This is a genomic window from Halobacillus sp. A1, from assembly GCF_024189295.1.
Classification (GTDB): domain Bacteria; phylum Bacillota; class Bacilli; order Bacillales; family Halobacillaceae; genus Halobacillus_A.
In genome coordinates this window covers 173,014-230,684 of sequence record NZ_JAIZEN010000005.1, presented here as the reverse complement: position 1 = coordinate 230,684, position 57,671 = coordinate 173,014, and the positions used below count along the sequence as shown (strand labels likewise).

The following is a 57,671-nucleotide window of genomic DNA, read 5'->3' as shown; positions in this document are numbered from 1 at the left end:
CGATGTTGAATGCTGAGAATCCGAGTTCTTCCATTTTCTTAAGATTCCGCTTTAAGTTGTAACGAGGGCATCCTTCGAATGGTGTTTTGTCCGGGTTATAAATGTCACAAATGAATCGTGCAACTTTCCCTTTTTCTGAAGTCCAGGGAAAGACTACGAACGTATCGAGGTCTGGTACTAAGTACATATCAGATTCTTCTATACGGACAAATCCTTCAATTGAAGAACCATCGAACATCATCATCCCATCAAGTGCTTTATCCAGCTGGCTCAACGGAATTTCTACATTTTTGATAGTGCCTAACATGTCAGTAAACTGCAGGCGGATGAATTTCACATTTTCCTCATCAATCTTTTTAAAAATCTCTTCTCTAGTTAATCCCATATTTACTCCTCCTATGACAACTTTTAATGGAAGAACCTTGACATTTCTCCCTGTCTTAAACTCATCTTCCCTTGTCTCCCTGCGGTGAACAACTCTTGCTGCAACATACGACGAAGCTCTCGATCAGTAAGCTCACTGCGAACCTCTTCCACTTGCTTCTCATCGTATTTGTCATTCTCCGGCTGTTGGGAAATCGCTAACACTTGCTTAATTCCAGCCATGTTAACGCCTTTTTCAATCAAAGCTTTGATCTCAAGCAGACGATCTACATCATTGAAAGAAAAAAGCCGGCGGTTACCCTCAGAGCGAGCTGGTGTAACTAGCTGATGCTGCTCGTAATATCTGATTTGCCGGGCTGAAAGATCAGTCAAAGATTGGACAATCCCCATCGGGAATAACGGCATAGAACGACGAATTTCATCACTCATCGATTAGCCACCCCCAATAACAAAATTCTAACTTAATTATACGGCAAGGAGGTCATATGTCAACACATGTGACGAAAGTTTACATCCGAATTTTCCAAACATTCCAACTTGAATAATGGGAGTTTATGTAACCGAATTCATGACAGCCTTTGTTACAGCCAATTTTACATGAGCATAAGTTAATCCCCCCTGTACAAATGCCATATATGGAGGTCTGATCGGCCCGTCCGCTGTTAGCTCCAGGCTTGCACCTTGAATAAAGGTTCCAGCTGCCATAATTACTTCACTCTCATAGCCCGGCATAGGGCCGGGATGAGGCGTTACATGTGAATTAATCGGAGAAGCTGCCTGGATCGACTGACAAAAGCTGATCATCTGCTCGGCCGTATTGAAGTTGACTGACTGAATAAGGTCCGTTCGATAAGCATCATAAGCAGGTGATGTGTTGAATCCTAATTCGTGCAGCAATTTAGCCGTAAACACCGCTCCTTTCAAAGCTTCACCTACTACATGAGGAGCAAGGAAAATCCCCTGGTACATTTCCTGTAATGTATTTAAGCTTGGGCCTGTTTCTTTTCCTAACCCTGGAGCAGTCAAACGATAACCGCATAATTCAATCAGGTCTGCACGGCCGGCAATGTAGCCGCCCACTCTAGCCAACCCACCACCCGGATTTTTTATTAACGAACCGGCAATCAGGTCTGCTCCCGCTTCTAAAGGTTCTTTCGTTTCAACGAATTCTCCGTAGCAATTATCTACAAAAATAATCACTTTTTCGTTAATGGAACGAATGAATTCGATAATTTCTTCAATTTCCTTAATCGTGAAGGACGGGCGATCCGCATAGCCCTTAGAGCGCTGGATGGCCACCACCTTGGTACGATCATTTACAGCCTCTTCCACTTCGTCCCTGTTTATCTGCCCACCCTCTCTTAAAGGTACAGATCTATACGTGACTCCAAAATCCTTTAACGATCCTTTATCTCGATCGCTAGAGGCACCGATGACTTCTTCGAGCGTATCATATGGTTTACCAGTGATGTAGAGCAGTTCGTCTGAAGGACGGAGGACTCCGAATAGTGCAGTTGTAATCGCATGCGTACCAGAGATCAACTGAGACCTTACAATGGCATCTTCCGCTTTAAAAATTTCAGCGTACAGAGCTTCTAAACCATCTCGACCGAAGTCATCATATCCATACCCTGTGGTCGGGTTGAAATGAGAGTCAGATATTTTCAGTTTTTGAAAAGCATCCAGCACTTTTTCCTGGTTCGTTTCTACAATAGCTTGTACTTGTTTATGCTGGGGTTGTATTGTTTCTTCCACTTTATGAATGAGCTGTTCCATAACGACGCCTCTTCCTAACTTTGTAAACTTGATCTAATCGGATGCTGCGGGTGGATATAACCTTTAACGATATACCCTTCTTTTTCTTCCAAAAATTCTAATAGGGTTACGATGGTCTGCGCTTTTAGACTTTGAAGCTTTTTGCCTTCTGATGCATGTACAAAAACATCATAGGATTGCCATTCGTCTTTTAAGACGGCTTCAATCTTAGTTTTGATTTTTTGATTATCAGCTGGCCGCTTCACGCTTACTGTTATCGAAGGAAAGGCATGTGGTATGAAATCCCCCTCCACCAAATCACTCTTATTATACACAGTCAGGGAGGGCAGATGGCTCGCCCCCAAATCTTCTAACAGCTTAGTCACCGTTTTTTCTTGCTCAATATGATCCGGGTGAGAAGCATCCACCATATGAAGAATAAAATCAGCCTCGGTTACTTCTTCGAGTGTTGAACGGAAAGAAGCGATAAGTGTTGTCGGTAAATCTTGGATAAAGCCTACTGTATCTGAAACTAACGCTTCAAACCCAGAAGGGAGGCTGATCTGCCTTGTCAATGGATCAAGGGTAGCAAACAGTAAATCTTCTTCAAAGGTATCGCTTTGAGTCACACGGTTGAAGAAAGTAGATTTCCCAGCATTCGTGTACCCTACAATCGCTATTTGGAAAGCAAAGTTCTCGTCCCTGCGTTTTCTATATTGGTCTCGCTGCCGCACGACAATTTTTAGACGTCGTTTAATATCATCAATCTTTCGCTGGATATGACGTCGGTCTGTTTCAAGCTTAGTTTCCCCTGGTCCTCTCGTCCCAATGCCGCCACCCAGACGAGAAAGTTCAGTACCTTGACCTGCGAGTCTTGGAAGCAGATATTGAAGCTGAGCTAGCTCTACTTGCAGCTTCCCTTCTTTCGTTCGTGCCCGGCCCGCGAAAATATCTAATATCAACTGACTCCGGTCAATGACTCTTCGTTCAAGTTTGTCAGTTATGTTTCTCAACTGACCAGGTGATAGCTCATCATTGAATATGACAAGCTGAACATCCTCTTGATCAGCCATTTCTTTAATTTCCGCAAGTTTTCCTTCACCAATGTAAGTGGCTGGATGGATACGGTCCCGATTCTGAACAGCTACTCTGCACACTTCTCCTCCAGCCGTTTCTGCAAGTGACCGAAGCTCGTTTAAAGAAGAATCAAAACGAGTTTCGTCCTGCCTCGGGTCTTTTCTTGCCACTAAGATAACTTGTTCTTTTTCCAAAATTTCTACCACCTTCTACTTGAGACGACTTTTCTTATCTTACCAAAAAAATTACGATCTATATATATCCGTGTTGTCAGATTATTTATCAAACGTTAAATGAAAGTCGCCAGGCTCAAGTAACATTAAGTCCTTTTTATCCCAGTCTGCCCGATTAGCCAGTCGATAAGCATGCTTTCTTATGGCTTCTTCTATAACATTCCTCACATATCGGGCATTGGAGAAATTTCTGGGAGGGTCATGATGGAGAAGCGAAAGATGGTGGCAAAGTTTCCTCTCGGCTTCTGGTGTCAGTCTGTAATCTTTTTCAAGGAGCATCACTTTGGCAATGTCCCTAAGTTCATCAGCCGAATAATCTTGAAATTCAAGCTGAATTGGAAATCTAGAAGCTAAACCTGGATTGGTACCTAAGAATTCTTCCATTTCATATGGGTATCCAGCTAATATGATAATCAATTGATCATGATGATCCTCCATACACTTAACAATCGTATCAATTGCCTCTTTACCAAAATCTTTTTCCCCGCCCCGTGCAAGAGAATAAGCTTCATCGATGAATAACACTCCACCCATCGCCTTTTTAATCAATTCTTTCGTCTTTTGGGCGGTATGACCAATATATTCCCCAACAAGCTCGCTGCGGTCGACTTCGATGAAATGACCGCTCTCGAGGACATTCATTTCTTTGAATAGTTCAGCTACTCTTCTGGCCACTGTCGTCTTCCCTGTACCGGGGTTTCCTTTAAAAATCATGTGCAGCACTTGGCGATTATTTTTCAGACCCACCTCTTGCCTTTTCTGCTCAATAAAGAGCTGGGCATAGATTTCTTTCATTTGAAGCTTCAAACCTTCCATTCCAATTATAGAAGAAAAGTAGCCATCTATTGTACGGAAATAAGGAGCTTGAACCTTCTCCTGATTTTTCTCCAGCGCGGCCGCATCAGAGTGACGGTAACTATCCTTAAGAATTATATTGATCGTCCCCTGGCGGGCTATCCTTGCTTGCTGACTCACAGAAATCCCTCCTTGCTTCCATGTATCATACGCTGAAATGATAAATGCGTGACATAAGCCCAAGTTGGATATAAGGAGGGATCTCTCTCAATAAAAAAGCGAGCACCATGTTAGGAGCTCGCTTTCTTGACTATTGTTCTTTATCAAGCGCAATATTTTTAGCGGGTGCAAACGTCGAAATCGCATGTTTGAAGATTAACTGTTGTTTTCCATCGGTTTCTAGTAGAACCGTAAAATTATCGAAAGCTTTAACAACTCCTCTTAATTGGAAGCCATTAAGCAAAAAGACGGTCACTTGCATCCGTTCTTTTCTTAGTTGATTTAAATAATTGTCTTGGATATTAACTGACTGAGCCATACATCTTCCTCCTCTATATCTATCTATAGTATTACCATTCTAGGTTTCTTCGAGCATTCCTGCTAAATCTCGCAAGATTTTTTCAATTTTATCATTTTTTTCGTTCGGCTGCACCGCATACCAATTGACATTCAGCTTATTTCTAAAATAGGTGAACTGACGCTTTGCATATCTCCTGGAGTTTCTCTTCAACAGCTCTATGGCACGCTCATAAGTGTACTCACCCTTAAAATAAGGGATGAACTCTTTATAGCCTATCGCTTTCATCGATTGACTGTTTTCCAAACCTTCCTCGAAAAGGGAGCGTACTTCCGCTTCTAACCCCTGTTCAATCATGAGGTCGACACGGTAGTTAATCCTTTCATATAGCTCCGTTCGCCCCATTTCCAATCCTATCAGTATAGGGGTAAAAGGAGAATCTCCTTTTTGATCCGCCTGATAATCGCTCATCGTTTGGCCTGTCTTCTCATAAACTTCGAGCGCACGCAATACTCTTCGCTCATTGTTTGGATGAATCTTATCCGCTTGTTTTGGATCCACTTCCTTAAGCCGTTGATAAATTGCATCTATTCCACGTTCAGCTGCCTCTTTTTCCAGTACTCGATATATAGTCCGATCCCTTTCATGATCAGAAAAATTAAAATCGTACAATGCTGCCTGTATGTAAAGACCAGTGCCGCCCACTATGATAGGCAGACGATTGCGATTTGTTATTTCCTCTATCAATGACCGAACGTTCAGTTGAAATTCTGCCACTGAAAAAGATTCTTCTGGATCTTTAATATCAATCATATGATGAGGGATTCCACGCATTTCTTCTTTGGTGATTTTAGCCGTACCTATATCCATCCTTCGATAAATCTGCATAGAATCTCCACTAATGATTTCTCCATTGAATGTTTCAGCTATTTTCACAGCTAACTCTGACTTACCGACGGCTGTTGGACCGACTACGCTGACTACTGAAGGTTTCAAATAAATCCCCCCTTTATTTTATTCACTTCCCATTATACATGAACCGCTTTGGAATCATACCTCAAGGCTTAAAATAACGGATTCCGTTACCTTAACTAACGAATTCCGTTAGTACAACTAAAAGATTTCGTTAGTTTGTGTATCGACATTCGTTAGTTTTGTGGTAATATAGAGAAAAGGAGGAGTATGAAGTGGTTAATCAAAGAATTCGTTCATTGCGAAAAAAACGCCGCCTGACTCAAACGATGTTAGCTGAAAAAGTTGGGGTCTCTCCGCAAGTCGTATCGAACTGGGAAAGACAATATACCTCACCCGATCTTGAAGATTTGTCTAAAATTGCCCACGCCCTTCATACAACGGCCGATTATTTACTTGGACTCAGTGATGAAAAAGAAGATGAAATGAGAGAAATCAAACAATTCCTTAAAGATAAAGGGTTTGACCGTTCAGTCATTTTTGACAAACAGTCTTGGCTTAAAGTGCAAGCTGATGAAATCAACCAGATAGAAAACTACTTTCGCTTTCTACTTCAGCAAAAACACCCTTCATAAATTAATTATGTAAACATAAAAAAGCATGCCCCCTATCGAAGGGAGCATGCTTATATTTTTTTGAACGATTACATGACTCGTTTAAACATTTTTTCCATTTCATATTCTGAGAAAAAAACGATGATCGGCCTTCCGTGAGGACAGGTAAATGGATCCGTCGAGCTCCTCAAGTCCTCTAACAATTTGAACATATCGTTATGATTCAAATGGTGGTTGGCTTTGATCGATCGTTTACAAGACATGAGAATGGCTGCTTCTTCACGAAGTTTTGAAATATTAATATTTTCTTCTGCCATCAGTTGATCGACGATTTCCTGAATGACTTCTTCCTCATAACCTTTAGGAAACCACTGAGGGTGCGATCGGATAATATAACTATGACCACCGAAAGGCTCAAAAAACAACCCAACTTTCTCCAGATCACTTTTCATTTCTTCAATTCTCAAAGCTTCACGCCTTTGAAAGTCAAAGGTCATAGGCACTAACAACTCCTGCACCTCATGTTCCACTTCTCCTATTTGATCCCTGAAAAACTCATACTTGATACGTTCCTGCGCTGCATGCTGATCGACAATGTACATGCCGTCTTCATTTTGAGCGAGGATATATGTTCCGTGCAGCTGACCGATTGGATGCATCGTCGGAACACGCTTTTCTTCTACAACAGGATTTTCAATCGGAGGCTCAATCGGTTCATCCAAAGGTTGCTCCATTTGCTGAACGACTTCTTTTTGCTCGCTTTTATATTCACCGACCGACTCCCCTATTCCTGCGGACTTTCCCCCGTCAGAAATTTCAGGTTCAGGGCGCGGTTCAGCCCTCTCACGTTCATACAAGTCCAATGTTTCTTGTTTATTGTACTCTTTTTTGGGCTTAGGCTGTTTATGCTCAACCTCCGGAATAAGTGTTTGTTTTCTGAACGCATCTTTGATCGTTGCCTCCAACAGATCAAACAGTTCCTTCTCTTTGCTGAATCGTACTTCCAACTTAGCCGGATGAACGTTAACGTCGACTAAGATAGGGTCCATTTCAATGTTAAGGACGACGATCGGATATTTACCGATCGGTAAAAGCGTATGGTAGCCCTGGAGTATGGCTTTGTTCAAAGCTATATTACGAATATACCTTCCATTGATGATTGTGGAAATATAACTTCTTTGCGCCCGGTAGACTTCTGGTTTACAAATGTAACCACTCACTTTAAAGTCTTTCGTTTCCGCTTTTATCGGCACCATTTTTCGGGCGACATTCATACCATAAATCTTGGCAGCTACCTGGAGAACATCACCACGGCCGTTCGTGCGAAATAATTCTTTATCGTTATGCTTACAAACGAATTTCACCTCTGGATGAGCTAAAGCCATACGATTCAGCAAGTCTGTAATGTGGCCAAGCTCAGTATGAATGGTTTTCATATATTTCAAGCGGGCAGGTGTGTTAAAAAACAACTCATCCACAATAATGTCCGTACCCTGACGTGCATCACTTTTATCCTCATGGATGACCTTCCCGCCTTCAAGCTCTATCTTCGTACCTGCAGCTTGCCCCTGTGAAGTCTGCATAGTGAGCCGGCTGACTGCTGCAATACTTGCTAACGCCTCTCCCCTGAAACCTAATGTTCGTACGTGGAACAAATCGTTTTCATCTTTGATTTTACTTGTAGCATGACGGAAGAATGCTTTCTTAGCATCTTCCTCTTCCATCCCTTTACCGTTATCTGTAATTCTTATCCTTTGCAGCCCTGCTTCATGGAGCTCGATCTCCACCCAGCCGCTGCCAGCATCAATACTATTTTCAACGAGCTCTTTCACGACAGACGCAGGACGTTCCACTACTTCTCCCGCAGCAATTTTGTTCGCGAGGTGATCAGGCATTAATTGAATCAGCGCCATCGATAGACCTCCTTTTTTACGATTTAATCTGCTTCTGCAGCTGGTACAGCTCGTTCATGGCATCCATTGGGGTCATTTCCATTAAGTTTAAGCTGCCTACTCGTTTTTCCACCGGTGAGGTGTTTTTTTGTTGAACAGGTTTTTCCTCTTCAAATAAACTAAGCTGCTGTTGTTCTTTCGCTGCGCTCACTTCCTGACGCCCACTTTCAAGTGTGTTCAGAAGATAAGTTGCGCGTTCAATAAGTTCATTTGGTAATTCAGCAAGTTTGGCTACGTGAATACCATAACTTTCGTCCGCTGCCCCGTCTTGAATTTGGTGAAGGAATATAACGTGACCCTCGTACTCTTCCGCTCGCACATGAATATTTTTAAGACGCACAAGCTCTTCTTCCAGTGTCGTCAGCTCATGGTAGTGAGTAGAGAATAATGTTTTTGCCCGTACATTTTCATGAATGTGCTCTACTATGGCTTGAGCAAGCGCCATGCCATCATATGTGCTTGTGCCACGCCCGATTTCATCTAATAAAATCAGACTGTTTTCTGTTGCATGACTTAATGCATGATTGGCCTCGAGCATTTCTACCATGAATGTGCTCTGACCAGATACTAAGTCGTCAGCAGCTCCGATCCTCGTGAAAATTTGATCGAAAATCGCCAGTGAGGCGGATTCACAAGGGACGAAACTCCCGATTTGAGCCATAATGGATGTAAGAGCCAACTGCCTCATGTACGTACTCTTACCTGACATATTCGGTCCTGTAATCAATAAGATGTCTTTTGACTGATCCATAAATACGTCGTTAGGAACGAAGGACTCGTTTTTCATCACTTGCTCGACGACCGGATGTCGCCCCTGCTTAATATCGATCGTCCGGTTCTCATTGAACTGTGGCCGAACATAGCTTTCTTCATCAGCTAATTGAGCGAATCCCTGCAATACATCAATTCTGCTGATTTGTTCTGCAAGTAATTGCAAGGGGTGCACATACTCCTTCACACGCTCTCTTACCTCAAGAAATAGCTGGTACTCAAGCTCCATGCTTTTGTCCTGAGCTTCTAATATGAGCGATTCTTTTTCTTTAAGCTCCGGAGTAATATAGCGCTCCGCATTTGTAAGCGTCTGCTTTCTTTCGTACCTTCCTTCAGGTAAATGAGCAATGTTCGCTTTCGTCACTTCAATATAATAGCCGAACACACGGTTGTAACCAATTTTCAGCGATTTGATCCCCGTCTGCTTACGTTCCTCAGCTTCCAACTCAGCAATCCATTTCTTTCCGTTTCTTGACGCATCACGATACTCATCCAGTCGGGCGTGATAACCATCACGGATCATACCGCCTTCTTTAATTGTGATCGGCGCATCTTCGTTTAAGCTTTCTTCAAGAAGCAACCTTAAATTCGGCAGGGGATCTATAGACCGGAACAGGTCATCTACAGCAGGGTGTTTAAATTGTTTCAGTGTTTCCATAATCTCTGGTATCGAAGAAAGCGAATGTTTAAGCTGAATTAAATCTCTTGCATTCACGTTCCCATACGCTACTCTTCCGGCAAGCCTTTCTAAGTCATAAACTGAGGATAATTGCTCCCTGATTGTTTCTCTTTCAAAAAAGTGTTCGAGCAGTCCTTCAAGCTGATCGTGTCTCCCTTTAATATCCTCTTTGAGGAGCAGCGGGCGTTCGAGCCATTTTTTTAACGTTCGCGAACCCATGGCTGTGATCGTATGGTCCATTACGGATAACAGACTCCCCTTTTTACCTTGCTTTCTAAGAGTTTCAACCAGCTCTAAATTTCGTTTAGAATACATATCCAATGACATGTATTTCTTAAGTTCGATCGTTTGAACGGGACGGAGATGATCCAGTGATCTCTTTTGCGTATGTTTGATATATTGAAGCAGCCGTCCAAAGCCTTCGATAAACTTATCGGAATGAATCGATTCGACCAACGGATAAAATTGTTCATCAATCTCGGTGTTATTACTATAAGATATCGTAAAACCTAAACGATCCTTAAACATCTGCTGTTTGGCTTCGTCAAACGATTCATCAACCACAACTTCTTTAACAGGCCTGTTGAACAATTCGCTTAAAACAGCGTCAAATCCATCTGTAACGAGAGCGATGCTATTCTCTCCTGTTGTCAAATCGTTATAGCTGACTGTATAGGTCCCGTCTGAAAATTTAGAGACGGAGGCCAAATAATTATTTTCTTTTTCATCTAACATACTGCCTTCCATTACTGTCCCAGGGGTAATCAACTGGACTACCTCGCGCTTCACTACGCCCTTGGCCGTCCTGGGATCCTCTACTTGTTCACAAATCGCTACTTTGAATCCTTTTTCAATCAATTGCTTTATGTAGTTTTCAGCCGAGTGGTAAGGTACTCCGCACATCGGTATGCGGTCTTCTCCACCACCATCGCGGCTCGTCAGAGTGATTTCAAGTTCACGAGAAGCAGAAAGAGCGTCATCAAAGAACATTTCATAAAAATCTCCAAGTCTGAAAAATAGAAAAGCATCTTTCTGTTCCGCTTTTATTTTTAAATATTGCTGCATCATAGGTGTATATTGTGCCATTCTAAAATCCTCCAAAACGAACAAAATTGATGAAACACATACGTTTTCATCAGATAGAGATATTATATCACATTACCCAAGCCTCCTTGAACGAAAGTCAACTATACAAAAGACTCTGTCAAATCTCAGAATTTATATACGTTCCCTTTTCTAAAAGCGAATCGTTCCCTTTCCCTACTCACTCTCATTAATAACTTAGCATCGAATCTTGCAACGACCAGCTATATTTTCAATCATTCATTAGGAAAGATTAACAACACCTAAAAACATAGGGGCACAAAAAAAATGCCCCGCTGAGTCAGCAAGGACATGAGTATTAATCTTTATGATGGCTGCTGCTGCTACTGCTGCTGCTTGGAAGAAAATCTGTTTCGATACCTGAAAAGTCATCGGATGATAATTCATAATCGAAATCTTCGTGACTATTACAACCGTCTGGATCCACTCGGACACACAACTTTGTTTCACCAATCACATCGACAACAAATTCTCGTTCCACTTCCACGATAATTTTTTGACCTTGAGCTGCAATTTTACACTCCAGACAGTTCGGCTGTTGGACTGCTTTGGCAATGACTTCGAAATCATCGCTGATACAATTTTCATCTTTTACAATTAACGGGACATGGTCACAGTAATTCACACGTTCTGTAACAACCTCTGTCTTCGTATTATCATTATACGAATACCATACGTTGATGTCGTAGCTGCCAGAAACCTCTACATGTTCGCCCTTTTTCTTTGCATTGTAGATATGATTAATGACCCAGCAACCCAGTATACTCGTCGGCCGATGTGAAGGACTGATTGTGTTCGTGGCTTCAACGAATTTTTTTCCTTTTCCACAAACCGCCTTCGTAATAATTTCTCTGTATTCTCGTTCGAAAAATGACATAGGAAACACTCCTCCTTATTCTACCACTCATCCTATGCGGAATTGGGCAAATGGTGAACAATATTCTCGATGGCTTCAGGACGTTTGTATTCCATTCTATGCATCAGCCTATGAAATTGTACAAAAAAAATCCGGCAGATAATTTCTTGTCTGCCGGATTCCTCTATTTAACGGCTGCAAGAGCCATTACTTTTTTTAGTTCCCGTCTCTCCGCTGAGGACATCTCCGCCTGTTGAGCGGATAACTTCATTGGTGACTTCACGAGAAATCGTGCTGGAAACCATTTGTAAAATATCATTAATTACCATCTGGGTATCTTTGAATTCAGCCACAATCGGAATTTCATCTAATTCATCCTGAAGACGATCGATTTCCTTTTCAATTTTCTGCAGCGCTTCGGTTTTTCCGTAGGCCTGAAAATTGACGGCTTGTTTTTGTAAAGCTTTAATTTTTTTAATGTGAGACTGTACTTTCTGGTTCTCGTTGAGTTTCGATTCGATTTGTTTAAAGCGATCGATCTCTTCAATGTCCGCCATCATTTTTGCCAGCTTATGAGCTTCATCAACGACTTGCTTTCTTGTGTATTGAGCCATCTTATTTCACCTCTGCCGTTTCTTCGACCATGACTCCGTTAAGAGACCAGGTTTTCGCTTCGTTTATTTTTACTTTTACAATGCTGCCGATAGAAGAACGCGGTCCAGTAAAATTGACCATTTTGTTCCGTTTCGTATAACCGGCGAGAACTTCTTTATTTTTTTTACTTTCACCTTCGACTAACACTTCAACGATTTCACCTTCATACTCTTTCATGGAATCGGCCGCCTGTTGATTAACGAGCTTATTCAAACGCTGCAGACGTTCTTTTTTCACATCCATGTCGACGTTATCCGTCATCCGGGCTGCAGGAGTTCCTTCACGAGGAGAGTAGATGAACGTATAAGCCGCTTCAAACCCTACTTCTTCTACTAACGACAGCGTATCCTCGAATTGTTCTTCCGTTTCATTCGGGAAACCTACAATGATATCTGTAGTGAGGGTCGCTCCCGGCATAGCCGTGCGAATTTTTTCTACGAGCTTCAAATATTCTTCACGGGAATATTTACGCCCCATGATTTTCAGGATATCCGAGTTGCCGGATTGAACAGGAAGGTGAATATGATCAAGCATATTTCCACCTTTCGCCAACACTTCAATCAAACGATCATCGAAATCACGTGGGTGAGAAGTTGTAAAGCGGACACGAGGAATGTCGATATCTCTTAGTTCATCCATCAAGTCGCCCAATCCATAACCAATATCCAAATCTTTACCATAAGCATTTACATTCTGACCGAGTAAAGTAATTTCTTTGTAGCCTTGAGCAGCTAAGTGGCGAACCTCTTGAATAATATCTTCCGGCAGGCGGCTTCTTTCTTTCCCTCGAGTATAAGGGACGATACAGTACGTGCAGAACTTATCACAGCCGTACATGATGTTTACCCAGCCTTTGATTTTTCCTTTTCGAGATCTCGGAAGGTTTTCTATGATGTCGCCTTCTTTGGACCATACATCGATGACCATTTCTTTATTGAACATCGATTCCTTCACAAGCTGTGGAAGACGATGGATATTATGCGTACCGAAAATCAAATCGATGAATGGGTGTTTTTTAAGGATCCGGTTGACTACGGATTCTTCCTGTGACATACATCCGCACACACCAATAATGAGGTCTGGATTCTCAAGCTTCAAAGGCTTTAAGTGTCCGATTTCGCCAAACACTTTATTTTCCGCATTTTCTCGGATCGCACACGTGTTTAATAATATGATATCTGCTTCTTTCGTATCGTTGGTTGATTCATAGCCCATGTCTTCAAATATGCCTGCCATGACTTCTGTATCATGTTCATTCATTTGGCAACCATACGTACGAATCATGTATTTACGGCCTACTCCGACCCCATCCATATCTTCAGGGATTCTAAAGTCGTAATGGACCTTCACTTCTTCTTTTCTCCGCCTCTGAGCCTTCCTGAGAGATGGAGGCTGATATGTCGTTTCAAAATATTTCATGAAATCTTCGCTGCTTTTTTCCTTTATTCTGTTCAGGTTATCCTGGTCGGATTTTACGTCCGATGGCTCTCCCTGTCGAATTTGGGACATTTCTTTACGCTGTTGTTCGTTCATTGTAATCTCCTTTCAAGCAGAGCTTTCTAACTGTCTTATTATATCAATATTCTGGTCATTTTTTAAGGGAAATGCAGAAATTGTCATGATTCCCTCTTCATTCTAACTAAAAAAAGAGAGCCGCATTCACTGCAGCTTTCTTTTTTAAATAATTCCTAAGTTTTTACCGACTTTTTCAAAAGCTTTCAAAGCTTCCTGAAGCTCTTCTTTAGAGTGCTCAGCGGTCACTATTGTACGGATTCTGCCCTTCCCTTTTTGTACGGTCGGGAAAACGATTCCTTGAGCGAATACGCCTTCCTCGAATAATTCATCTGAGAATTTATGAGTGAGGGCATCGTCGCCGATCATGACAGGAGTAATAGGGGTTTCACTAATACCAATATCAAAGCCTAGCGATTCTAGTTCTTTCTTGAAAAATTTCGTATTATCCCATAATTTATCAATGAGCTCTGGTTCATTTAACAGAACGTCAATTGCCGCATCATTTGCAGCTGTCACTGCCGGGGGATGAGAGGTGCTGAATAAGAACGGTCGCCCTTTATGGATTAAATATTCCCTTAATGTCTTCGTACTCGCTGCGTAGCCGCCAAGGACGCCTATAGCTTTACTTAGCGTACCTACTTGAATATGAACTCTGCCATCCAAACCGAAATGGTTAACGGTCCCTCGTCCATTATCACCTAACACTCCACTGGCATGGGCATCATCCACCATGACTAATGCATCGTATTTCTCACAAAGCTCTACAATTTCTGGCAGTGGTGCAATATTACCGTCCATAGAGAATACACCATCGGTCACAACAAGCCGCGTACGGTAATCGGAACTTTCTTTTAGAGCCTGTTCTAAAGATTCCATATCCACATGCTTGTAAATTTTTCTTCCAGCTTTCGTTAATCGGATCCCGTCGATGATGGAAGCATGGTTCAATTCATCGGAAATCACTACGTCTTTATCCGTTAAAATAGAAGACAAGATTCCCTGATTAGTCGTAAAGCCCGATTGGAAAACAAGTGCCGCCTCGGTATGTTTGAATTTGGCTAACTTTTCTTCAAAATCCTCATGCATTTTCAACGTACCCGCGATCGTGCGTACGGAGCCAGTACCGACACCATATTCTTTATTTGCGATGTCAGCCGCTTCCTTCATCTTTGGGTGGGACGTTAAACCTAAGTAATTGTTAGAAGATAGCTGGATCACTTCCTTACCTTTTATCGTCACTTTGGAGCCTTGTGCCGATTGAAGTGGAATTAGATTTCTGAACGTACCTTCTTCTTTCATTTCATCTAATTGATCTTGTAAATATTCAAATCCTCTCATGGAAATCCTCCTTTAAATTCTTACGGATGTAATACTACTTTACCGCATTTTCCTTCATTCATTAATTGAAAGCCTTTTTCAAATTCTTCGAGCTTAAAATGGTGGGTAATGATCGGTGACACATCAACCTGCCCTGAGTCAAGCAAACGAGATACCTGCTGCCAGGTTTCATACATTTTTCGTCCCGTTATACCCTGAACTGTAATTCCTTTAAATACTATATCGTTTGTAACATCCAAGGTGACCGGATGAACAGGCAGGCTTAGAATTGAAACTCTGCCTCCATTTGTAATCATCTTGAAGCCCTGGTCCATTGCTATAGGATGACCGCTCATTTCGCACACGACATCTACCCCATGGCCGCCGGTGAGTTTTCTCGCTTCTTCTACAGGGTTAAGCTCCCCAGCGTTAATCGTTGAGGTAGCCCCCATTTCTGCAGCGAGGTTCAAACGATATGAATTCAAATCCAAGGCTATGACCTGCGAAGCTCCGGCAGCTTTTGCCACTCCAACCGCCATGAGCCCGATCGGGCCGCAACCTATGACAGCCACGGATTTGCCAGCCACATCGCCGTTTAAAACTGTATGGACAGCATTACCCATCGGCTCCTGAACGGAAGCGATATCCTCAGGCATATTTTCAGGATTCCTCCATAGATTAGCTGCTGGAAGCGCCACATATTCAGCAAAACAACCCTGTGTGTCTACACCTATAATTTTTGTGTTTTCACAAATATGGTATTGTCCTGTTAAACATTGTGGGCAGCTCCCGCAAATAAGGTGAGTCTCCGCACTCACGTAGTCACCCTGTTTGAAATGGGTGACTTTTTTTCCTGTTTCCACGATTTCACCAGAAAATTCATGCCCGAACACATAAGGCGGATGCACTCGGCTCGCGGACCATTCGTCCCAATTATATATATGTACATCCGTCCCGCATATGGATGTGGCTTTTACTTTGATCAACACTTCATCGTCTTTCACATCAGGAATAGGAACTACCTGCAGCTGGGCACCCTCTCCTCGATGATGTTTAACGATAGCTTTCATTTTTCCGTTCACAGTGAACACCTCAACTTTAATAACATACTGAAAATCCATGTTTAATAATATCTTATCATGATATATTTTATGCGCAAGTTTAGTTGTCCACTGTATATAAACAATTGAACATAAATAATGCCGCATCCTTATCATATAAGAATACGGCAGACTTCATTCTTTATTAAAAATTTTTCAACGAGGTTCAATAATCAGCTTAATCGCTGTACGCTCCTCCTCATCGATCATAATATCTGTGAAGGCGGGTATACAGATCAGGTCAATTCCACTGGGCGCTACAAACCCTCTAGCAATCGCTACAGCTTTAACAGCCTGGTTAAGTGCACCTGCTCCAATGGCCTGCATTTCGGCCGATCCTCTTTCTCTTACAACGTTTGCCAAGGCTCCTGCTACTGAATTAGGTACGGATTTAGCTGATACTTTTAATACTTCCATTACTAGCTCCTCCTTCATTCACTATAGTTGTTCCATAACCACTATATTCTTGGAGTTGTAGAATATTCCCTTTTCATTATGAAGGAACTTTTCGCAAAATTCAAATAATCACTCGAAGAACGGTCGATCATCATTGATTTGAATTCGCTTTACGCTAGTTGCTTGTCCAGATTGATCATCAATATCTACTAAAAATCCGCTTAGTTGAGTCCGCCCTTCTTTCGGGACCTCAAACCTTACCGGAAGATTGGTTAAAAAGCGTTTCATAACGGCTTCACGCTCCATACCTAAAATCCCGTCATATGGACCTGTCATTCCAACATCCGAGATGTAGGCTGTCCCTTTTGGTAATATCCGCTCATCTGCAGTTTGAATGTGAGTATGAGTGCCTACATTCACACTCACTCGTCCATCCACATACCAGCCCATCGCCTGCTTCTCGCTCGTCGCTTCCGCATGGAAATCCAAGAAAATAACCGGAGTTCTTCTTTTAGCTTCCTCAATTAATTCATCAATTTTTCGGAAGGGATCATCATTTGGGGAGAGAAAAGTGCGGCCTTGTAAATTGATGACAGCAATTTCAGCTTTCGGGGTTTTAACAAATGTCAAACCTTTTCCTGGAGTACCTTCTGGAAAATTAGCCGGGCGTACGAGGTAATCAGCATGATCGATAAAATCGAAAATTTCTTTTTTGTCCCAAGCATGGTTGCCTAAAGTAACTGCTTGAGCACCCTGCTCTAAAAATTTGCGGTAGATTTTTTCTGTTATTCCTTTACCTGCAGCCGCATTTTCTCCATTAATGATCGTTACGGAAGGCTGAAATTTGCTCTTTAGCTTTGGTAAATATTCAGTTACCATATCTCTGCCTGGTGAACCTACGACATCTCCTATAAATAATACTCTCATTTGTGTGTCTCCTTTAATATGGGATGAAACGAAAATGAAGCGGCCATTTAAGACCGCTTCAATTTATTTCGCGTATTCCACTGAACGTGTTTCTCGTATAACTGTCACTTTTATATGACCCGGGTAGTCAAGTTCATCTTCTATTCGATTACGAATATCCCGAGCTAAACTGGTAGCTGACAGATCGTCAATTTCATCAGGGCGTACCATGATTCTCACTTCACGTCCTGCTTGAATAGCGAAAGATTTTTCTACGCCTTCATAAGACTCAGATATCTCCTCTAGCTTCTCTAAACGTTTGATATAATTCTCTAACGTTTCACTTCGGGCGCCAGGGCGGGCTGCTGATAACGCGTCCGCTGCAGCGACAAGGACAGCAATAACAGAAGTCGGCTCTTCATCACCGTGGTGGGAAGCGATCGAGTTGATCACAACCTCATGTTCTTTGTATTTGGTAGCAAGTTCTTTACCAATTTCTACGTGACTTCCTTCAACTTCATGATCGATGGCTTTTCCAATATCATGAAGCAACCCTGCTCGTCGTGCCAGATTTTCATCTTCACCGAGCTCAGCCGCAAGCAAGCCAGATAGATAAGCTACTTCGGTTGAATGTTTCAAGACGTTCTGCCCATAGCTCGTACGATATTTCAATCGACCTAGAATCTTAACAAGGTCAGGATGTAAGCTGTGGACTCCTACTTCAAATGTCGTCTCTTCACCGACTTCCCGAATATAATCATCGACTTCTCTTCTAGACTTATCGACCATTTCTTCGATTCTAGCCGGGTGGATGCGGCCATCCTGAACGAGTTTTTCTAAAGCCATACGAGCTGTTTCTCTACGAATGGGATCGAATCCTGACAGGATAACAGCCTCTGGGGTATCATCAATAATTAGATCAATACCAGTTAATGTTTCTAACGTACGGATATTTCTTCCTTCACGACCGATAATGCGGCCTTTCATTTCATCGTTCGGCAAGTTCACTACTGAAACTGTTGTTTCAGCTACGTGGTCTGCCGCACAACGCTGAAGGGCAAGTGAAAGAATACTTTTTGCTTTTTTATCCGCTTCTTCCTTGGCGCGATTCTCAGCTTCTTTGATCCTTAAGGCTGATTCGTGAGAAACCTCTTGTTCCACCCGTTCAAGTATAACTTGTTTAGCCTGGTCAGCAGTTAAGCCCGAGATGCGTTCAAGTTCAGCTTGTTGCTCTTGAAGCATAGCTTTCACTTTGCTTTCCATTTCTTCAATTTGTTGTTGTCTTTCGGCAAGAGTCTCCTCTTTCTTTTCGAGTGATAAATCACGTTGGTCGAGTGTTCCACTCTTACGATCAAGATTCTCTTCTTTCTGTGTTAAGCGATTTTCGGTCTTCTGCAGCTCCATGCGGCGCTCTCGAATATCATTCTCTGCTTCCTGCCGGAATTTCTGATTTTCATCTTTCGCTTCTAACAGAGCTTCCTTTTTAGCAGACTCTGCATTTCGACGACCTTCCTCGACTATTTGTTTCGCAAGGTCTTCAGCACTTGATATCTTTGCTTCCGCAATAGATTTCCGAATAAGGTAACCAACAACAGAACCGATGATAAGGGCAAGCAAAATGAAGATGATGGATAACATATCCATAGTTTCACCTCCTCTTGCTATAAACTTGGTCCGCTTGTCGGCATGTACAAACGATTCATTTTCAGTTTCATTACATTGAAATAAAAAAGGTATAAATATGAAAATGATACACATTCATTTTATGCTTGAAGTGTGCTAATGTCAAGGAACCATCAGAGTCTTCAGAGCCTGAGAAAGAAAATTCTGAAAAATACGTCCATTGCGCAATGCAAAAAAACAGCAGCCTGTTCATAAATTCTTTTAAGAATTATAGAAAAGGCCCCTGTTCTTTAAAAAATGAGTACGATTAAACGTCTAAGGATTCCTGGCTTTCTTCCTTAGATTGTTTATCAGCCGGAGCTTCATCCATACCATGGTGCGTACGAACCAATCCTTTGATTTCATCGTATACTTCTTTGTTCTCTTTCAGGTATTGCTTAGCGTTTTCACGCCCTTGTCCCATACGGTCATTATTGTAAGAGTACCATGAGCCGCTTTTTTGGACGTAATCAAGATCGGAAGCAATATCAAGAAGCTCTCCTTCTTTAGAAATTCCTTCGCCATACATAATATCCACTTCCGCTTGTTTAAATGGAGGGGCCACTTTGTTTTTCACAACTTTCAGCCTTGTTTTGTTCCCTACCATTTCGTTCCCTTGTTTCAATGTTTCAGCACGGCGTACTTCTAAACGGACAGATGAATAGAATTTCAGCGCACGACCGCCAGGAGTAGTTTCCGGGCTTCCGAACATTACGCCGACTTTTTCACGGATCTGGTTAATGAAGATTGCTGTTGTTTTTGATTTACTTATGGCTCCAGAAAGTTTTCTCAAGGCCTGGGACATCAAACGAGCTTGCAAACCAACGTGAGCGTCACCCATTTCCCCTTCGATCTCTGCTTTAGGTACAAGAGCAGCTACAGAATCGATGACTACCATATCTACGGCACCTGAACGCACAAGTGCTTCAGCGATTTCAAGAGCCTGCTCTCCCGTATCAGGTTGTGATAACAGAAGCTCTTCAATATTTACTCCAAGTGCACGGGCATATGTTGGATCAAGTGCATGCTCTGCGTCGATGAATGCTGCAGTGCCACCCTTGCTCTGCGCTTCAGCGATAGCATGTAACGCTACTGTTGTTTTACCTGATGATTCTGGTCCATATATTTCAACGATCCTTCCGCGCGGATATCCACCCACTCCTAGTGCTACGTCAAGGGCGAGCGATCCACTTGAGACCGTACTTATCCTTTGTCCTTCGTTTTCTCCAAGTTTCATTATAGAACCTTTACCGAATTGTTTTTCAATTTGTCTTAATGCCATATCTAACGCTTGCTTACGATCACTCATAATATTCCCCTTTCAAAAATTACTAATCTAATCATAACTTGTTTTTGATGATTTGCCAACTAAAAAGCGAATAAATGTTCCCGTTTTCTTATGAGACCTATTATAATAAGAAATGAAGAATCGCCTCTTAAAAAAATCAAAAATCTCCTATAAAAGGAGATCATTTTTGTAATTTTAGTTTATGGAAAAGAAGTTCATACGCTTTGATCACCGCGCGGCTCCGTATCTTATCCCGGCTCCCATCGAAATGGCAACGGTGGACATCAGGTGCTTTCCCGCCTATTTTCACCCCGATAAATACGAGACCTGGTTCATGGTCTTCACTTTGACTAGGTCCTGCTACACCTGTAAAGCTGACCGCTATATCTACATTTAACAGGGATTGTGCCTGCGCTGCCATAGAAGCTGCACATTCTTCACTCACTGTTCCATATTGTTCGATTACATGTGCAGGAACTTTGATGATCGATTGTTTAGCAGCAGGCGTATAGGCTACCAATCCACCTTCACATACGGCAGAGGCTCCCTCTAGTTGAATCATACGCTCGATGAATTTTCCGCCGGTGAGACTTTCTGCCGAACCCAGCTTCGCACCGCCTTGAACGAGCAGATCTTGCACGGCTTCCTCTATCGTAATCGTATCACTGCCAAAGTAATATTCCCCTACACGTTCGAGAATAGTATGTTTCATAGAAGCGATTTTCACCTCGGCATCAGTTCCTGACGCTGTGACTCTTATCGCCACGTCTCCTTCTCCTGCTAATGGTGCGATCGTCGGGTTTGATTGATTGGAAATCAAATCTGACAGCTCGCTTTCCAAAGTAGATTCACCGATACCGATAAACCGGAGCATTTCGGATTTGATTTCAGTTTCTAAATGGTACTTCTTTATTAAATAAGGAAAAACATGAGCGGCCATCAAATATTTCATTTCAGACGGCACACCAGGAAGAAATACAAATGTCGTGGCGTTATACTGAACGATTTGCCCTGGCGCCATTCCTTCATTATTTTCTAAAACTTCAGCATTTTCAAGCACAAGTGCTTGTTTGCGGTTATTACTTGTCATCGTTTTATTGTTTTTAATGTAGTATCCTTCAACCTTTTCCATTGTAGCTCTGTCTTCTACCAACTTTTGACCAAAAAGATGACTGGCTGCATCTCTAGTCATATCATCTTCTGTCGGTCCTAGTCCCCCTGTGACCAGAACTACGTCTGATCTACTGCTCGCTTGATCGAACGCAGCAACCACTCGATCGAAATTATCCCCGACTACACTGTGAAAGTAAACGGAGGCGCCATAATGTGCTAACTCCTTAGAAATCCACTGGGCATTCGAATTTGCAATTTGTCCTAATAAAAGCTCTGTTCCTACAGCGATAATTTCTGTTCTCATTTTGAATCTCTCATCACGTGCCAGTTTTTCGCGAAATAATCATAACCAGAGTAAACAGTTATAATTAAAGCTGCATATAAGCTGATGAGCCCTAATGGAAAATCAAGATAGGCGAAAGGCCAGTTATGAAGCAGCAATAAAGAAACAGCGATAATTTGAATCCACGTTTTCAATTTACCCATTTGACTTGCCGCTAACACGCTTCCGTCACCTGCTGCTACTAAACGAAGACCAGTTACTGCAAATTCTCTGCTGATTATCAGAATGACAATCCATGCGGGGGCAAGACCAATCTCAACTAGTAGAATCAGCGCTGCGCTGACGAGCAGCTTATCGGCTAAAGGATCGAGAAACTTACCGAGGTTTGTTACCAGGTTGTACTTTCTGGCTACATATCCGTCAATCCAATCTGTCGTAGAAGCAATGATAAATAATAGCGCGCCAGCTAAGTGAGCGACAGGGAGTTCCCTATCCCCCATTTGAATTTCTCCCCAGTTAAAAGGGACGCTCATCAATATAATAAATACGGGTATCAACAATATTCTGGAAATCGTTATCTTATTAGGTAAATTCATCTTTTCATTACACTCCTTAGGCTCCATGTAGAAAGCTGCCCTTACGGAATAAGGAAGTATCCCTTCCTTGCCCCATGAAAGGACAGCTTCACTTTTTCCATTTATTCAAATTGGATAAGCAGCTTCTGGGTCAGATTATCGGTTGGGAACTCGATTTCTTCTCCATTCACCATCACCGTCATGCCAGGGGCAGAACCTGTACGAACATACACTTCAGTATAATCACTTATATCCATGTTGATTTCTTCATCATCCTGGGAATAGTTTCTTGCATCCGCAAGGCTCTCCCCGTCTTTAGGTGCATTTAATTCTAAATAAGTTTCTGCATTAAATTCAATTGTTAACTCTCTTTCTTCAGCTCCCGACACATTATACACATGCTCAGGAAATTGTCCTGCACCTGTTTCTTCTAAAGAAAATTCCAACTCTTGATCTTGATTATCTTCTGTTTCAATTTCTTCTGCAACTTCTTCAGAACTGTTTTCTTCATCCGCTTCCTCTTCTGATGAATCCTCTTCTCCGCCTGACGAACTATTTTCTTCGTCCTGACTCTGATCGTCTTCCACGGAAGGGTCCGTTACGTTTACTTGATCTTGACTCATTTCGTCATCATTTGCGCTATTGTTGGAATTGGACAACTGCAAGATGAAAAACCATACGGCAAATAATAATCCTACAACTAAGAAAACGGTCAAAATGGTAGGGAAAGATTTGGCGAATCCCCCGCCGCTTGAAGGGTTTTTTTCACTTTTTGACTGTTGCACCCGGCTGTAGGTGATCACTTGTTCTTCTTCATTAGACGGAAGTTCACTTTTATGTTCCTCCATTACTTGCTCAGGATCTAATCCTACAGCAGAAGCATACTCTCTAATGAAAGCTCGGGTGTAAAACTTTCCAGGTAGTGTACCAAATTCGTTGTTTTCAATGGCTTGTAAATACCTTTTTTGGATTTTTGTAGTATTTTGCACCTCTTCAAGGGTCAACTTCTTCGATTCCCTGGCTTCCCTTAATTTTGAGCCTATCTCCATTTGTAACACCATCCAATTATTTAAAAATCAAACATTGAAAACCCGTCCGTTGTCTTCGCCTCTTTCTCTACAGGTTCATAAGTGATTTCCTCGTCCTCATTGTTCCTTAATTCAATGATATAATCGAAATCGCTCATTTTATATTCCGTTTCCTGCACGAAAATATCCGGGTGCTCAATCACCTTTGTTGCTGGAAGACGCATAATTTCACGCACTAATTGCCAATGCTGCTCACTGGCTCTTTTTGCTGAAACGACGCCGTCAATGATGTACAAGTTATCTTCGTTGTATTCTTCATCAATCAGTTGATTGCGGACGGTTTGTTTAAGTAAAGTACTGGAAACGAACAGCCACCTTTTGTTAGCACAAACACTTGAAGCTACTACAGATTCCGTCTTACCTACACGGGGCATCCCGCGTATCCCAATTAACTTATGCCCCTTTTTCATAAACAATTCTGCCATGAAATCAACGAGCAATCCTAAATCTTCACGATTGAACCGGAACGTTTTCTTATCGTCTATATCCCTATGTATGTAACGACCATGCCTCACAGCTAATCGATCTCGTAGTTTAGGCTTACGTAATTTCGTTATTTTAATCGTATCCATCGTGTTTAAGATGGAGCGAAGCCTGACAATTTGATCTTCATCCTGGCAAAGAAGCAGCATCCCACGGTGTGAGTCTTCCACACCGTTGATCGTGACGATATTAATCGCCATCATCCCAAGCAAAGATGAAATATCACCAAGAAGACCCGGACGGTTATACTGTATTTCATACTCTAAATACCATTCTTTTTTTTCCATGGTACAACTCCTTAGGAAAATGTCGAAATTTGTAATAAAATTAACCTTGCATAGTCTCTTCATATATCATAAATGATTTTTTATGAATAAGAAAGGCTGGATACGGATTTAGTAAAAAAACCGCACAGGGAATGTACCTGTACGGTTTTTTCACAAATTATGATTGTGTTCCTTCGTTCTGAACGAGTTTCACCATCATATTAGCAATCGCGTGCTGTTCCTGTTGGTCAGCCACATTCCAAAGTTCACGCAATACAGCTTCTTGATCGTTCTGAGCTTCAACTTCTGTAGCCAGATACCCACCAATTTCGTAAGCCAATTCTGAAACCGCTTGCTGATCCATTCCCTGGCCTTCCGCCTGGTGCAAACGGTCACCAAGAAAATCTTTCCAAGACTCAAAGTTATTAAGTACAGACATGACGTCTACCTCCTCAAGATGATGTTTCACCATTAGTATGAGATGAGGTGACAAAAATTATGCACATAATCTTTTTAATACCAACCCCCATTAATTTTAAGCACATGGCCTGTAATATAACTCGACTGTTCCTGAAGTAGATACTTGATGCCTTCCGCTACTTCTCCACATTCCCCGGCTCTGCCTAAAGGGATGTCTTGGAAAATGGCCATTGTCTCATCCTTCGTGAACGATTGGTTCATCTTAGTTGCTATGAATCCAGGGGTCACGGCATTCACTCTTATTTTGCTTGGAGCCAGTTCTTTAGCTAAAGCTTTCACAAAACTGATCTGCGCCCCTTTGACTGAGCTGTAAACCACTTCGGTACTTGCACCTTCTTCCCCCCAAACGGAAGATACGACGACAATATTCCCTTGTTTTCTTTGAACCATATGCGGAATCAGTTTTTTTGTTATCATCCATAATGATTTCAAGTGAATATGATAGTACTCATCCATTTCCAGAGGTGTGACATCCTGCATTAATTTGACTGAATGATTACCTGGAGTAAAAACAAGCATATCCCATTCATCAGGAATTTCTTCTAGAAAGAATTCTATACCTTCATTTGTAGAAAGATCTCCGAAATAGGAACTAATCCATCTGTCTTTTGGGATAAGCCCCTCCAATTCCTTCGCTTTTTCATAATTCGAATGATAATGAACAGCTACATTAATTCCTGCTTCTGCGATTTTTAAAGCTGTGGCTGCTCCAATATCACTGCTTCCGCCAATGATCAAACATCGTTTTGTCATTGCTCTTGTGGTTTCACTTGGAAAACGGAAATTCTATCGTCCTTGATCCAATGCTCTACATATTGGTCCGCGTCTTCTGCCGACAGCGATTCAATTACTGGTAGGACATCGAATAAATCTACACCTAACGTATGGTAATGAGTAAATTGGTTAGCTATGAACTCAAGAGAATTCAAAGCTCTCATGAATTGACCAATTTTCTTCCTCTTCATTCTCGTGAAATCTTCTTCTGAAATTTTCTTTTCTTTAATGGAATGAAGCATTTCCTTCAATCTGGCAGCCAGTTCATCAGGCTTTCTTGAATCGCCGCCGAGAATTGTAAATCCAAACTGTCTGTCAAGCTCCGTTTCAAACTGAAAGCTGTCGTCGATCAAATCAGCTTGATATAACTCATCATAAAACTCCCCGCTTCTCGAGAAATAAAAATCAAGGATCATACCTGAAATCAACTCTGCGCGCAGAAGTTCCTCACCATTTAAAGAAGAAACATCTTCTTTAACACCCACCATGGCTTTGGCTGTCGTTACAGGCATTGTAATAGAACCTTCCGCCTTCGCCACAGATTTGGGCTCGTCTGGATAAGAGCGTTCTATTTCGGGTATTTCTTTAAAGTCTTTATTGTCCTGGTTCGTCCTTATTTGCTCCATCATTTCCTCAGGGTTGAAATTTCCTGCCACAAATAAAACCATGTTAGACGGATGATAAAACGTTTCATAACAAGTATAAAGGTCATCTTTAGTAATCTCTTGAATGGAGTCTACAGTTCCAGCGATATCGACTTTAACTGGATGTTTTTCATACAGACTTTGTATCGTTCCGAAAAACGCTCTCCAATCAGGCTGATCATCATACATTTTAATCTCTTGAGCTATAATACCTTTTTCCTTGTCCACCGATTCTTTTGAGAAATAAGGATCCTGCACAAAATCGAGAAGTGTTTCTACATTTTTTTCAATCTGACTCGTTGCGGAAAATAAGTAGGCAGTCTTCGTAAAAGAAGTGAAAGCGTTCGCTGAAGCCCCAAGCTTCGTAAAATCCTGAAAGACGTCACGATCTTCTTTTTCGAACAATTTATGCTCAAGAAAATGAGCAATCCCTTCCGGAACGGTAACTTTTTCATTTTTTCCTATCGGAGTAAACGTTTGATCGATGGAACCGTAATTGGTCGTAAAAATACCATATGTTTTTGCAAGCTCTGGCTTCGATAGAAGAAATACTTGTAACCCATTATCCATTTTTTCTCGGAAAACCGATTCATTCAATTGTTCATATACTAATTCTTCCATTATTATTCCCCTCCCTCTTGACTTGTTAAGAAGTAAATCGTATCTAATTGTATTTTTTCAGCTACTTTTATAATGTCTTCTTTTTTCACATTACGTATATTCTCGATAAGCTCTTCAGCAGGTATGTCCTTACCTGATAGAGTCTGGTGATATAAAACTTCGATTAGCCCATTCGCATTGTCCATCGTTTCTTGAAGCTGATTGATGACTTGTTCCTTAGAATCTTCCACTTGATCGTCAGTGAAATCCCCTGACTCCATCGCTTTCATTTGTTCTAAAATAATTGATTTCGCCTGATCGTAATCTTTTGGATCCACACCGCTGAACACGAGCAACAACCCTTTATGGCTTTCGAATCTAGAAGCCGCATAGTAAGCTAGGCTATGCTTCTCACGGACATTCATGAACAGCTTAGAACTTGGAAACCCTCCATATATACCATTGAAGACTTGTAGTGCATAATAATCAGGGTCACCGAATTTAATGTTTGTCCGGTACCCTATGTGAAGCTTCCCTTGATTCACGTCATCTTCTTCGACAATTTCCTTTGCTTCTATTGAACCGGTAAGCTCGGAATGCTTATGGTCATCTGCATTTTCACTTGAATCTCTAGTGAAATATTGGTCAGCCAGTTTTTCGATTTCAGTTTGGTCCACGTCTCCACTAATGTATACGTCCAACAAATCACGATTAATCATCGCTTGATAATACTCATATAAAGTTTGGGCAGTGATCTGCTCAAAATCTTCCAAGTATCCATGCACATGAAGCGCGTACGGCTCGTCTTTGCACATGTGATCGATCAGCCTCATATTAGCATAGCTCATCTTGTCATCTTTAATGGATTTGATTTTCTGCTCTAATGTCTGCTTTTCGCGGGCAACGATCGATTCATCAAACGCACCGTTTTCAACTTTAGGATCGAACAGCACATCACTGAAGATTTGTAACGCGTTCTCCAGGATAGGCTCCTGGTTTTTCAAGTACACTTCGTTAACAACTTCCATCCGAAAAGAAAGCACGTGGTTTTCACCTTTTTTCGATCCATCACTGGAAAATCCGGTGCCGTATAAGTTCTCGAGTGCCGACTGGAGAGTTCTTACATTAGGAAGCTGCTGTGTTGCTTTTTGTAAAACAGAAGGCAGCAGGGCACGTTCTGTAATTCCTTCTCGTTTCATTGGAGCTTTCAGCTTTGCAACAATGGATATGGTCTTATATTTTTTACTAGGTAAAATATGTAATCGGTATCCTTTTTTCTCAACTACTGTTTCTTTAGAAATCTTCATGGTCATCCTCCTCATTTTTTCATATCTATTATGCACACTTCTGTTTTTATTCATGCCTTCTCTCCTAATTAATATGCTAAGGGAAAGCGGTAAAAAAGTAAAAAATAAAAGCCCGGCAGCTAGGCACGGGCTTTATTTGAATTATCGACTACCCTTCACATAAGCCTCTCCTAGAGATTTAGGAGCTTCCGCCCGGCCGATGAATCCAGCCAAAGCAAGGATAGTCAATACGTACGGAGCAATCAATAGAAACACTTGTGGTACATCAGCCAGAAGAGGAATCCCTGAACCGACTACACTCAAGCTTTGAGCAAATCCGAAGAATATCGCAGCGCCCATAGCTCCAAGTGGATGCCATTTGCCGAAAATAACTGCCGCAAGTGCCATGAAGCCTTGACCAACAATCGTCGACTGAGAAAAGTTCATAGCAATAGTTAAAGCGAAAACCGCACCGCCAAGACCTCCTAGAGCACCCGACATCATGACGGCGACGTATCTCATTCCATACACATTGATACCATTCGTATCAGCTGCCATCGGGTGTTCACCGACAGACCTTAAACGGAGACCGAACGACGTCTTGAATAACACGAACCAGACGACAAACGCCAGGATGATAGCTAAATAGGACGTTGTATACATTCTTGAAAAAAACATCGGTCCTATTATTGGGATATCACTTAATAACCAAACATCACTCGTATAAAAAGGTCGGCTTACCATATCTGTCTGACCTTTGTCATACCACTGCTTCGTCAAAAAGACTCCGATTCCTAAAGCCAGGAAGTTGATGGCCACTCCACTGACGACCTGATCCGCTCTAAGTGTTACGGAAGCCACAGCGTGAGTCAATGCAAATACTGCTGAAACGACCATGGCAGCGAGTATCGAAACCCACGGCGTCCAGGAACCGAGCACATCAGCAAAAGTTAAATTGAATACAATCCCTACAAATGCTCCCATCACCATTAATCCTTCAAGACCGATATTAATTACACCAGAGCGTTCGCTTAATACTCCGCCAAGAGCTGTAAAGATTAAAGGAGCTGCAAAAAATAGCGCCTGGGGGATAATAGACTGTAATATATCAAATAGATTCATTTATTTCCCCTCCTTTTTAAAGCGCAGGATGAACCAGCGAATCATGTAACTTGAAGCGACGAAGAAAATAATTAGAGCAATAACAATTTCTACAAGCTCCGTAGGCACTCCAGCTACTGTCGGCATGTTGAGAGCCCCTATTTTTAGAATTCCGAATAAGAAAGCTGCTAACACTACACCTAGAGCTGCATTAGCTCCCAATAAAGCGACAGCAATACCTTCGAATCCTATATTAGTAAAACCGGATTTAGAAGCCAGATATCCATAAGTCCCCAATCCTTCCATAGCACCCGCGAGTCCTGCAAAAGCTCCAGAAATCATCATGGCAAGGATGATGTTTTTACTCACGCTCATCCCAGCATAATTGGAAGCGAAAGGATTATAACCTACGGATCGAAGCTCAAAACCACGTGAGGTCTTATTTAGAATAAACCACATAACTAAAGCCATAAACAATGCAATTAATATTCCATAATGCATTCGGGAATAAAAAGTCATTTCAGCCAGCCAAGTTGAAGCCAGGGAAGCCGAATCAGCTATGTTTTCTGTCTGATCTTCTCCATCAGTAATCACGTGTCGAACAATAGCATTTGTCGTGTAAAGAGCAATGTAGTTCATCATAATTGTTACAATAACTTCATGAACCCCAAGTTTAGCTTTTAAAATACCGGGTATAAAACCCCAGAATGCACCAGCTGCAGCGGCTGCAATGATGGCTAAAGGCAGGTGGATGGCCATTGGCAGGTCGAAAGCGACACCTACCCATACTGAAGCAAGCCATCCGACAAATACTTGACCTTCCACGCCAATATTCAATAGTCCTGTCCGCAAAGCGAAGGCTACTGCTAAACCTGAAAGAATATAAGGGGTGACCATTCGAATGGTCTCTCCAAAAAAGTAGCTGTCCCCAAATGCCCCTTCCCATAATGCCCCATAACCGGCAATGGGATTATAACCAAAAATAAGCATAATGACCGCTCCGGAAAGCAACCCGAGAATCACCGATATAATTGGGATCAATATATTAATCATTCGGTTTGTAAACACTATTCTGCACCCGCCTTCTCAGTTGAATTACCAGCCATCAGCAAGCCTAATTCCTGTTCATTCGTCTCTTCAGGTTTCACTTCTGCAATGATCTGTCCATCAAACATGACGGCTATTCGATCGCTCAAGTTTAATATTTCATCCAATTCAAAGGAAAGCAGCAAAACAGCTCTTCCTTTATCTCTTTCTTCGATCAACTTGCGATGAATGAATTCGATCGCTCCGACATCTAAGCCGCGGGTAGGCTGTGCGGCAACGATCAAGTCAGGCGAACGATCTATTTCCCTGCCGATGATTGCTTTCTGCTGATTACCACCAGACAAAGCACGAGCTTTCGTCATTTCACTTGGGGTACGCACATCATATTCTTTAATAAGACTCTTAGCTTTTTCATAGACATTTTTGAAGCTCATGACTCCTTTATTAGAAAACGGCTTCTGATAATAGGTTTGTAAAACCATATTGTCCCCGATTGGAAAGTCCAGAACGAGCCCGTATTTGTGACGATCCTGAGGAATATGAGAAATTCCCGACTGCGTCACTTTTCTCGTAGAAAGGTTGGATATTACCTTATTGTGAAGGGAGACGGTGCCGGACTCTGTTTTTCTAAGACCAGTAATAGCCTCGATAAGTTCTGACTGACCATTTCCGTCTATTCCGGCGATTCCGACGATCTCCCCGGCTCTTACTTCAAGGTTTAATCCTTTCACCATATTGACGTTTCTGAAGTCTTTTACATAGAGATCTTTGACCGATAGATACGTATCCTGTGGTGTTGAAGGCTGCTTTTCTGTTGTAAAGCTGACTTCACGGCCTACCATAAGTGAAGCAAGTTCGTTAGGGTTCGTTTCATTTACTTTTACCGTGCCTATCCCTTCGCCTTTCCGTATGACGGTACAGCGGTCACAGACTTCCATAATTTCTTTAAGTTTGTGCGTAATGAGAATGATGGATTTTCCTTCTTTGACTAAGCTCTTCATAATGACGATCAGTTCTTTTATTTCCTGTGGGGTCAGCACAGCCGTCGGCTCATCAAAGATTAGGATATCCGCACCTCGATAAAGAGTCTTCAATATTTCTACTCTTTGCTGCATGCCCACCGAAATGTCTCTGATCTTAGCTTTAGGATCGACATTTAAACCGTATTTTTTAGATAACTCAGCTACTTCTTTTTCTGCTTTCCGTATATCAACTGATAAACCTTTACGAGGCTCACTGCCAAGTACAATATTTTCGGTAACCGTAAACGTGTCTACTAACATAAAGTGCTGGTGGACCATTCCGATACCCAGGCGATTTGCCACATTAGGATCGTTGATCTTCACTTTCTCGCCTCGAACTTTTATTTCACCTTTTTCCGGCTGATAAAGGCCAAATAAAACGTTCATGAGAGTGGATTTTCCCGCTCCGTTTTCACCTAATAACGCATGAATTTCTCCCTTTTGAACTTGGAGAGTAATATTGTTATTGGCCACGATACCCGGGAATTCTTTTCGAATATTCAACATTTCAATAATATAATCCATTTTCCCACCCGCCCCTTTTACTATCATCTTTTTCTCTTGCATTTGTCGTAAAAAATCATCAAATGAAGAGGTCCGGAATACTTCTCTTCATTTGATGATTTTCATAAAACTATAGGGTTAGCCAAACTAACCCTATAGAGCATGATTTTCTTATAGAGAGCTTTCGTACTCTTCTAATTCTTCATCAGTACTAGGCACTGTAATATCACCATTAGAGATCTGTTCTTTCCAAGATTCGATCTCTGAAAGAATATCTTCGGTCATCGCATCTTCATTCGTTTGCGCAATGCTGATAGCATCATCTTCAAGACCATATTCCACTACTTCTCCACCAGGGAAGTCGCCTTCCATCGTTTGTGTAGCAATTTCGTTTACAGCTACATCTACACGTTTAACCATTGAAGTTAGTGTTACGTTGTCATCCCCAATAGCGCCTTCTTCATGCTGATCACGGTCAACACCGATGACCCAGACTTGCTCATCTGGATTGTTCTGCTTAATATCTTTAGCTTGAGCAAACACACCGTTACCAGTTGCACCTGAAGCATGATAAATGACGTCAATGTCATTGTTATACATGTCGGAAGCAATCAGCTTTCCTTTATCAGCTGCAGCAAAGCTTTCCGCATATTGAATATCAATTTCAATATCTGGGTTAATTGATTTAGCGCCAGCCACATAACCTGATTCAAACTTTCTGATTAAACTTCCGTCTTCTCCTCCGACGAAACCGATTTTGTCAGTTTCAGTTTTTAGAGCAGCAGCCACACCAGCTAAGAAAGAACCTTCTTGTTCTTTGAAAGTGATGCTTACGATATTTTCAACTTCAGAAACGGAATCAACTAGACCGAAGTTTGTGTCCGGGTTTTGTTCAGCCACTTCTTCCAGAGCTGGCTGCAGTAAGTATCCGATACCATAAATAAGATCATAATCTTGACGCACAAGACGGCTTATGTTTGTAGTGTAGTCACCTTCACTGTCCGACTGGGCGTAGTCATAACCTTCGCCTTCTTCAAGACCGTTTTCTTCCCCAAAGGCTTGTAAGCCTTCCCATGAAGACTGGTTGAAAGATTTGTCATCGACTCCGCCTACGTCTGTGACCATGGCTACAGAAAAGTCTTCAGACGATTCTTCTCCATCTTCACTAGACCCTTCACTATCGCCACCATCTCCACTTGACTCCCCATCATCCGAAGATCCGCAAGCAGCGAGCACAAAACCGATTGACAACAATAAAGCTAACATTAATAGAAAACGACGATTTTTCAAAAACAACTCCCCCTAAATTTGTTAATATTAAAAAAATTCAAAAATCTAAAATTTTTTAGACTTCTAACAGCCAAACTCACCTCCTTAAAATTCAAGAAAAAATTTAAACTCTTTTTCTTAAAACATGAAAGCTAAACTTGTCCGCACGAAAATAATTAGAAGATAAAAGCACAGGTTCATCTTCTTTTGTATAATGCATTTGTTTAAGTAATAGTAAAGCCTGGTCTGGCTCGCAATTTAAAATGGGGGAAATTCTTTCGTGATAACCAATGGGTTCAATGTCTGTTACTGCATAACTGATAGATTTGCCTGTGTATCTTTCTAATATACCAAACAATGAATCTGCTTCTCGTACTTGGTCTAGGGGAATAAGTCCATCTGGAATTCGGTCCTTACAATAAACTACTGGCTGCTGGTCTGCAGTTCTTACGCGTTCGACTTTAGCAAGTTTATGTAAGGAGACTGGGGAAAATCGGTTTCTTTCATCTTCTGTGGGTTCTATAAGTTCGGCCGATAAATATTGTGAGCCGGGAGTCATCCCTGATTTACTAATCATCCCTGTCACACTATCTAATTCTTCGATACCTGAAGTAAACACTGGTTTAGGGTTTACAAATGTCCCTACACCGTGTCTTCTTGTCACTATGCTTTCCTCTTCTAAAATTCTTAATGCTTCTCTTAAAGTAGCTCTTGAGACTCCTAAAGATTTAGAAAGCTGAAATTCTGAAGGAAGTTTTTCTTTTTCTAAGTATAACCCTTTTTCTATATCATGTTTAATTTGCTCGATCACTTGAAGGTACAAGTGACGAGTATCTTGTCTGATCGACATAACCTTCACTCCAAGTCTATTTGCCTATAGGTAAGAGATCTGACATCTGACGTTTGACACATCATATTCGAGAATAATATAACACTTATCTACAAATAAATAAATAGAATTAGGACATATTTATCTAAAATAGTTCATGTTTTTATTAAGTTGGAATATTCCTATTATTAAAATAATGTAAAAAAACTGGCGCTTTAAAAGCACCAGTTTAACTTTCTTCTACCGTTTGCGAAACTAGTACGGTTCTTGGCTTGCTTCCTTCATAAGGACCGACCACTCCGTTGTCTTCCATTGCATCTATCAACCTAGCTGCTCTCGTATATCCTACCCTGAATCTTCTCTGAATCATTGAAACACTAGCGCTCTGCATTTCTATTACCATTTGAACTGCTTCAGGGTAAAGCTCGTCATCCACTTCTTTCTTTACTTCGCTCTCTTCATCAGGGATCATTTCTTCCTGATACTGCGCTTTTTGCTGCTCTACACAGAAGTTGACAATCCGTTCCACTTCATCGTCGGAAAGAAAAGCTCCCTGTACCCTCGTCGGTTTATTGGATCCAACAGGAGTGAACAACATATCTCCGCGACCGAGCAGTTTTTCAGCTCCGCCCGTATCAAGAATGGTCCTTGAGTCTGTCTGAGAAGAAACACTGAAAGCGATTCTTGAAGGAATGTTTGCTTTTATTACTCCTGTTATAACATCTACAGACGGCCTCTGGGTAGCTATGATCAAATGTATACCTGCAGCCCGTGCCATTTGCGCCAGACGTGTAATAGCATCCTCCACATCATTTGAAGCTACCATCATTAAGTCAGCCAATTCGTCTACAAGTACTATGATATATGGCAAAAATGGCTGATCGTCTTCATTATCACGATTATGCCTTTTAATATACTCATTATAGCCCTCAATATTTCTCGTACCTGAATCTGAAAATAAATCATAACGCCGTTCCATTTCAGATACCACTTTCATTAATGCACGGGACGCTTTTTTCGGGTCTGTAACTACAGGTGCCAGTAAGTGAGGAATACCGTTATAAACATTCAACTCCACTTTTTTCGGATCAATCATCATCATTTTAACTTCATGAGGTTTCGCCCTCATTAAAACACTTGTGATAATTCCGTTAATACAAACACTTTTACCACTTCCGGTCGCCCCTGCTACAAGAAGGTGAGGCATTTTATTCAGCTCTGCCATAACGGCTTCTCCAGAAATATCCCGCCCTAACGCAAAGCTTAGTTTGGCATCGGGGTGAGCTTTCCCTTGTTCCAACACTTCACGTAAAGTAACCATGGAAACTTCCTGGTTCGGTACTTCGATACCTACTGCGGATTTACCGGGTATCGGTGCTTCTATTCTAATATCTTTCGCTGCCAGGGCTAAAGCTAGATCGTCGCTTAAATTAACAATTTTACTTACTTTTACTCCAACATCGGGATACACTTCATACTTCGTCACCGATGGCCCGACATGCACTTTTGTCACCTTAGCTTTTACACCAAAGCTTTGGAACGTTCTTTCCAGTTTTTTTACCGTCGCCTGAATATGGGATCGGTTCTGACTCTGAGGGCTTGAACTCGGTTCTGAAAGAAGATCGAAGCCTGGAAGTTTATAATCAGGATTCTCAAGCTCAGCTGTATTCATTGACTTATCTAACGTATGATCATCACTCGCTGCTGGCTTCTCTTTCGTGGAAGCTGTTTTCTGGTACGCCTGTTCTGTGAAATCCTGAATAATTGGTTCATATTCTTCTTCCTCTACTTGTTCATTTTGCTTATTTTCATGCTCGATAATCTGTACATCTTCAGTCTGCTGTTTTTCAATCGCTTTCGCCGGCTTCTTCGCTCTGTTCTCTTTTATTTTCTTATTGGCATTCGCGAAAGAAGATTTCGTCTTATCCACTATGAAAGCAAGGACCTCACCTATTGAGCGCTCTGTCAAAAACAACCAGCCAATCAAAAACAGAAAGATTGAAAAAATAATGGAGCCAGTGGCTGAAAATAAATAGTAAGTAATAAACAGTAAAAAAGCCCCTATGAGCCCGCCGCCGATACTCGTCGTAGGTGCTTCACCCCTCATCATACTGATGAAACGATCCCAGGTCAGTCCAAAAACTCCTCCCTGGCCGCTTTGCAGGTCACTTGAAAGCGTCTGCACATGAGTGAACAGTAATAAAGCAGTAAACATGATATAAATGCCGATCAAGCGTTTATGTAAAAAATTCGGCCACTTCCTTTTAATCATAAGATAAATACCAACGATTAAGAAAAAGATAGATGCAGCAAAATACCAGACACCAAAAGCGAATTGCCATATATGTTCCAGACCTCCGGGTATAGCACCCTCACTGATCATCGAGGCTCCACTTCCGAATACGGCTAAAAGTATAAATAATAACCCTATAAGTTCATATTTAATATGCTGTTTGACGTTCGATTTTTTCTTGCGAGATTTTGAAGTAGTTTTTTTCTTTCGTGCCACAAGTGACACCTCCTCAGTTGAAAAGAATAGGATGCCGACGCTGATTTTCAGCAGGCGACATCCTAGTGTACGGCTCACTTCATTATATCACAGGAAGATAAATGTTAGTAGTCCAGCCATTGTCCTGGCTGTAAAGTTGGATCCATGAAATCTTGTGGATCCGTCGAAAGCAATTGAACGATCTGTCTTTTTCCATCTCCATAGTCATGACATTTCACTTTGCAGTTATTGCGATTCTCGTAGACGATGGAAAAATCCGTATTAGTTTGCGGAAAGATGTCATATTCACTCAAAGGAGTATATAAAATGGTCATTGCACTACCTTCTCTTCATTAGGACCTTTATTTTGCTCGATATACTCATTCAGCTTCTTCATAGCCTCTTTAACTCCGCCTACTGCATCAATGAGTCCCACATCCACAGCCTGTTGTCCGACAACGTTCGTGCCGATATCCCGGGACAAGTTACCCTTTTCAAACATGAGTTCTTTGAACTTTTCTTCTTCCACATTCGAATGCCTCGTCACGAAGTTAACGACGCGATCTTGCATTTTATCCATATACTCAAAAGTCTGGGGCACCCCAATGACTAGTCCATTTAAACGAATAGGATGAATGGTCATCGTTGCTGTTTCAGCAATAAATGAATAATCAGCTGCAACGGCAATTGGGACTCCTATAGAATGTCCTCCTCCTAATACGATGGATACAGAAGGCTTTGACAGAGAGGTTATCATTTCAGATATGGCAAGGCCTGCTTCTACGTCTCCTCCTACAGTATTGAGCAGTACGACCAGTCCTTCAATTTTAGGATTTTGCTCAATGGCTATCAACTGGGGAATCAAATGCTCATATTTCGTTGTTTTGTTTTGAGCGGGTAATTGTACATGACCTTCAACTTGACCAATAATCGGCAGGACGTGAATATTCGAATCTCCAGCTTGGGGTACATTTGACTGGCCGAGCTGTTGAATTTTGTCTACTACGGAAGATTGATCTTTTTCTTTAGAAGGATCCTTGGAGGGCTCGTTTTGTTCATGTTCATGGAAATCATTCATCTTTTTCATGCCCCTTTCTGTCTTTTCTTTAGTATGAGACAGAAAAAAAGATTCATACAAAAAACAGAAAAGCTCACTTTGCTGTTGCCAATATAACTTGTTAGACATCTTGGAAGGTGTATAGATATTTATCAATGGTATATTACATAGCTTGGAGTATCCATTCCTGTTGTAATACATTGCCACCTGTAAATTAGATTACCTTCACTTGTTTAATCTCCTACCATGAAAGCTGTATTCAAAGTCATTTGATACAAAAACTGTGAAAGAGCCTTCTTAAACAAACGGGCAGAATAGTTGAAGACTTGAATTCGAGATAGTATGAGTTCGTTGCCGTGTTGAGAGTCAGGGGTTGTTGTGAAGCTACTCGCTTTCCTGTGGGATCTTTGCTGTTCCGTCATCGTAATGAGAAGAAGATGGTTTTAGGAATGGACTCGCTTTCCGTGGGAGTGCAGTGAGCTTCCTCAGGCTTCGCCTTCCGGGATCTCACCAATCACTCTCTTCCCACAGGAGTCTCGCCCATTCCTAAAACCACCTTATTTAAATGTGAGAGACGGAACTAAGAAATTAGTTCTCATGGACCAACATTCGGAGAAATTAAATAAGTAAGCTACCTGAACAATTGGCATAGACCACTGGAGTACTATTAAGCTTCAGCGCTTATTTAATTAAGAATTCAAGCAGCTTTTTAACCACCTCAATCACAGCAAATGAAAAAAACTTTTACCAAGAAGCAGCGTCTTCTATAGGACTGTCCGGTGAGAATATAGCGCTCTGCAGCAAGTTTTTTAACATGGCTGTTCATCTTTTCTTGAAGCTGTTCCGAGAAACCTATATGGCAAAGGGGCGGAGGGAAACGGTGAGACTCCTGGGGGAGGAGCTGGACAGGTGAGACCCCGGAGAGCGAAAGCTCGAGGAGGCTCAGCGTCCGCCCCCCGGAAAGCGATCCGTTTCCCGGAGCCCCTAGATTCTCATTATGTCTCGAAACTGAGTCTTCCACTAAAGGGAGCGGAGCGTTAGTGGAACAACTGAAATTCAACTTTTTAATGCGACTAATTTATAAGGTGCATTTTACGGACAACATTGAAAGAACGCTGGCGAAATGCAAGTTTTTTCCAAGCATTCTAAATGAAGAACAGAACCGTTTCTACTCTTTTATAACAGTAAAAAAACAGCAAAGCTCACTTTGCTGTTTCTTGTTTGAAATGTTCCATTAAAAATTGGATGGCGAGTCGTTCTTCTTGAGTGAGTGGTACAAGCGGGAGTCGAACGCCGCCGGTATCCAGTCCTTTCATTTGAAGGCCCGCCTTCACCGGAGCTGGAGAAGGAGCGCTGAACATCCCTTTGAATAATGGAATCAGTTTTCTGTGCAGCTTTGCCGCTTCAGAATTCTTTCCTTCATCAAATAAACGCAGCATTTCCTTCATTTCTTTCCCTACCACATGAGCGGAAACAGATACTACCCCATGCCCTCCGATAGCATAGATAGGCAAAGTCAAACTGTCATCTCCACTATACAAAGAAAACGTTTCATCGGTTTGATCGATAATTTGAGCCATACTATCCAAATCGCCTGTAGCCTCTTTGACGGAGACAATATTAGGAACCCTTGAAAGCTCAATTATAGTTGATACATCCAGCCGTACAGCAGACCGCCCAGGAATGTTGTAGAGCATGACGGGTTTCAAGACCGATTCGGCAATGGTTTTAAAATGTTCATACATACCACGCTGATTGGGTTTGTTGTAATAAGGGGTAACAAGCATGATCCCATCTACGCCTGTTTGTTCTGCTCTTTTTGACAGCTCAATGGATTGTTGTGTATTATTACTGCCGGTTCCGGCTATAACCGGAATCCGGCCGTTAACGGCTTTGACGACGTGGCTGAATAGAGCCAGCTTTTCTTCCGTAGTCAAGGTCGGAGATTCTCCTGTTGTTCCTGCTACAACTAATCCATCTGTTCCGTGATCTATTAAATACTCCACAAGGCTGGAAGTTTTCTTTAGGTCCACATTGCCATGTTGGTCAAAAGGAGTGACCATAGCAGTTAGTACTTTTCCGAAATCCACGACCTAAATCCCCTTTCATTTTTCCACATTTAATTCAAAAATATCGTGTAAAGCATTTACAGCCTGAATTAAATCTTCATCTTTGATAAGTACCCATATAGTGGTATGCGAGTCTGCTGATTGCAAAATCTGCACGCCTCGTTCAATAAGTGTCTGCACAATTTTCGCCGTCACACCGGGTACCCCGGTAATACCTGCACCTACTGTAGAGACTTTGGCACATCCCTCTCTGATATCAGGTTCATACCCTAAGTCCGTCAGAATCTGCAACGCCTGGTGAGTATAAATGCTGTCTATGGTATAGCTTACGCCACTTGGAGAAATATTAATAAAGTCGACGGATATGTTTGCTTCTGCCATCGATTTAAACACTTCAGACTGCAACTTGGAAGAGTCCTCTTTTGATTGAACTTTGATTTGCGATATACCAGCCATATGAGCGATTCCCGTAACTAGACGATCAGGAATGTCATTCCCCGCTTCGCCCTCTCTTGAAGCGGCAACCAACGTACCTGGCAAGTCTGAATAGGTGGATCTAACACGCATAGGTACCTTAGCATGCATCGCAATTTCAACGGCTCTAGGATGAATGACTTTTGCTCCCTGATATGCTAAATTACAAATTTCATTATAAGTAACAGCATGAAGAGCTCGTGCCGACTCTACAATACGAGGATCAGCTGTCATAATTCCATCGACATCTGTAAAGATATCAATATAGTCAGCTTTAAGGGCAGCACCAAGAGCTGCTGCACTCGTATCACTTCCTCCGCGGCCGATCGTCGTCACGTCTCCCCCTTCAGTTTTCCCTTGAAAGCCAGCGACAACGACGACATCATTTTGTTGCAGTTCAGATAATAGACGACTCGTATCCATCCGCAAAATTTTCGCCCTTGTAAAATCATCGTTCGTCAAGAAACCTGCGGCAGCTCCTGAAAGGCTGGCCGCACGGATTCCGGAATCTAAAAGTTCATGGGCGAACACGACCGAAGATATCGTTTCACCGCAAGACATCAGCATATCCTGCTCTCGTGACGTTATTTTAGATGACGGATGTTCTACCAGTCCGAGCAAAGTATCTGTTGCGTAAGGATCTCCCTTTCGCCCCATCGCTGAAACTGTAACAACGACTTTATATCCATCATTGATTGCCGATTTAATATGGGTGATCGCACGGGATCTTCCATCATGATCCCGCACGGATGTACCACCGAATTTTTGTACAAGTATTTTCATGTTCACACCTCAACTATTCAGATTACAACCACTGATTGGCTATGACTCTCTCAGCGATTTGCACAGAATTCCAAGCAGCTCCTTTAAGTAAATTATCAGAGACTACCCAAAGGTGGAAACCATTTTCGTGATCAAGGTCTTTTCTTATACGTCCGACGAAAACATCACGCTTACCGGCTGAGCTTAAAGGTGTAGGGTAAGACTGGTTTGCAGGATCATCCTCTAGTACGATTCCTTCTGCTTTACTGATCAAAGCTTTTAATTGATCGACAGTCACTCCTTTTTGATCTACCTCAACGTACACACTCTCTGCATGTGAAGTGAAGAAAGGCAGACGTACACAAGTAGCCGCAACTTGAAGTTTGGGAGCATGCATGATTTTTTTCGTTTCATTGATCATTTTCATTTCTTCGAAAGTGTATCCATTTTCCTGGAATTTATCTATTTGCGGGAGGGCATTAAAAGCGATTGGGTAATGCTTCTCATCACCGCCCACAGGAAGGATGTTAGCTTCTAATTCTTCACCATTTAAAAATGATTGAGATTGTTGACGCAGTTCATCTGCTGCTTCGTTTCCAGCACCAGACACAGCCTGATAAGTAGAAACAATTACGCGGCTGAGACCTAAGTTTTGTTTGATTGGTTCTAGCGCGGCAACCATTTGGATCGTGGAACAATTAGGGTTTGCGATAATTCCGTTATGGTTTTGGATATCCGCTTCGTTCACTTCAGGTACAACTAACGGCACGCTTTCATCCATTCGGTAAGCACTTGTATTGTCTATTACGAGTGCTCCGCGTTTCACTGCTTCAGGTGCTAGTTTCTTAGAAACAGATCCGCCTGCTGAGAATAGCGCGATATCGATATTTTCAAAGCTCTCAGGCGTTGCTTCTTCAAGAGTGTACTCTGTTCCTTTGAACGTCATTTTTGTCCCTGCTGAACGGCTGGACGACAATAATTTCAGCTCTTTAATAGGAAAGCTTCGGTCTTCCAGCGTTTCCAGCATTTTTTGTCCGACCGCCCCTGTGGCACCTACTACGGCTATGTTATATTGGTTTGATTGTGTCATAATGTATCCCCTTTCCTGATTGTTGAAATTGGTTTGTCGCTTAAAGTCACTATTTCTTATTTTACCATAAGTGTAGTAAAAACTGGAACGAATTTAAGAGATTTAAGATTTGTACCTTTCAATTAAGACAGGCTGCTTCTGCTTTCCATCTAAAGCCGCTTCAATCGTTTCTGGAATCAGCGTCATATCAGAAACCAATGAATTTGGCTTTTTGTATGGATGATCCTGCCCGAATGGAACAAAATAAATGTTTTTAGCAGCCATTAATTTCATAACATTCACTCCGTTTAATCCTAACGCATCGTTTGTAGAAATCGCAAGTACTACCGGCTTCCCATTACGTAATGTAGCTTTAGCTGCCATCAATACGGGCGAATCTGTTAATGCATTTGCAAATTTACTAGTGGAGTTCCCTGTCATAGGGGCTATGACCATACAGTCCAATGGCCTTGTCGGTCCTAAAGGCTCTGCATCTGGAATCGTCATGATGATCTTTTCCCCCGTAATCTTCTCAATCGTTTCAATATGCTCTTTAGCTTCACCGAATCGTGTATCCGTTTTTTGCACAGTATTTGATAACACTGGAACAATAGTAGCTCCTAAATCTTTTAATTTTTGTAAAATAGGAAAAACCTCATGGTACGTACAATGAGAACCGGTAAGGCCAAATCCTATTGTTTTTCCCTTTAAACTAGTCATTATTCATCCGCCTTTCGGTTATTTTCCTGAAGTTTTCTGCAAATGACATTCGCAACTATTTTCCCAGCCGTTTTCGGGGCTACGATTCCGGGAAGTCCAGGAACCAAAATCGCTTTGATTCCGCGCTTTTCAGCATAACGAAAATCTGCACCACCTGGTTTAGAAGCTAAATCTAAAATGAGACAGTGAGAAGGTAACTTTTTGATCACTGATGCATCTACCACAGGGGCAGGTACTGTGTTTATCAAATAGTCACAATTAAATTCCAAGTTTTCCATGCTCCTCATATCAAGTGACTGCATCCCCATTTCGTGTACCCGGGCTGCTCCAGCCGAAGAACGAACTCCTACCGTCACTTTAGCCCCTAATTGATCAAAAGCACGAGCCAGGCTCATTCCTACCCTTCCGAGACCCAGGATAATGACATTAGATCCGTGAATTGTAAAATCCGTATGTTGTATGGCCATCATAATCGTTCCTTCGACAGTAGGAATGGAGTTGTATATGGCTACATCGTCACGATCCATCAATGAAATTAGTTCCCTCTCTGCCTTAGCAGCTAAGTCTTTTAATGTTTGATTAGCGATACCCGTATAGATTTGGCAGTGGAAAGGTGTTCTTTTGAGCCATTCGGCGGTTAGGCTGAGCATCTTGTTCGTAAATATCCCATCAATGTTTCCATTTTCATCCGTACCTGCAATGGGAAGAATGAGAGCATCAAGCTGTTCTGCCTGAGGACCACTAAAATCAAGCTCGATACATTCAGTAAAACTACCGTTTAATTGATCAAAACCAGCTAAATATACATGAGCATCCCACTCATGCAATCTTCTTATAATTTCAATTTGGCGGGCGTCGCCCCCTATGACGGCCACATGGTGTCCAGTTAGCATGCCGTGAAGTCTCCTTTTTATTAGGTTTCATCTCCTTGTATCGTATGCATTTCACCTTTTTAAGTGTGCTCGAACCTCTACCTTCAAGTAGCTTATGACTCCATAAAAAAAGCTGTGACATGGAGTCACAGCTCATTTACTTATTAAAATTGTGTCTTCACCTATAATTTCAACGTAATCCCACTCAATCACAGTTTCTGTTTTAGAATGAAAGAGGCCTCTGTTCAAAACGATTAAAGAAAGGATCCGGCCGCTGTCAGGATCAATCGTCAAATCCGCTTGGCCAAGTATGCCGAGCTTTTTACCTTCTCGTACATCAATAACCTCTTTAGAAGCTAAATGTCTGAGTCTCAACGTATGTGCCACCCTTCACCTTTTCTCACTGATCAAACGAGGATATTCCACAATCTTGTAGTCTTCTTTGATCCTTTTAATTAAATCATCGAGGCTTTCAGATGTGACTTCAGTCGGATGCATCAAAATAGTCGCTCCATTGTGGAGTTTACTGACCACCCTTTCAATCAGCACATCTTTTGTGGGTTTCCTCCAGTCAATGGTATCTACAGACCATAATACAGTCTCCATGTTCATTGCATACGCAGTTTCTACCGTTTGATTGGAGAAGCTGCCAGAAGGAGGGGCAAACCATTTTATATTTTCATCCGTAAACGCCTCGAGAATTTCATTAGTCGATTCTAAGTTCTTCTCAACAGAAGATGCATCTAATTTAGAAAAGTCTGGATGGCCATACCCATGGCTGCCAATTACATGACCATCCTCTGCAATCATTTGCATCAGCTGTTTATTATCTTTAGCGAATGCACCATCTATAAAAAAATTCCCCTTGATCCGGTGTGAAGCGAAAGTTTTCAGCATGGATGGGATATATTCCTCGCCCCAGGAAACATTGATCAGCAGACTCACCATTTTTTTATCAACATGTCCTTTATATATAGGGGCAGCTGGTAAGTCTTCGAGTGAAATCTCAGGTGAAATTTCGTTATACACAAGTTTCTTTTCATTGAATTTACGATCTTCCTTCATATTTTGATAAGATTTATCTACGTTCACGTCCCGTCCGTTTAGTCCAGGTGTTTTTTTCCATACCTTATCAATCTTTGCATTTTGTGGAGCTATATAATAATCTTGTCGTTTTTCCTTTATCGTTTCATAAAGCGTTGCATCGGCAGAAGTTGATACTGTATGTTTATCCTGTACTCCTGCAATAATGGCAATTAGAAATATAAAGGCTGTGACTCTGATCATCGCATGCAATGGCACTCACCCCTTGTTAGCAATATATGCAAAGTAGGACAGCCATAGAAGATGCTTTTATCAACAGCTTAAAAAAAAGACATAAAAAAAGAAACTGGTTTACCAGTCTCTCTTTTTCATTACTCACTTGCTTCTTTTTCTTTTTGTTTCTTTTCTTCTACAAGAATAGCTTTGTGTGATAGATTGATTCGGCCTTGCTTATCGATTTCTTTGACTTTCACTTTAAGTGTGTCACCGACATCGACCACATCTTCGACTTTGCCTATACGTTCTTCAGCAAGCTCGGAAATATGCACAAGTCCTTCTTTCCCTTTGAACAATTCGACAAAAGCTCCGAATTTCTCGACTCGTTTAACTTTGCCGTCATATACTTCTCCAGCTTCCACTTCACGAACGATGTCTTCGATGATTTTCATAGCTACTTTGTTCATTTCCGCTTCTGTGGAAGAGACGAACACGGTACCATCCTGCTCAATATCGATTTTGACTCCGGTATCATCAATAATTTGATTGATTTGTTTACCGCTTGGTCCAATAACGTCACGAATTTTGTCAGGATTAATCTTCATCGTCATAATTTTTGGAGCGTAGCGAGAAAGTTCTGATCTTGATTCAGGAATTGTCGCCAGCATAGAACTCAAGATTTCCATACGTCCTGTTTTAGCCTGGGCTAAAGCCTCTTCCAGGATCGCACGGGACAATCCTTCAATTTTTATATCCATTTGTAGTGCTGTAATCCCTTGTTCAGTTCCTGCAACTTTGAAGTCCATGTCTCCTAGAAAGTCTTCCATTCCTTGAATGTCTGTCAGAATGGTATAATCTTCTCCAGATTTCACAAGCCCCATGGCAATACCTGCTACAGGTGCTTTTAGAGGAACCCCTGCATCCATCATAGCCAGCGTACTTGCGCATATACTAGCTTGAGAAGTAGAACCATTGGACTCTAGCACTTCTGAAACGAGACGCATAGTATAAGGGAATTCTTTTTCAGATGGAATCACTACTTCCAAAGCACGCTCACCAAGGGCACCGTGTCCGATTTCCCGGCGGCCTGGACCACGGATCGGGCCTGTTTCACCGACAGAATAATGAGGGAAATTATAGTGGTGCATGAAGCGTTTCGATTCCTCTAAGTCAAGACCATCTAAAATCTGAACATCTCCTAGAGCGCCTAGCGTGCAAATGCTCAAGGCTTGAGTTTGTCCACGAGTGAATAATCCTGATCCGTGAGTACGAGGTAAAATACCCACTCTGGAGGAAAGCTTACGAATCTCATCCGGGCCTCTGCCGTCTGGACGGATTTTATCTTTAGTAATAAGGCGTCGAACTTCTTCTTTAACGATGTTATCAAGGATTGATTTCACTTGTTTAATCGTATCATCATCAGCTTCAAGTTCTTCATAAGCTTGGACAATCGACTTTTTAGCTTCATCAATGGCATCCTCACGAGCTTTTTTCTCTTCTGTTTGTATCGCCGTCACCATTGGTTCAGTTGCCTCGGCTTCAACTTTATCTTTGAGCTCTTGGTCCAAGTCGAAAAGCTGCACTTCCATTTTTTCTTTACCTACAGCTGCAACGATCTCCTCTTGAAAGGCTACAAGACGCTTAATCTCATCATGACCAAGCATAATCGCTTCAAGCATGTCTTCCTCTGATACTTCTTTAGCGCCAGCTTCAACCATGTTGATGGCATCTTTAGTACCCGCTACCGTCAGATCAATATCACTTTGCTCCTGCTGTGCAATCGTAGGGTTTAAAATGAACTCTCCATCTACTCGTCCCACAACTACGCCAGCGATAGGTCCGCCAAATGGTATATCAGAAATGCTTAATGCTATAGAAGATCCAAGCATAGCTGCCATTTCAGAGGAACAGTCCTGATCCACACTCATTACGGTGCTGATTACTTGCACGTCATTTCTGAAACCATCGGGGAATAGTGGTCGAATTGGACGGTCAATTAGACGAGAGGCAAGAACAGCTTTATCACTTGGGCGTCCTTCACGCTTTATGAAACCTCCAGGAATCTTACCAACGGCGTAAAGACGCTCTTCATAATTCACCGTCAGCGGGAAAAAAGGCAGATCTTTAGGTTCTTTTGAGCCTGTTGCCGCAGAAAGAACAGATGTATCGCCATACTTGATCATTGCAGCGCCGCTTGCTTGTTTAGCTAATTCTCCTACTTCAACGGAGAATGTACGGCCAGCTACATCAATAGAAAACACTTGATTTTCTTCTGCCATAAATTAATTACTCCTCTCATTCACAATAAAAAAATAGAATCTATCTCACAGTTTACACTTTATTTATGTAAACATACAGAAAAAGCGGGATAAACTCCCGCTTTTCCTAAATACATTAGCGACGTAGGCCAAGACTCTTAATTAACTCACGGTAACGTGTAATGTCTTTATTACGCAGGTAGTTAAGCAAGTTACGGCGTCTACCTACCATTTTAAGCAATCCACGACGAGAGTGATGATCTTGCTTGTGTGTACGCAAGTGTTGGTTCAAGTTCGTGATTTGCTCTGTAAGGACAGCAATCTGTACTTCAGCAGATCCAGTGTCTTTCTCATGAGTTTTGTACTCATTGATTAATTCATTTTTACGTTCTTGTGTGATAGCCATTATAGCTACACCTCCTATAGTTTTTGAAAGATTCCCTTACCCCGAGCGGGCGTCGGAGATACGCGCCGCCAAGCGAAGGTTCCATATTAAAGAGTACAATTTTTGAGAGTAAAATGCAAGGGGAAACTTATAATACAGTCAGGATCCTCCGGCATTCCCGTTCGTCACTCTGAAGCTGCTCCATCAATTGCTCCCGGTTTTGGTACTCGATCACGGGCCGTATGAATTCATGAAAATAGATCCTTACCTTTTCCCCGTAAAGGTCTTGCTCACTGTCGAATGTGCGGACTTCTAAACTGCCCTCTTCATTCTGTTCGCTCCTTAACAAACTCATACTGTAAACAGCCATTCCCTTATGGATTTCCCCTTTAAATTCCACCTCTACCGCATATATACCAGAGGTTGGCAGATAATATGCTTCATTCATGTGAATAGGGATCATCGGAGGGCCGGGAGCTTTTCTGCTTGTTCGGCTTTCGACCACTTCTCCCTGGATGCTATAAGGCCGATTCAACAGAGTTTTGATCTCTGCCATATCCCCTTGATTTAATAGTCCGCGAATCCGAGTAGAACTGACTTTCTCATCTCCCTGCGAGACTTTAGCTACGGTTGTAGTTGTAAATCTTCCTTTTGCGTAGGATGGAAGCTCCTTCATTGATCCTTTGCCTTTATAACCAAAGCTGAAATCAAAACCAGCTACTACATGATGAATATTCAAATCTACGAAAAATTTTTCCGCAAATTCGGCAGGAGATAAAGAAGCTAGAGCAAGATCAAAATGGACGACAAACAGTTTATCGACTCCCATGTCTTCTAATATGCGCTCTTTTTCAGGAAGAGGAGTGATGTAACGTGCGTGCTGCACACTTTTATTCAACACAACGGAGGGGTGAGGCGTAAACGTCATGACAGCCGTATCTATACCTAACTTATCTGCTTGTTGAACAGCTGTTCTGATAACCTGCTGATGCCCTTTATGGATGCCGTCGAAAAAACCTACAGCTAAAGAACTCGCTGATAGATCTTCGGAAACAATCGGGCTTTCTGAACTTAAATGAAAAGTTCTCATTATTTCACCTGCTTTAACTCAAAATACTCGTACCGGTTTAATTTTATCGGGTTTTCCGGGGTGCTGCTGATAGATCGCAAGCACCTCTCCATTACATTTTATTACAAAAGGCTCTTGAAATAAATGGTCAGGCATCGGCAGAACTTGACCGTGCTCTATCGCAAACCTTTGGTCCTCTGACACTGTCAGCACCTGCAGATGATCTAGACCTCTATCTAAAGCCAGGATTACATTTCCAACATTTCCATCGTCAACAAATTGCTGAATTTCAGAGAAAGTATAACAATGTTCTTTACTGATACTTCCCGTCTGTTCCCTGACAAGAGCTGACATATGGGCAGGATAGCTGAGCGCTTTACCTATATCCACACATAAGGTCCTTATGTACGTACCTTTGGAACAAACAACTCTTAATGTAAAAGAATATTGCTCATTGACTGCGGCCTCTGGTGCATCAACTAGCTCAATATGTTTTATATGGACTGTTCTTTCCGGCCGCTGTACTGTTTCCCCGTCCCGGGCATATTGGTATAAGCGTTTGCCGTTTACCTTCACAGCTGAATACATGGGCGGGATCTGCTTGATCTGCCCTTCAAACCGTTTTATTATTTGTAGAATTTCATTTTCAGAAGGCACGTTATTCACCGGCTTCTGATCTATGATTTCACCCGATGCATCCTCTGTCTCAGTAGCACACCCAAGTGTTACAGTCGCTTCATATATCTTTTCTGTATCCGTGAGGAATGGAACAATCTTCGTGGCCTTGCCTATACAAAGAGGGAGGACCCCTTCAACATCAGGATCTAACGTCCCAGTATGTCCGATTTTTTTCGTTTTCAGCATACCTCGCGCTTTACTCACACAGTCATGTGAAGTAAAGCCTTTTTCTTTCCATAATGGAAGAATACCATGCATGACGGTAACACTCCTTATCCTAATGAAAATTGGTCATAGAAAACTCCGTGCCAGAGCAGCACGGAGTGTGAATGCAAACGTCCAGCTAAAATATGCCCATTCATCATTCTATGAAGAAATAAGAACTGACTTCCTTTAGCTTTCCGTATCGTTTAAATCTTTAAGGATGGTTTCAATCCGATTTCCTCTCTCAATTGCATCATCGAACTCGAACGTAATTTCAGGTGTTTTACGCAAGCGAATTCTTTGACCGATTTCAGAGCGGATGAACCCTTTAGCCTTGGCAAGTCCTACAAGTGTATCATGTTTCTGCTTTTCATCACCTAACACAGAAATAAATACTTTGGCTTGTTGAAGATCACCGGTTACTTTAACTTCAGTAACAGTGACAAACCCCACTCGAGGGTCTTTGATCTTCTTACTGATTATATCAGTCAATTCCTTTTTCATTTGCTCCCCAACGCGGTTTGCACGTAAATCATTCATTATATCACCTCTTCAACCACAACATTACAGCCATTCGGTTACTGTATTTGTCCGTTCAATTTCAGGAAACGAATCAATGAAACTCAGAGCTTGCTGAATCGTCTGCTCAGCGATCACTTTACTGCTCGCGATCGTTACAATGCCTATACATGTACGCTGCCATAAGTTCTGGAAATCCAGTTCGCTGACGGCTACATTATATTCATTTGTAAGCCTTTTTTGAATTCGCTTGATCACTGAACGTTTTTCCTTCAAGGACTGGGCGTCATATAATATACATTCCACCTCAGCACTTAAAATCATGTGCGTTCGATCTCCTGCATTTCGTAAGGCTCGATGATGTCACCGACCTTCAAGTCATTGAAATTCTTAATAGTTATTCCACATTCATAACCTTTAGCTACCTCTTTTGCATCATCTTTGTAGCGTTTCAGTGCATCAACTTCACCTTCGTTAATTACTACACCATCGCGGATGACACGAATTCCTGAATTACGCGTAATTTTACCTTCGGTTACATAAGAACCGGCGATTGTACCGATTTTTGAAACTTTGAAGATTTCGCGTACTTCGACTTGACCGATGATTTTTTCCTCATATTCAGGGTCAAGCATGCCTTTCATAGCCGCTTCAATTTCTTCCATCACTTTGTAAATGATATTGTGCAAACGGATTTCAACATCTTCAGATTCTGCTGCTTTTCTAGCATTCCCATCTGGACGTACGTTGAAACCAATTACGATGGCATTCGAAGCGGAAGCAAGAGTAATATCTGATTCTGTGATCGCTCCAACGCCCGCATGAATAATTTTCACTTTGACGCCTTCGACTTCGATTTTCTCAAGAGATCCTGAGAGTGCTTCTAGTGAACCTTGAACATCCGCTTTAACGATCAAATTAATATCTTTAATTTCACCCTGTTTGATCTGATCGAATAAATCATCAAGACTCACTCTGGCTGTAGCACTTCTGTCAGCTTCAATCTGCTTTTGAGCTCTTGCTTCACCGATACTCCGTGCTTTCTTCTCATCTTCAAAAACGAGGAAGCGGTCTCCTGCTTGAGGTACATTATTTAAGCCGGTAATTTCTACTGGTGTAGATGGTGCAGCGGTTTTTACTCTGCGTCCTAAATCATTCACCATAGCACGCACACGACCATAAGTGTTACCTACAACTAAAGAGTCACTGACTTTCAGTGTGCCATTTTGCACAAGCAGGGTGGCCACAGGACCACGGCCTTTATCAAGTTCAGCTTCGATAACTGTACCGTATGCAGGGCGGTCTGGATTGGCTTTAAATTCTTCCATTTCAGAAACGAGAACGATCATTTCAAGAAGCTCGTCAATTCCTTCACCTTTCACAGCGGACATCTTAACAAATATCGTTTCTCCCCCAAAATCTTCGGAGATTAACTCATACTCCATCAATTCCTGCATAATGCGGTCTGGATTGGCGCCCTCTTTATCCATTTTATTAACGGCGACGATAATAGGAACTTCTGCAGCTTTAGCATGATTAATAGCCTCACGTGTTTGCGGCATGACACCATCATCAGCTGCAACGACAAGGATCGCGATGTCTGTAACTTGAGCGCCACGTGAACGCATGCTTGTAAAAGCGGCGTGTCCCGGGGTATCTAAGAACGTAATCTTTTTATCATTTTCTTCAACTTGATAGGCTCCGATGTGCTGCGTAATTCCTCCAGCTTCTCCTTCGGTGACCTTCGTATTACGAATGGAATCAAGCAGAGTGGTTTTACCATGGTCTACGTGGCCCATAATCGTTACGACAGCAGGACGCTCTTGCAGATCTTCAGGGTTATCGTCAAAAGTCATATTTTCAATATCTGTTTCATCTACAATGACTTCTTCTTCCACTTCCACATTGAACTCTGCACAAATAAGTTCAATTGAATCAGCATCCAAATCCTGGTTTTTTGTAGCCATTACACCGAGCATCATAAGCTTCTTAATGATCTCTGAAGAGTCTTTGTTTAATTTCTGAGCTAACTCTCCGACAGTAAGACTTCCTGCATAAGTAATTTTCTCGGGCGTTTGTTTTTTGGCTGCAGGTTTTTGGTTGTTATTCCCTTGATTTTTTTGGGCTGGACGCTGTTTATTTTGCTGCGGCTTTTGGTTGTGTTTTTTATTTTGTTGATTGTTTTTAGCTTTATTCTGATTGTTTTGAGCAGGCTTCTTAGAAGCTGCTTTAGAGTTATCTTGCTTGGCAGCTGGTTGTGCTTTCCCTTTATTTAAGGATTGGTCCAACTTTCCTTTTACATCATCTTCGATTGTGGACATATGATTCGAAACTTCTACATTCATTTCTTTTAATTTATCAATTACCTGTTTACTAGATAGTTCATTCTTTTTGGCATATTCATATACGCGCATTTTACTCATTCTTTCACCCCCGAATAGATTCATCGAGCAGCGATTGCAACTTTTTCGCAAATCCTTGGTCAAGAACTGCGATCGCGACTCTCCCTGACTGACCTATGGCGTGTGAAAGAGTTTCACGATCATCCACCATATAGCAGGGTATATGATAAAAGCTACATTTATCTGTAAGCTTTTTCTTTGTTTGTTTGCCGATATCATCAGCAATGAGAACCAGCTTGGCTCTCTCTTTTTGGATATCCTTAACGATGTGTTCCTCACCGAGAGTAAGCTTTCCAGCTCTGTGAGCAAGTCCAAGGATATTTAAATATTTCTTCATGACGATCTACCTTCAACAGTCTTTCGCAATTCATCATAGACTTCCGCCTCTACTTTCGCGTTCAGATGACGGTTGAGAGACTGCTGCTGCTCCGCCTGGTTAATGACATCCAGACTTTTGGATACGTAGGCACCTCGCCCATTCTGTTTGCCGGACGTATCAACGAACACATGTCCTTCCTTATTTCGTACAACACGGATGAGCTCTTTCTTAGGCTTCATCTCCTGCGTAACGACACATTTTCTTAAAGGTTGTTTTTTAGAACGGGCCATCGCTACCCCTCCTTATTCTTCCATGTGGTCTTCTGGATCTTCATCAATTTCCGTTTGGGTAATGATTCCTTCATCAAGAGCTTCGCTTTCGCTTTTGATATCAATCTTCCATCCTGTCAGCTTAGCTGCCAGGCGAGCGTTTTGCCCGCGCTTGCCAATTGCCAGTGATAATTGATAATCAGGAACAATCACGGTTGTAGCCTTTTCTTCTTCATTGACTAAGACTTCAACTACTTTTGAAGGGCTTAACGCATTAGATACGTATTCAACAGGATCTTCTGACCACTGAACGATATCAATTTTTTCACCTTTAAGTTCATTGACGATGGCTTGAACACGCTGACCTCTCTGGCCTACACAAGAGCCGACCGGATCTACTTCGGGATCCTCAGCAAACACAGAAATCTTAGAACGGTCTCCTGCTTCGCGTGCAACAGAGCGGACTTCGACTGTTCCATCATAAATCTCAGGAACTTCCATTTCAAATAATCGCTTCAGTAATCCAGGGTGTGTTCTGGACACGTAAATGTGCGGTCCTTTATTACTGTTTTCTACTTTCGTAACGAAAACTTTAAGTCGATCATGCACTTCATAGGATTCCGTAGGCATCTGTTCGCCATCAGGCAGTCTTGCTTCAATTTTACCAAGATTAACGTAGACGAAACGCGGGTCTTTTCTTTGAATGATTCCCGTCATAACATCCTCTTCACGGTCTACATACTCACCATAGATAATACCTCTTTCGGCTTCTCTCACTCGCTGAGTAACTACCTGCTTCGCTGCCTGCGCAGCTATCCTTCCGAAATCCATAGGTGTAACTTCCACTTCAATTACATCTTCCGCTACATAGTTCGGGTCCTTCTCTTTTGCTTCTTCTAGAGAAATCTCCTGCTGCGGGTCCATAACTTCTTCTACAATCTCTTTCCTTGCGAAAACTTTCATACTTCCTTCTTGTTCATTAATGTCCACTCTTACATTTGTAGCGGAGTTGAAGTTCTTCTTGTAGGCTGAAATAAGCGCAGCCTCGAGTGCCTCCAATAACAATCCTTTGTCAATGCCTTTCTCCTTCTCTAAATAGTTCATGGCATCAAATAGTTCACTGCTCAACAGTATATCCCCCTTTAGTTAAAAGTCACAGCTAAATTGGCTTTGGCAATTTTATCAAAAGGCACTTCTAGTTGCTTTTTGCGTGCTTTGATTCGAATTTCGACGCTTGCAATTTCATTTTCAAAACTTTGAAGCGTCCCTTCAAATTCTTTTTCTCCATCGATAGGTTCGTACAATTTCATGTATACATGCTCTCCTACGAACTTTTTAAAATCAGCTTGCGTTTTTAGAGGTCTTTCTGCTCCTGGAGAGGAAACCTCTAAAAAGTAGGCTGCTTCGATTGGATCAGTTTCATCAAGCTTCTCACTAAGCTGTTCAGAAACTTGCCCGCATTCTTCAATATCTACGCCGCCAGGCTTATCAATAAAAACACGCAAAAACCAATTCTTACCTTCTTTCTTATACTCAACTTCGACAAGTTCTAAGTTCATATCGGCTAAAATAGGTTCGACTAACTTTTGTGTAAGTTCTACTACTTGGTTACTCAACTGGAATCCCTCCCCGTGCAATTGTTCATTCAGCTATTTTATACATAAATTAAACTCGAAATGAAACCGCTATGAAAAAATCATAGCGGTGTACATGCAAATCAAATCATTACGTGACGCATCAATAGTTGAAAAGTGAGCTTAAAATATAACGAAAGAGTGGGTTTCCCCACTCTTTCGGCCGTTCTTATCGCTCTTCTCACCATAAAAAATATATCACAGTTTCCGTTATAATGCAATAGAACCTAAAATAGTGAAAGTTGGTTCTCGTCAGGCATGCCTTCCAAACAACCCTGAGTATCCAAATACTCAAGAACCGTCTTTGAAATGCGGCTCCTCTCTCTTAAGTCCTGTTTAGAAAGGAACTCGCCTTGTTTCCGGGCTTCAACCACGCTTATCGCAGCGTTCGTACCAAGCCCGTCGACTGCATTAAATGGAGGGATCAGCTCATTTCCTTCGACTAGAAAATCAGTGGAGCTGGACTCATAAAGGTCAACCGGTTTAAAGCCGTATCCTCTTTCACACATTTCTAAAGAGATCTCAAGCACAGTCATCAAGTTTTTCTCTTTTGGTGTCGCGTCAAGACCTTTAGATTGTATTTCCTCTAACCGTTTACGAATGGCGTCAGAACCTTTGATCATCGTTTCAAGTTCAAAATCTCCAGCACGTACAGTGAAATAAGCAGCGTAAAAATAAATCGGATAATGCACTTTGAAATATGCAATCCTCACTGCCATCAGTACATAAGCTGCTGCGTGCGCTTTAGGGAACATGTACTTGATCTTTTTACACGAATCGATATACCAGTCAGGTACTCCATTCTTCTTCATTTCATCTATCCACTCATCCTGAAGACCTCGTCCCTTCCTGACAAACTCCATGATTTTAAAGGCTAAGGATGGCTCTAACCCCTTATGCATGAGGTATACCATAATGTCGTCTCGACAACCGATAACTTCCGGAAGGGTGCATATGCCGTCATTAATCAGCTGCTCTGCGTTCCCGAGCCATACATCGGTACCGTGGGAAAGACCTGAAATGATAACAAGCTCAGCAAAGGTTTTCGGTTTTGTATCTTCAAGCATTTGCCGAACAAAGCGTGTACCGAATTCAGGTACACCGAGCGTACCGGTTTTACAATTTATTTGTTCAGCAGTGACACCCAATGCTTCGGGGCCACTGAAGATTTTCATCACTTCGGGGTCATCGACGGGGATTTCCTTCTGGTCGATCCCGCTTAAGTCTTGAAGCATACGGATTACGGTTGGATCATCGTGGCCGAGTATATCCAGCTTCAAAAGGTTGTCATGAATCGAGTGGAAGTCAAAGTGGGTCGTTTTCCACTCCGATTTCGTATCATCGGCCGGAAATTGGATAGGGGAAAAATCAAAAATATCCATATCATCCGGTACAACGATTATCCCTCCGGGGTGCTGGCCGGTTGTCCGCTTCACCCCTGTACAACCTTGGACGAGTCGATCCACTTCCGCATTTTTATATTGAAGTTGATTATCTCCTGCATAACCTTTTACATAGCCATAAGCTGTTTTCTCAGCTATCGTTCCGATGGTGCCGGCACGATACACGTTATCTTCACCAAATAGAACCTTTGTATAGTTGTGGGCTTTAGGCTGATATTCCCCCGAGAAGTTCAAGTCGATATCGGGAACTTTATCCCCTTTAAAACCAAGGAAAGTTTCAAAAGGAATATCCTGTCCATCTTTCTTATAAGCCGTACCGCATTCTGGACAATCTTTTTCAGCAAGGTCAAAACCGCTACCTACTGAACCATCCGTAAAAAATTCATGATGGCGGCAGTTCGGGCATACGTAATGAGGCGGTAGGGGATTCACCTCAGTGATATCCGTCATGGTGGCAACGAAGGAGGATCCTACCGACCCACGGGAACCTACAAGATAACCGTCCTCAAGGGATTTAGTTACAAGTTTTTGTGAAATAAGATAGATAACCGCAAATCCGTGGCCTATAATACTATCGAGTTCTTTTTCCAGTCTTTTTTCAACGAGCTCTGGAAGCTCATCGCCATAAAGACCTTTCGCCTTGTTATAAGACATCTGCCTGATTTCTTCGTCCGCACCTTCTATGTTAGGTGTATACAAATCGTCTTTAACAGGAGTAACCTCATCAATGCTTTCATTAATGGATTGCGTATTAGAAACTATAATTTCACGAGCCTTTTTCTCCCCTAGAAATGCGAACTCTTCTACCATTTCATTCGTCGTTTTAAAATGGACATCAGGCAAAGTCTGGCGATTCAAAGGATTTCCGTTTTGCGATGAAATAAGGATTTGCCGATATTGCTTATCATGAGGCTCCAGGTAATGGACGTTCCCCGTAGCCACCACTGTTTTATTCAAACGTTCCCCGATCTTAACGACTTTTTTCAAAATGTCATAGATTTGAGCTTCGTTTTGTACTAAGTCTTTCTCTAATAGATGATAGTAGTTTCCAGGCGGCTGAACTTCTATATAGTCATAAAACTGAGCGATTTTCTCTGCTTCCTCTTCAGACTTCTGCATCGCCGCTTCAAACACTTCACCTTTGTCACATCCCGACCCAATAAGAATACCTTCCCTAAGCTTAGACAATCTCGAACGAGGAATTCTAGGAACACGATAGAAGTAATTGATATGGGATTCAGAGACGAGACGGTAAATATTTTTTAAGCCGGTTGTATTCTTCGCAAGCAGCGTCACATGGGAAGGGCGTGATCGTTGATAAGCTTTTCCTTCTCCCATGTAATCATTTAGATTCTTATGGTTCGTTATCCCTTTTTCAATCGCTTTTTTAACGAGCTTCCAAAGCAAATAGCCAGTCGCTTCCGCATCGTAGATCGCCCGGTGGTGCTGAGTAAGTTCTATATCAAAATGTTTACACAACGTATTAAGGCGGTGGTTCTTCAATTCAGGGACTAAAAACCTTGCCAATTCAAGTGTATCGATTACAGGATTAGCTGCTTTTGTAAAATCAATGCGTTGTAATCCTGCATTCAAAAATCCCATGTCAAAGCTCGCGTTATGAGCTACGAGAATATCATTGCCCATCCAGGCATGGAAATCTTTTAGAACTTCGTCTATTTCCGGGGCATCTTTCACCATATCGTCTGTGATTCCCGTCAGATCCGTCGTCGTTTGCGACAGCGGATGATGAGGGTTGGCAAAAGATTCAAACCGGTCGATGATTTCCCCATCCTTAATTTTTACAGCAGCCAATTCAATGATTTTATCGTACACTGCTGATAAACCTGTCGTCTCCACGTCAAACACTACATATACGTCGCTGGCTAAGTCTCTGTCCTGTTCTTCATAA

At 41.9% G+C, this 57,671-nt stretch carries 54 protein-coding genes (2 of these 54 only partly in view); 1 reads left to right on the top strand and 53 read right to left on the bottom strand.

Features of this window, described 5'->3' with window-relative positions:
- The 7 genes from glnA to miaA all read right to left on the bottom strand — a co-directional run.
- A protein-coding gene (glnA, locus tag LF817_RS07955; RefSeq protein ID WP_253935260.1) for a type I glutamate--ammonia ligase crosses the window boundary here: on the bottom strand, nucleotides 1-385 show its start. Its footprint begins 947 nt before the window's first position; only the first 385 of its 1,332 coding nucleotides appear in the window; the start codon lies at nucleotides 383-385; the stop codon falls past the left edge of the window.
- Between the two features lie 23 nt (nucleotides 386-408).
- Nucleotides 409-813: a MerR family transcriptional regulator gene (locus LF817_RS07950; RefSeq protein ID WP_253935259.1), complete on the bottom strand. Its 405-nt coding sequence runs from the start codon at nucleotides 811-813 to the stop codon at nucleotides 409-411.
- Nucleotides 814-936: 123 nt separating this feature from the next.
- A complete protein-coding gene (locus LF817_RS07945; protein WP_253935258.1) occupies nucleotides 937-2,160 on the bottom strand; it encodes a methionine gamma-lyase family protein in 1,224 nt (407 codons plus the stop codon).
- Nucleotides 2,161-2,174: 14 nt separating this feature from the next.
- A complete protein-coding gene (gene hflX / locus LF817_RS07940) occupies nucleotides 2,175-3,410 on the bottom strand; it encodes a GTPase HflX (RefSeq protein WP_253935257.1) in 1,236 nt (411 codons plus the stop codon).
- A gap of 81 nt (nucleotides 3,411-3,491) precedes the next feature.
- Nucleotides 3,492-4,424 (bottom strand): AAA family ATPase, encoded by a 933-nt coding sequence (locus tag LF817_RS07935; RefSeq protein ID WP_253935256.1) that lies wholly within the window; start codon nucleotides 4,422-4,424, stop codon nucleotides 3,492-3,494.
- 130 nt (nucleotides 4,425-4,554) lie between these two features.
- On the bottom strand, nucleotides 4,555-4,782 hold the full coding sequence (gene hfq / locus LF817_RS07930; protein WP_253935255.1) for an RNA chaperone Hfq: 228 nt from the start codon (nucleotides 4,780-4,782) through the stop codon (nucleotides 4,555-4,557).
- A gap of 39 nt (nucleotides 4,783-4,821) precedes the next feature.
- Nucleotides 4,822-5,757: a tRNA (adenosine(37)-N6)-dimethylallyltransferase MiaA gene (miaA, locus tag LF817_RS07925; RefSeq protein WP_253935254.1), complete on the bottom strand. Its 936-nt coding sequence runs from the start codon at nucleotides 5,755-5,757 to the stop codon at nucleotides 4,822-4,824.
- A 191-nt stretch (nucleotides 5,758-5,948) separates the two neighbouring features.
- Between miaA and LF817_RS07920 the strand changes: the two genes are divergently transcribed.
- A complete protein-coding gene (locus LF817_RS07920) occupies nucleotides 5,949-6,308 on the top strand; it encodes a helix-turn-helix domain-containing protein (RefSeq protein ID WP_253935253.1) in 360 nt (119 codons plus the stop codon).
- A 68-nt stretch (nucleotides 6,309-6,376) separates the two neighbouring features.
- Here LF817_RS07920 and mutL read toward each other — a convergent pair whose 3' ends face one another.
- From mutL to LF817_RS07690, 46 genes are all read right to left on the bottom strand, one after another.
- Nucleotides 6,377-8,200, bottom strand: coding sequence for a DNA mismatch repair endonuclease MutL (gene mutL / locus LF817_RS07915; RefSeq protein WP_253935252.1), 1,824 nt, complete (start codon nucleotides 8,198-8,200; stop codon nucleotides 6,377-6,379).
- A gap of 16 nt (nucleotides 8,201-8,216) precedes the next feature.
- On the bottom strand, nucleotides 8,217-10,775 hold the full coding sequence (mutS, locus tag LF817_RS07910; protein WP_253935251.1) for a DNA mismatch repair protein MutS: 2,559 nt from the start codon (nucleotides 10,773-10,775) through the stop codon (nucleotides 8,217-8,219).
- Between the two features lie 316 nt (nucleotides 10,776-11,091).
- Complete coding sequence (locus LF817_RS07905) at nucleotides 11,092-11,670, bottom strand: outer spore coat protein CotE (protein WP_253935250.1); 579 nt, start codon at nucleotides 11,668-11,670, stop codon at nucleotides 11,092-11,094.
- A gap of 167 nt (nucleotides 11,671-11,837) precedes the next feature.
- Complete coding sequence (locus LF817_RS07900) at nucleotides 11,838-12,263, bottom strand: YlbF/YmcA family competence regulator (RefSeq protein ID WP_253935249.1); 426 nt, start codon at nucleotides 12,261-12,263, stop codon at nucleotides 11,838-11,840.
- A gap of 1 nt (nucleotide 12,264) precedes the next feature.
- Nucleotides 12,265-13,836, bottom strand: a complete 1,572-nt coding sequence (gene miaB, locus LF817_RS07895) for a tRNA (N6-isopentenyl adenosine(37)-C2)-methylthiotransferase MiaB (RefSeq protein WP_253935248.1) — start codon at nucleotides 13,834-13,836, stop codon at nucleotides 12,265-12,267.
- Between the two features lie 144 nt (nucleotides 13,837-13,980).
- The gene (locus LF817_RS07890) at nucleotides 13,981-15,156 is read right to left on the bottom strand and encodes a glycine C-acetyltransferase (protein WP_253935247.1); all 1,176 of its coding nucleotides are present in this window, start codon (nucleotides 15,154-15,156) and stop codon (nucleotides 13,981-13,983) included.
- 20 nt (nucleotides 15,157-15,176) lie between these two features.
- Nucleotides 15,177-16,217 (bottom strand): L-threonine 3-dehydrogenase, encoded by a 1,041-nt coding sequence (tdh, locus tag LF817_RS07885; protein WP_253935291.1) that lies wholly within the window; start codon nucleotides 16,215-16,217, stop codon nucleotides 15,177-15,179.
- Between the two features lie 174 nt (nucleotides 16,218-16,391).
- Nucleotides 16,392-16,652 (bottom strand): stage V sporulation protein S, encoded by a 261-nt coding sequence (locus tag LF817_RS07880; protein WP_253935246.1) that lies wholly within the window; start codon nucleotides 16,650-16,652, stop codon nucleotides 16,392-16,394.
- 108 nt (nucleotides 16,653-16,760) lie between these two features.
- The gene (locus LF817_RS07875; RefSeq protein ID WP_253935245.1) at nucleotides 16,761-17,558 is read right to left on the bottom strand and encodes a TIGR00282 family metallophosphoesterase; all 798 of its coding nucleotides are present in this window, start codon (nucleotides 17,556-17,558) and stop codon (nucleotides 16,761-16,763) included.
- 63 nt (nucleotides 17,559-17,621) lie between these two features.
- The gene (gene rny, locus LF817_RS07870; protein WP_253935244.1) at nucleotides 17,622-19,181 is read right to left on the bottom strand and encodes a ribonuclease Y; all 1,560 of its coding nucleotides are present in this window, start codon (nucleotides 19,179-19,181) and stop codon (nucleotides 17,622-17,624) included.
- A 286-nt stretch (nucleotides 19,182-19,467) separates the two neighbouring features.
- Nucleotides 19,468-20,508, bottom strand: coding sequence for a recombinase RecA (recA, locus tag LF817_RS07865; RefSeq protein WP_253935243.1), 1,041 nt, complete (start codon nucleotides 20,506-20,508; stop codon nucleotides 19,468-19,470).
- 160 nt (nucleotides 20,509-20,668) lie between these two features.
- Nucleotides 20,669-21,904 (bottom strand): competence/damage-inducible protein A, encoded by a 1,236-nt coding sequence (locus LF817_RS07860; protein WP_253935242.1) that lies wholly within the window; start codon nucleotides 21,902-21,904, stop codon nucleotides 20,669-20,671.
- Nucleotides 21,901-22,479 (bottom strand): CDP-diacylglycerol--glycerol-3-phosphate 3-phosphatidyltransferase, encoded by a 579-nt coding sequence (gene pgsA, locus LF817_RS07855; protein WP_253935241.1) that lies wholly within the window; start codon nucleotides 22,477-22,479, stop codon nucleotides 21,901-21,903. Before pgsA ends, LF817_RS07860 begins: the two co-directional genes overlap by 4 nt.
- 101 nt (nucleotides 22,480-22,580) lie before the next feature.
- Nucleotides 22,581-23,507 carry a helix-turn-helix domain-containing protein gene (locus tag LF817_RS07850; protein ID WP_253935240.1) on the bottom strand — a complete coding sequence of 309 codons (927 nt, stop codon included), beginning with the start codon at nucleotides 23,505-23,507 and terminating at the stop codon, nucleotides 22,581-22,583.
- Between the two features lie 20 nt (nucleotides 23,508-23,527).
- Entirely contained in the window at nucleotides 23,528-24,316 is a 789-nt protein-coding gene (locus LF817_RS07845) for a DUF3388 domain-containing protein (protein WP_253935239.1), read from the bottom strand.
- A gap of 157 nt (nucleotides 24,317-24,473) precedes the next feature.
- A complete protein-coding gene (locus LF817_RS07840) occupies nucleotides 24,474-24,734 on the bottom strand; it encodes a DUF3243 domain-containing protein (protein ID WP_253935238.1) in 261 nt (86 codons plus the stop codon).
- A 74-nt stretch (nucleotides 24,735-24,808) separates the two neighbouring features.
- Nucleotides 24,809-25,528 (bottom strand): elongation factor P 5-aminopentanone reductase, encoded by a 720-nt coding sequence (gene ymfI, locus LF817_RS07835; protein WP_253935237.1) that lies wholly within the window; start codon nucleotides 25,526-25,528, stop codon nucleotides 24,809-24,811.
- On the bottom strand, nucleotides 25,525-26,814 hold the full coding sequence (yfmH, locus tag LF817_RS07830; RefSeq protein ID WP_253935236.1) for an EF-P 5-aminopentanol modification-associated protein YfmH: 1,290 nt from the start codon (nucleotides 26,812-26,814) through the stop codon (nucleotides 25,525-25,527). Before yfmH ends, ymfI begins: the two co-directional genes overlap by 4 nt.
- Before the next feature lie 2 nt (nucleotides 26,815-26,816).
- On the bottom strand, nucleotides 26,817-28,100 hold the full coding sequence (gene yfmF, locus LF817_RS07825) for an EF-P 5-aminopentanol modification-associated protein YfmF (protein ID WP_253935235.1): 1,284 nt from the start codon (nucleotides 28,098-28,100) through the stop codon (nucleotides 26,817-26,819).
- Between the two features lie 141 nt (nucleotides 28,101-28,241).
- Complete coding sequence (locus LF817_RS07820; RefSeq protein ID WP_253935234.1) at nucleotides 28,242-29,201, bottom strand: ABC transporter permease; 960 nt, start codon at nucleotides 29,199-29,201, stop codon at nucleotides 28,242-28,244.
- Nucleotides 29,202-30,248 (bottom strand): ABC transporter permease, encoded by a 1,047-nt coding sequence (locus LF817_RS07815; RefSeq protein WP_371925011.1) that lies wholly within the window; start codon nucleotides 30,246-30,248, stop codon nucleotides 29,202-29,204.
- Nucleotides 30,248-31,774 carry an ABC transporter ATP-binding protein gene (locus LF817_RS07810; protein ID WP_253935233.1) on the bottom strand — a complete coding sequence of 509 codons (1,527 nt, stop codon included), beginning with the start codon at nucleotides 31,772-31,774 and terminating at the stop codon, nucleotides 30,248-30,250. Before LF817_RS07810 ends, LF817_RS07815 begins: the two co-directional genes overlap by 1 nt.
- A 150-nt stretch (nucleotides 31,775-31,924) precedes the next feature.
- Nucleotides 31,925-33,043: a BMP family lipoprotein gene (locus LF817_RS07805; protein ID WP_253935232.1), complete on the bottom strand. Its 1,119-nt coding sequence runs from the start codon at nucleotides 33,041-33,043 to the stop codon at nucleotides 31,925-31,927.
- A 103-nt stretch (nucleotides 33,044-33,146) separates the two neighbouring features.
- Nucleotides 33,147-33,872, bottom strand: a complete 726-nt coding sequence (locus LF817_RS07800) for a GntR family transcriptional regulator (RefSeq protein ID WP_253935231.1) — start codon at nucleotides 33,870-33,872, stop codon at nucleotides 33,147-33,149.
- A gap of 208 nt (nucleotides 33,873-34,080) precedes the next feature.
- Nucleotides 34,081-36,360, bottom strand: coding sequence for an FtsK/SpoIIIE family DNA translocase (locus tag LF817_RS07795; RefSeq protein WP_253935230.1), 2,280 nt, complete (start codon nucleotides 36,358-36,360; stop codon nucleotides 34,081-34,083).
- Nucleotides 36,361-36,464: 104 nt separating this feature from the next.
- On the bottom strand, nucleotides 36,465-36,674 hold the full coding sequence (locus LF817_RS07790) for a YlzJ-like family protein (protein ID WP_253935229.1): 210 nt from the start codon (nucleotides 36,672-36,674) through the stop codon (nucleotides 36,465-36,467).
- The gene (locus LF817_RS07785; protein ID WP_253935228.1) at nucleotides 36,671-37,417 is read right to left on the bottom strand and encodes a ClpP family protease; all 747 of its coding nucleotides are present in this window, start codon (nucleotides 37,415-37,417) and stop codon (nucleotides 36,671-36,673) included. Before LF817_RS07785 ends, LF817_RS07790 begins: the two co-directional genes overlap by 4 nt.
- A 1,181-nt stretch (nucleotides 37,418-38,598) precedes the next feature.
- Nucleotides 38,599-39,486, bottom strand: coding sequence for a 4-hydroxy-tetrahydrodipicolinate synthase (gene dapA / locus LF817_RS07780; RefSeq protein WP_371925010.1), 888 nt, complete (start codon nucleotides 39,484-39,486; stop codon nucleotides 38,599-38,601).
- A gap of 15 nt (nucleotides 39,487-39,501) precedes the next feature.
- Nucleotides 39,502-40,722, bottom strand: a complete 1,221-nt coding sequence (dapG, locus tag LF817_RS07775) for an aspartate kinase (protein ID WP_253935227.1) — start codon at nucleotides 40,720-40,722, stop codon at nucleotides 39,502-39,504.
- A 22-nt stretch (nucleotides 40,723-40,744) separates the two neighbouring features.
- The gene (asd, locus tag LF817_RS07770) at nucleotides 40,745-41,791 is read right to left on the bottom strand and encodes an aspartate-semialdehyde dehydrogenase (protein ID WP_253935226.1); all 1,047 of its coding nucleotides are present in this window, start codon (nucleotides 41,789-41,791) and stop codon (nucleotides 40,745-40,747) included.
- 102 nt (nucleotides 41,792-41,893) lie between these two features.
- Entirely contained in the window at nucleotides 41,894-42,490 is a 597-nt protein-coding gene (locus tag LF817_RS07765; protein ID WP_253935225.1) for a dipicolinate synthase subunit B, read from the bottom strand.
- Nucleotides 42,490-43,383 carry a dipicolinic acid synthetase subunit A gene (dpaA, locus tag LF817_RS07760; RefSeq protein WP_253935224.1) on the bottom strand — a complete coding sequence of 298 codons (894 nt, stop codon included), beginning with the start codon at nucleotides 43,381-43,383 and terminating at the stop codon, nucleotides 42,490-42,492. The genes LF817_RS07765 and dpaA overlap by 1 nt, the downstream gene beginning before the upstream one ends.
- Nucleotides 43,384-43,515: 132 nt before the next feature.
- Nucleotides 43,516-43,737: a YlmC/YmxH family sporulation protein gene (locus LF817_RS07755; protein ID WP_253935223.1), complete on the bottom strand. Its 222-nt coding sequence runs from the start codon at nucleotides 43,735-43,737 to the stop codon at nucleotides 43,516-43,518.
- A gap of 15 nt (nucleotides 43,738-43,752) precedes the next feature.
- Complete coding sequence (locus LF817_RS07750) at nucleotides 43,753-44,649, bottom strand: polysaccharide deacetylase family protein (RefSeq protein WP_253935288.1); 897 nt, start codon at nucleotides 44,647-44,649, stop codon at nucleotides 43,753-43,755.
- A 128-nt stretch (nucleotides 44,650-44,777) separates the two neighbouring features.
- Nucleotides 44,778-46,901, bottom strand: a complete 2,124-nt coding sequence (gene pnp / locus LF817_RS07745) for a polyribonucleotide nucleotidyltransferase (RefSeq protein ID WP_253935222.1) — start codon at nucleotides 46,899-46,901, stop codon at nucleotides 44,778-44,780.
- Nucleotides 46,902-47,016: 115 nt separating this feature from the next.
- On the bottom strand, nucleotides 47,017-47,286 hold the full coding sequence (gene rpsO / locus LF817_RS07740; RefSeq protein ID WP_253935221.1) for a 30S ribosomal protein S15: 270 nt from the start codon (nucleotides 47,284-47,286) through the stop codon (nucleotides 47,017-47,019).
- A 127-nt stretch (nucleotides 47,287-47,413) separates the two neighbouring features.
- Nucleotides 47,414-48,355 (bottom strand): riboflavin biosynthesis protein RibF, encoded by a 942-nt coding sequence (ribF, locus tag LF817_RS07735; RefSeq protein ID WP_253935220.1) that lies wholly within the window; start codon nucleotides 48,353-48,355, stop codon nucleotides 47,414-47,416.
- 18 nt (nucleotides 48,356-48,373) lie between these two features.
- Complete coding sequence (gene truB / locus LF817_RS07730) at nucleotides 48,374-49,270, bottom strand: tRNA pseudouridine(55) synthase TruB (RefSeq protein ID WP_253935219.1); 897 nt, start codon at nucleotides 49,268-49,270, stop codon at nucleotides 48,374-48,376.
- A gap of 135 nt (nucleotides 49,271-49,405) precedes the next feature.
- Nucleotides 49,406-49,756: a 30S ribosome-binding factor RbfA gene (gene rbfA / locus LF817_RS07725; protein WP_253935218.1), complete on the bottom strand. Its 351-nt coding sequence runs from the start codon at nucleotides 49,754-49,756 to the stop codon at nucleotides 49,406-49,408.
- A 24-nt stretch (nucleotides 49,757-49,780) separates the two neighbouring features.
- Complete coding sequence (locus LF817_RS07720; RefSeq protein ID WP_253935217.1) at nucleotides 49,781-50,059, bottom strand: DUF503 domain-containing protein; 279 nt, start codon at nucleotides 50,057-50,059, stop codon at nucleotides 49,781-49,783.
- Entirely contained in the window at nucleotides 50,056-52,158 is a 2,103-nt protein-coding gene (infB, locus tag LF817_RS07715; protein ID WP_253935216.1) for a translation initiation factor IF-2, read from the bottom strand. Before infB ends, LF817_RS07720 begins: the two co-directional genes overlap by 4 nt.
- A gap of 4 nt (nucleotides 52,159-52,162) precedes the next feature.
- Complete coding sequence (locus LF817_RS07710) at nucleotides 52,163-52,474, bottom strand: YlxQ family RNA-binding protein (protein WP_253935215.1); 312 nt, start codon at nucleotides 52,472-52,474, stop codon at nucleotides 52,163-52,165.
- Entirely contained in the window at nucleotides 52,471-52,746 is a 276-nt protein-coding gene (gene rnpM, locus LF817_RS07705) for an RNase P modulator RnpM (protein ID WP_253935214.1), read from the bottom strand. Before rnpM ends, LF817_RS07710 begins: the two co-directional genes overlap by 4 nt.
- Nucleotides 52,747-52,758: 12 nt before the next feature.
- Nucleotides 52,759-53,853 (bottom strand): transcription termination factor NusA, encoded by a 1,095-nt coding sequence (nusA, locus tag LF817_RS07700; RefSeq protein WP_253935213.1) that lies wholly within the window; start codon nucleotides 53,851-53,853, stop codon nucleotides 52,759-52,761.
- Between the two features lie 14 nt (nucleotides 53,854-53,867).
- Complete coding sequence (gene rimP / locus LF817_RS07695; protein WP_253935212.1) at nucleotides 53,868-54,341, bottom strand: ribosome maturation factor RimP; 474 nt, start codon at nucleotides 54,339-54,341, stop codon at nucleotides 53,868-53,870.
- A 245-nt stretch (nucleotides 54,342-54,586) separates the two neighbouring features.
- Nucleotides 54,587-57,671 carry the 3' portion of a PolC-type DNA polymerase III gene (locus tag LF817_RS07690; protein WP_253935211.1) on the bottom strand. The gene runs 1,208 nt beyond the window's last position, so 3,085 of the gene's 4,293 nt are visible here — the last part of the coding sequence; its start codon lies off the right edge, out of view; it ends in the stop codon at nucleotides 54,587-54,589.

Bases quoted from the DNA above. Each gene is read 5' to 3' on its own strand.
- LF817_RS07790 (WP_253935229.1), bottom strand. From the start codon at position 36,674: ATGACCATTTTATATACTCCTTTGAGTGAATATGACATCTTTCCGCAA.
- LF817_RS07800 (WP_253935231.1), bottom strand. From the start codon at position 33,872: ATGTCGATCAGACAAGATACTCGTCACTTGTACCTTCAAGTGATCGAG.
- LF817_RS07945 (WP_253935258.1), bottom strand. From the start codon at position 2,160: ATGGAACAGCTCATTCATAAAGTGGAAGAAACAATACAACCCCAGCAT.
- LF817_RS07850 (WP_253935240.1), bottom strand. From the start codon at position 23,507: ATGGAGATAGGCTCAAAATTAAGGGAAGCCAGGGAATCGAAGAAGTTG.
- rnpM (WP_253935214.1), bottom strand. From the start codon at position 52,746: ATGGCCCGTTCTAAAAAACAACCTTTAAGAAAATGTGTCGTTACGCAG.
- LF817_RS07950 (WP_253935259.1), bottom strand. From the start codon at position 813: ATGAGTGATGAAATTCGTCGTTCTATGCCGTTATTCCCGATGGGGATT.
- mutS (WP_253935251.1), bottom strand. From the start codon at position 10,775: ATGGCACAATATACACCTATGATGCAGCAATATTTAAAAATAAAAGCG.
- LF817_RS07875 (WP_253935245.1), bottom strand. From the start codon at position 17,558: ATGAGAGTATTATTTATAGGAGATGTCGTAGGTTCACCAGGCAGAGAT.
- LF817_RS07750 (WP_253935288.1), bottom strand. From the start codon at position 44,649: ATGATCAGAGTCACAGCCTTTATATTTCTAATTGCCATTATTGCAGGA.
- mutL (WP_253935252.1), bottom strand. From the start codon at position 8,200: ATGGCGCTGATTCAATTAATGCCTGATCACCTCGCGAACAAAATTGCT.
- dpaA (WP_253935224.1), bottom strand. From the start codon at position 43,383: ATGCTAACTGGACACCATGTGGCCGTCATAGGGGGCGACGCCCGCCAA.
- LF817_RS07710 (WP_253935215.1), bottom strand. From the start codon at position 52,474: ATGAAGAAATATTTAAATATCCTTGGACTTGCTCACAGAGCTGGAAAG.
- ribF (WP_253935220.1), bottom strand. From the start codon at position 48,355: ATGAGAACTTTTCATTTAAGTTCAGAAAGCCCGATTGTTTCCGAAGAT.
- recA (WP_253935243.1), bottom strand. From the start codon at position 20,508: ATGAGTGATCGTAAGCAAGCGTTAGATATGGCATTAAGACAAATTGAA.
- ymfI (WP_253935237.1), bottom strand. From the start codon at position 25,528: ATGACAAAACGATGTTTGATCATTGGCGGAAGCAGTGATATTGGAGCA.
- yfmF (WP_253935235.1), bottom strand. From the start codon at position 28,100: ATGAAGATTTCTAAAGAAACAGTAGTTGAGAAAAAAGGATACCGATTA.
- LF817_RS07890 (WP_253935247.1), bottom strand. From the start codon at position 15,156: ATGAGAGGATTTGAATATTTACAAGATCAATTAGATGAAATGAAAGAA.
- LF817_RS07900 (WP_253935249.1), bottom strand. From the start codon at position 12,263: ATGGCTCAATACACAAGAAAGCAAGTCGTTGATGAAGCTCATAAGCTG.
- rpsO (WP_253935221.1), bottom strand. From the start codon at position 47,286: ATGGCTATCACACAAGAACGTAAAAATGAATTAATCAATGAGTACAAA.
- LF817_RS07880 (WP_253935246.1), bottom strand. From the start codon at position 16,652: ATGGAAGTATTAAAAGTATCAGCTAAATCCGTACCTAATTCAGTAGCA.
- LF817_RS07905 (WP_253935250.1), bottom strand. From the start codon at position 11,670: ATGTCATTTTTCGAACGAGAATACAGAGAAATTATTACGAAGGCGGTT.
- pgsA (WP_253935241.1), bottom strand. From the start codon at position 22,479: ATGAATTTACCTAATAAGATAACGATTTCCAGAATATTGTTGATACCC.
- truB (WP_253935219.1), bottom strand. From the start codon at position 49,270: ATGCATGGTATTCTTCCATTATGGAAAGAAAAAGGCTTTACTTCACAT.
- LF817_RS07845 (WP_253935239.1), bottom strand. From the start codon at position 24,316: ATGGAAAAAAAAGAATGGTATTTAGAGTATGAAATACAGTATAACCGT.
- dapG (WP_253935227.1), bottom strand. From the start codon at position 40,722: ATGAAAATACTTGTACAAAAATTCGGTGGTACATCCGTGCGGGATCAT.
- LF817_RS07765 (WP_253935225.1), bottom strand. From the start codon at position 42,490: ATGACTAGTTTAAAGGGAAAAACAATAGGATTTGGCCTTACCGGTTCT.
- LF817_RS07840 (WP_253935238.1), bottom strand. From the start codon at position 24,734: ATGTCTGTACTTAATAACTTTGAGTCTTGGAAAGATTTTCTTGGTGAC.
- asd (WP_253935226.1), bottom strand. From the start codon at position 41,791: ATGACACAATCAAACCAATATAACATAGCCGTAGTAGGTGCCACAGGG.
- infB (WP_253935216.1), bottom strand. From the start codon at position 52,158: ATGAGTAAAATGCGCGTATATGAATATGCCAAAAAGAATGAACTATCT.
- hfq (WP_253935255.1), bottom strand. From the start codon at position 4,782: ATGGCTCAGTCAGTTAATATCCAAGACAATTATTTAAATCAACTAAGA.
- pnp (WP_253935222.1), bottom strand. From the start codon at position 46,901: ATGGCAGAAGAAAATCAAGTGTTTTCTATTGATGTAGCTGGCCGTACA.
- yfmH (WP_253935236.1), bottom strand. From the start codon at position 26,814: ATGGAAGAATTAGTATATGAACAATTGAATGAATCGGTTTTCCGAGAA.
- rny (WP_253935244.1), bottom strand. From the start codon at position 19,181: ATGGATATGTTATCCATCATCTTCATTTTGCTTGCCCTTATCATCGGT.
- LF817_RS07820 (WP_253935234.1), bottom strand. From the start codon at position 29,201: ATGAATCTATTTGATATATTACAGTCTATTATCCCCCAGGCGCTATTT.
- LF817_RS07810 (WP_253935233.1), bottom strand. From the start codon at position 31,774: ATGGATTATATTATTGAAATGTTGAATATTCGAAAAGAATTCCCGGGT.
- miaB (WP_253935248.1), bottom strand. From the start codon at position 13,836: ATGAACGAACAACAGCGTAAAGAAATGTCCCAAATTCGACAGGGAGAG.
- LF817_RS07720 (WP_253935217.1), bottom strand. From the start codon at position 50,059: ATGATTTTAAGTGCTGAGGTGGAATGTATATTATATGACGCCCAGTCC.
- LF817_RS07785 (WP_253935228.1), bottom strand. From the start codon at position 37,417: ATGAATGATTTCCATGAACATGAACAAAACGAGCCCTCCAAGGATCCT.
- LF817_RS07860 (WP_253935242.1), bottom strand. From the start codon at position 21,904: ATGAGAACAGAAATTATCGCTGTAGGAACAGAGCTTTTATTAGGACAA.
- rbfA (WP_253935218.1), bottom strand. From the start codon at position 49,756: ATGAATGATTTACGTGCAAACCGCGTTGGGGAGCAAATGAAAAAGGAA.